Genomic DNA, 57,671 nt, shown 5'->3' with positions numbered 1-57,671 from the left:
GGCGCTCCTGCTGCGCCGGCACCGCCGTGAGGGTGGAAAGGATCTTGTCATCCACTCGCTTCCCGGTGACCAGCGAGCCGATCTCGATGCGCTGGCCGACGCCCTAGACGCCAAGCGGCTGCGGATGGCGAGCGCGGACGAACTCAAAGAGGCGACGGGGTGCAACTTCGGCGAACTGCCTTCCGTAGGCTCGATCTTCGGGCTCCCGCTGAGTATGGACGTACGCCTCTTGGAGCAGAGCAGGATCTTCTTCAACGCGGGTGTGCTGGACCGGTCCGTGATCCTCGCCCCCCATGACCTTCAGGCCCTGGAATCCCCACTCGTCGTGACTCCTACCGGGTACGGAGAGGGGTTTTGACGGTCGACGTCCGGCGGTGAGCTGCCGCCGGACGCCCCGGTCGGATTTCCTTCGGGACATTCGGCTGTGAATTGTATTGGCATCATACTGTCCTGTCGCCGGGACAGAATTGAGTACCCCGGCCGCATTTCATGAGTTCCCTCTTGACGGTCCAGTCACGGAGGGATGAGTGTAGAAAATGCACACATCCGTTTCGGTTCGGGATTCGGGCCTTGATGAGGGAGCGATACCTTGCGTTCGTTTGGTGTGTCGTCGGCGCAACAGGGACTTTGGATCAACCAGAAAATGGCGCCCCAGTTCTCCAACAATGCGGCGATGATCTGGGAAATTGTCGGTGACATCAATGTGGAGATTCTCTGCATAGCGATCCGACAGGTGTTCCGAGAGGCCGACGCCACCCTCATCAATTTCGTGGAGCATGAGGATGGTCTCCGGCAGGTGATCGGATCGCCCGATCGGTTGTCTCTGTTCTCGTTCGATGTCGGCGCCGAACCCGATCCGGAGACGGCCGCGCGCTCCCTGCTTGCCGACGTGATCGCCAAGCCCTTCGACCTCGAACACGATCTTCTCTACCGGGTCGGCATCGTCCGCCTTTCCCCGACGCGTCATCTCCTTTTCCAGGTGTTCCACCACGTGGCGACCGACGGGTTCGGCGTAGTCACTTTGCTGTCCACCCGAACGGCGGAAATCTACACAGCCCTGGTGGGCGGCCGACCCGTACCCGAGCCACGGTTCAACGGCGCCGAGACGATCGTGGATGCGGATCTGCGCTACCAGAACTCGGCCAAGTACCGCGAGGACGCACGCTTCTGGAAGGACTACCTGGCCGGGGACACTCCGCCGGCTCGCCTGCCCGCCCCCGGGACCGGCATGACGCGACTGCTGGGACCCGGTCTCGACGAGCGGAACGAGCCAGCCGACCGCTGGGTCGAGCTGACCGACGCGATCGGCGTGGTCAGCCGCGTGGTCTCGGTCCCCGCGAACGAGGTGTCGCGGTGGGAGGAGACGGCGGCCAGCCTGGGCGTGCGAATGCCGGCGTTGCTTGCCGCTGCCGTGACCGCCTACCTCGGACGACGATGTGGCCTGCCTGAACTGCTGCTCTCGCTCAGTACCAAGAATCGGGACGAGGCCGTGCAGCGCGTTCCCGGCCTGACGGTGAACATGGTGCCCATGCGGGGCAGGGTTCCCGTGTCCTCGACCTTCGCCGAGATCGTCGCGGACATTACGGCGGAGCGCCGCATCGTGTTCGCCCACGCACTGCACCATCGCTCCGACATCCAGCGCTCCGTCGGTGCTGTCGGGGGCGTGCGAAGTCCGTTCGGCGTGCTTGTCAACGTGATCCCGTACATCTCGGCGCTCGACTTCGCCGGCAGCCGGGCGCACCTCAACAGTGGTCCGTGGGGCACCGTCGAGGAGCTCACCATCTCGACATACCAGGACGGGCATCAGGACGGGGCCCTGAACATCCGTATGGACGCACCCGGATCGCAGTACAGTGCGGCCGAACTGCGACTACTGGTCGAGGAATTGGTCGACTTCATCAGAGCCGTTGTCGCCCGCCCCGACCTGCCCATTGGGCAGTTCGACGTGATACGCCCCGAGCACCGCGACCTCCAGACGGCCGAGGTCAACGACACTCACCGACCGACCTCTCCTTCCTCCCTCCCAAACCTGGTGCACCGTCAGGTCCTCGCCACTCCCGACGCGATCGCCATCGTCGACGGCGGGACGTCGCTGACCTACCGCGAACTGGAGGCCCGCGCCGACCGCCTCGGCGCCGAACTGCAACGCCGCGGCGTCGGTGGGGAATCGCTCGTGGCGGTCGTCATGCCCAGGTCGTCAGAGCTGGTCGTGGCGCTGCTCGCTGTGCTCAAGGCTGGCGGCGCCTACCTGCCGATCGACCCTGGCTACCCGGCCAGCCGGGTGGAGAGCATCCTCCGGGAGGCACGCCCCGTACTGGCGCTCACGTCCAGCGAGCACGCCGATGTAGTGGGCTCCGAAACCTGCCCATCGATGCTGTTGGACCGAATGCGATCCCTGCCGGATCGTGGTGTCTCCGGCGACGTGCAGGGGGACCGGCTGGCCTACGTCATGTATACGTCCGGCTCGACGGGTGTGCCGAAGGGGATAGCAGTTACGCACCGCAACATCGTCGATCTTGTGCTGGACGAGCGGTGGCAGTCCGGTCACGAGCGGGTACTGCTCCGCTCACCCCACGTTTTCGACGCGTCGACATACGAGATCTGGGTTCCGCTAGTTCATGGTGGCCGTGTCGTCGTGGCTCCGAGCGGAGACCTTGACGGAGCGGCACTCGCCGACCTCGTCAGTGGTGAAGGACTGTCAGCCCTCTTCGTGACGACTGCTCTCTTCAACCTCCTGGCCGAGCAGGATCCACGGTGCTTCACCGGACTGACGCAGGTGTGGACGGGCGGTGAGCGGGTCAACCCGACGGCAGTCCGGACCGCCGTGCGTGCCTGCCCGGCGACCACGTTCGTCCATGTCTACGGGCCGACCGAGACGACGGTCTACGCGACCTGCCATCCCGTCGGGACGGGCGAGGAGACGGGGCACGACATACCGATCGGCCGGCCCATGGACAACATGCGCGTCTACGTGCTCGATGAGGCGCTGCGACCGGTCCCTCCGGGGAGTTCGGGCGAGCTGTACCTGGCGGGCTCAGGCCTCGCACGCGGCTACCTCGGCCGGGGCGCGCTCACCGCGGAACGCTTCGTGGCCTGCCCGTACGGGCAGGCCGGCGAGCGGATGTACCGGACCGGGGATGTTGTCATCTGGACGGAGGACACCGAGCTGGTCTTCGTCAGCCGAACCGATGACCAGGTCAAGATCCGTGGCTTCCGGATCGAGCCGGGTGAGATCGCCGGAACTCTTCTGAACCATCCCGGCGTTTCTCACGCCGTGGTCGTCGCCCGTGAGAATCCGGGAGTCGGCGGCGGCAAGCAACTGGTGGCCTACGCGGACGGGGCAGAATCGCTGACCTCCGACGACCTGCGGACGTTCCTCGCGGACCGGCTGCCGGAGTTCATGATCCCCGCGGTCTTCGTCGTACTGGACCGGCTGCCGGTGACCACCAACGGAAAACTGGACCGGGCCGCCCTGCCTCCCCCGGACCTCGCCCACAAGCCGTACCGGGCGCCGCGCACGCCGCGGGAGGCAACCCTGGTGCGCCTGTTCTCTGAGCTGACCGGCGTGCACGAGGTCGGCATCGACGACAACTTCTTCCTGCTCGGCGGGCATTCCCTGCTCGTCACCCGGCTCGTCAATCGCATCCGGGCCGAACTGGGGGCCGAGATCTCCATCGGGGTGGTGTTCTCCAGCCCCACCGTCGCCGACATTGCCGGATGGTTGGAGACCGAAGGTCCCGCGCGACCGCAACTTCGAGCGACGGCCCGCCCGGCACGCGTGCCCCTTTCCTACGCCCAGCAGAGGCTGTGGTTCCTGCACCGGTTCGAAGAGCCTTCGGCGGTTTACAACATTCCCGCAGTGTTCCGGCTGGCCGGCCCGCTGGACGAGGTCGCGCTCTCCGCCGCTCTCCGTGACGTCATGGCACGCCACGAGTCGCTGCGGACGCTCATCGCCGAAGACGACCTCGGAGTTCCCTACCAGCGTGTCCTTCCCACGGCGGAGACGCTGATCGACATACCCGTGGTGCCCGTGAGGGAGGACGAGCTCGAGGCCGCGGTACACCACTCGGCCTCGCGACTGTTCGATCTCACCCGTGATCTGCCGGTACGCGCCGACCTCCTGCGCCTCTCCGCCGAGGAGCACGTCCTGGTCCTGGTCCTGCACCACATCGCGGGCGACGGCGAATCCATACTGCCTTTGGGCCGGGACCTGGCCGAGGCGTACCGGGCCCGGTTGCACGGCCATGCCCCCGACTGGGCGGACCTACCGGTTCAGTACGCCGACTACACACTGTGGCAACAGCAACTACTCTCCCACGGACCTGACGGAGATGGAGTGCTGAACCGCCAGCTGGAGTACTGGCGGACCGAGCTCGCGGGAGTGCCCCAGCCGATACGGCTGCCGACGGACCGCCCGCGCCCAGCGGTGGCCAGCCACCGAGGCGGCTTCGTCGGCTTCGCCGTAGAGCCCGAACTCCACGCCCGGGTGGCGGAGATGGCCCATGCTCACGGCGTCACCCCGTCAATCGTCCACCAGGCCGCGGTCGCCGTACTTCTCTACCAGATGGGCTGTGGAGACGACCTCGCCATTGGTTCGCCCATTGCGGGACGCACCGACGAGGCACTGGCGGACCTGGTCGGTTTCTTCGTGAACACCTGGGTGTTGCGCGTGAGGCTGTCCGGACACCAGCCGTTCGAGAGTGTCCTGGAGCAGGTCGGTGCGAAGGCCCTGGCCGCCTACGACAACCAGGAGGCGCCGTTCGACCGTCTCGTCGAAGTACTCAACCCCGAGCGCTCGTTGAGCCACCACCCCTTGTTCCAGGTGATGTTCGCCTGGCAGGACGTGCTGCCCGGCTTCGACTTAGACGGGGTGCCCGCGCGATGGACCTTCGCGTCCACCGGAACCGCCAAGTTCGATCTGCTGTTCCACCTGAGCCCGGACCCCGAGGGGCGGGGACTGCGCGGCGGGATCGAGTATGCCGATGACCTGTTCGAGCGAGAGAGCGCCAAGGCTATCGCGGAACGCTACGTCCGAGTGCTGCGGCAGGTCGTCACCGACCCAGCGCGGCCGGTGGGTGCTGTCGAGGTCCGCACATCCGCCGAACGTGCCGGCCACGCGGCCGTCGACGTACCAGTGCCGAACGGCACGATCAGCGGAGAAATCCTCCGCTGGGCCACCGCTACCCCCGAAGCCGTGGCTGTGGTCCAGGGCCAGATGGAGCTCTCCTACCGTGAGCTGAATGCCCGCGCCGACCGGCTGGCTCGCGATCTCGTCGACAGGGGCGTGGGCCCGGAGACGGTCGTGGCGATCGCTGTGCCGCGTTCGCCGCAGTGGGCCGTGGCCACACTGGCGGTGCTCAAGGCCGCCGGCACCTGCCTGCAGGTCGACCTCGCCCAGCCCGCCGACCGCATGGGGCACATACTGTCCGACGCGGCGCCCCGCCTGGTGCTCACCGATGAGCCGAGCGCACAAGCGCTGCCCGACACCGATGTTCCGCGGCTCCTCATCCCGTCAGCCGTCGACGGGCAGGCAGGGGCCCCTGTCCCGGACCGCGCGCTGCCCGACGGACTGGCCTTCCTGCTGTACGTGTCCGGCCCGGACGGACACCCGCGCGGGGTCGGCCTGACCCATCGGACGCTGCTGTCGTCGTTCACGGCCCGGAGCGGGGACACCCGGCCCGACCGGGACGACGTGTGGGCATGGTGCCACGAGCCCGCGTCCGACACCGGAGTGTGGGAGGTGTTCGGCGCCCTCGTGCACGGGGCCCGCGCGGTGGCGGTCCCTGACACGGTGTCACGCTCCCCTGAAGCCCTGGGGAAACTCATTGCGAGCGAGGCCGTGACAGTGCTCACCGCCGAACCGCCGTTCTTCGACGAGCTGGTGCACGCCGCGCAGCGCCTCGGCGGGCTCGGCACATCCAGGCCGCGCACCGTGTTCCTGGCCGGTGAACGGCCGGAACCGGAGAGGCTCACCGAGTGGACCGCCCAGCTGCCCGGCACCACCCTGGCCAGCCTTTACGGCTACGAGGCGGCGATCGTACGCACCACGGCCGACGGCGCCTCGACCGGTGCGGCCCGGGTGCACGTCCTCGGACCGGGTCTCGCCCCGCTGCCCCCGGGCTCCGTGGGCGAGGTGTACGTCGCCGGTGCCTGTCTCGCACGCGGGTACCAGGGCACCTCCGGCCTGACCGCCGAGCGATTCGTGCCGGACCCGTTCGGTCCACCCGGGACGCGGATGTACCGCACCGGTGACCTGGCACGACGGAACGCGGCCGGGACTCTGGAGTTCGTCGGCAGGACCGGCAGGCGGGTCCGTGTGGACGGCATGTGGGTCGAGCCGGCTGAGGTGGAGGCCGCGCTGCTCGCCTACCCCGGCGTCACCGAAGCCGTTGTACGCGTTCGGGAGGACCAGCCCGGCGACTGGCGACTGGTGGGATACGTGGTCGCGGATATCGCGGCGGCCGGTGAGCCGGACATCGACCTGACCGCTGGCATCTCGGTGGCGGATCTGCGGTCGTTCGTGGCCCGCCGGCTCCCGGAGCCCATGATGCCCTCGACGATCGTCGTGCTGGATCGGTTGCCGGTGACCGCGTCCGGTGAGGTGGACGTCGCCGCCCTGCCCGTTCCGGGTACCTCTTCGCGCACCTATCGGGCACCCGCTTCGGCGGTCGAGGAGATCCTGGCCGCCATCTACTCCGAGGTCCTGGGGCTGGACCGGGTCGGTGTCGACGACGACTTCTTCGCCCTCGGCGGCGACAGCATCCGCTCCATCCAGGTCACGGTCCAGGCACGCGCGGCCGGGATCAGGGTCGACGCACGGCAGGTCTTCGAATGCCGGACGGTCGGCCGTCTCGCCGAGGCCGCGGCCACCGAGGACCAGGGGCCGGTCCTGGCCGAGCTTCCCGGCGGCGACACCGGATGGATGCCGCTCCCGCCGATCGCACGGTACGTCCTCGGGCTAGGCGGCGACTCCTCGGCGTTCGCGCAGAGCATGCTGCTGACACTGCCGCACGATGTGGACGAGGCCAGGCTGACCGCGACCGTCTCCGCCGTACTGGACCACCACTCCGTGCTGAGATCCCGCCTCATCCCGGGGCCCGACGCCGGTTTGGTGACCGGTTTGCCCACCGATGTCACCGACATCCTCCGGCGCTCCGACTGGGCCGGCATGCCCTCTGGAACCGCATGGACCCGTCTGCTGGACGAGGAAGCCCGCTCCCTTGCTGCCGAACTGGACCCCGTCTCGGGCGTGATGGTTCGGATGCTGTGGTTCCCCGCCCCCGGTTGTCTGTTGGTGGTGGTGCATCACTTGGTGGTGGACGGGGTGTCGTGGCGGGTGTTGTTGGGGGATCTGGCGTTGGCGTGGGGTGTGGTGCGGGGTGGTGGTGTGCCGGTGTTGCCGGTGGGGGGTACGTCGGTGCGTCGGTGGTCGCATGCGTTGGTTCAGGAGGCGTTGTCTGACGAGCGGTTGGGGGAGCTGGAGTGGTGGCGGGGGGTGTTGGCGGGTCCGGATGTGTTGGTGGGGCGGCGGGCGGTCGATCCGGTGGTGGATGTGATGTCCACGGTGGATTCGGTGCGGGTGGAGTTTTCGGTTGGTGTGACGGATGCGTTGGTGCGTGGGTTGCCGGGTGCGTATCGGTGCGGGGTGGCTGATGGGTTGGTGGCCGGGTTGGTGGTGGCGGTTCGGGGCTGGAGGGGAGGTGGGGACGGTTCGGTTGTGTTGCGGTTGGAGGGGCATGGGCGGGAGGAACAGGTGGTGCCGGGTGCGGATCTTTCGCGGTCGGTGGGGTGGTTCACGAGTATGTTCCCGGTTCGGTTGGAGGTAGGTGGGTTCGATGTGGGTGAGGTGGTGGCCGGGGGTGGGGCTGCCGGGGGGTTGGTGAAGTCGGTCAAGGAGCAGTTGGCGGCGGTGCCGGACAAGGGGCTTGGGTATGGGTTGTTGCGGTTCTTGAATCCGGATACGGCTGAGGTGCTTGCTGGTCTGCCGATGGGCCAGATCACCTTCAACTACCTGGGCGACCTCGTGTCCGAGGCCGGCTCCGACACGAGTGACGGCGCGTGGGCCCCGGCTCCCGAGGGGGGCGGGCTACAAGCGTGGCCTGCCCCGAACCTTCCTGTGATGTCGGCCCTGGATGTGTCGGTGGCCGTGACGGGGGAGGAGCCCCGGTTGTCCGCGGTCCTCAGCTTCCCCACGGGTGTCCTGTCCGCGTCGGAGGTGCGCGAACTGGCGGACTCATGGCGTGCCGCGCTGGAAGGGCTCGCTCGGCATGTCACGACCCCCGGAGCGGGCGGACTCACCCCCTCAGACCTGCCGCTGGTCAAGGTCGACCAACGCGACATCGAGCGGTGGGAGGAGCGCTACCCCGGTCTCGCCGACGTATGGCCACTGACCCCGCTCCAGTCAGGGTTGCTGTACCACGCCGCGCTCGCCGGATCCTCGTTCGACGCCTACCAGGTCCAGTTGGTCCTCCACCTCGGTGGGAACGTCGAAGCAGACCGCATGCGCGCGGCCGGTCAGGCACTACTGGACCGACACACGAGCCTCCGTACCGCATTCCTTACCGCGGACGACGGCGAACCGGTGCAACTCGTCGTCGACGGAGTCGTGCTGCCCTGGCAGGAGATCGACCTGAGCAGCCTGCACGACGACGAGATCTCCCTGGCACTCGACCGGTTCCTCACCGAGGACCTGGACCATCACTTCGCCCTGGACACCCCGCCCCTGCTGCGGCTGACCCTGATCCGTACGGGCCCTGACCGTGCCGAACTCGTCTTCACCTCGCACCATCTCCTGTTCGACGGCTGGTCGCTGCCGGTACTGATGACCGAGCTGATACGCCTCTACGCCACATCGGGTGACCCGGCCGTGCTGCCCAGGCCGCGTGACTTCCGGCAGTTCCTCGCATGGCTGTCCGGGAGGGACCAGGAGGCTTCGACTCGGGCGTGGGGCCACGCACTCGACGGTATCGAGGAGCCCTGCCTGCTCGCCCCCGCGCTGACGGCTCCGGCGACCACCCCCGGCCCGGACGGACGGATCGGGCGGCACGACGTGCCACTGTCCGTCGAGGACGCGATCGTGGCGTCACGGCGTGCCGCCGAACTCGGCGTCACGGTCAACACCCTGCTCCAGGGGGCATGGGGGCTGCTGCTCGCCCAGCTCACGGGGCGCCAGGACGTCGTGTTCGGCACCACCGTGTCGGGCCGGCCTCCCGAGGTTCCCGGATCCGACACCATGGTCGGGCTCTTCGTCAACACCGTGCCCACCCGGGTACGGTTCACTCCTTCGGACACCGTCGCCGACCTGGTGACCGGCCTGCAGCAACAGCAGACCGTACTGCTCGAACACCACCATCACGGGCTCACCGATCTGCACCGGCTGGCCGGGCTGGACGTCCTGTTCGACACCCTGGTCGCCTATGAGTCCTACCCCGTCGACCGGGCGGGGATCAACGACGCCCACATGGCTGCGGGGGTCCGGGTCACCGGTATCCGCCCGTTCACCGTCACCCACTACCCGCTCACGGTGATCGCTGCGGCCGACCCGTACCTGCGCCTGCATTTCCAGTACCAGCAGAACCTGATCAGCCAGGATGCGGTGGAGGATCTCGCCGCGCGGTTTGCGCATGTGCTTCGCAGGCTCACCGCCGAGCCCGGCACCCGGTTGGCAGACCTGGACCTTTTGCTGCCAGGGGAGCGCGACGTTCTGGTGCGCGCGTTCAACGACACGTCCGTGCCGTTGCCCGAGCTGACCGTGCCCGACCTGGCGGCACGTCAGGCCCGTCTAACGCCCGAGGCGACCGCGGTCACCGACGAGCGAAATTCCCTGACCTACCAGGAACTCGAAACCAGGGCGAACAAGCTGGCCCATGCCCTGATCGACCGCGGTGCCGGCCCCGAGTCCGTGGTCGCGGTGGCACTCCCGCGATCGGCAGAGCTGGTCGTGGTGATCCTCGGAGTGTTGAAGTCCGGCGCGGCCTATCTCCCGCTCGACCCTGAATTCCCCCGGGCCCGGCTCGACCACATCCTGTCCGACGCCCGACCGTTGCTGATCCTCACGGACGGGACGGCCTCGGAGACCCTGCCGTGCCCGGAGATCCCGAGGCTCCTGGTCGAAACGCTCCCCGAGTCGGTGGACAGCAATCCCGGGCGCCGCACACGACCGGACAACGCGGCCTACCTGATGTACACGTCGGGGTCGAGCGGCACTCCGAAGGGCGTGGTGATCACCCACGGCAATGTCGTCAACGGCGTGGCCGGCTTGGTCGACAGCGTGGGCACAGCGCCGGGCGGCCGCACGCTGGCCGGCACGTCGATCTCCTTCGACGTGTCAGTGTTCGAGATGTTCACCACCCTGAGCACGGGCGGCACCGTGGAGGTGGTCCGCGACGTGCTGGTGCTGGGCGAGCGGGAGCGCTGGGACGGCAGTGTGCTCAGCACGGTGCCGTCCGCGTTCGCAGAGCTGGCTGAACGCCTGGAGGGCCGCGTCACTGCAGACGCGGTCGTGTTCGCGGGCGAGGGCCTCTCCGTCGGGCTCGCCGATAGGGCCCGGGACGTGCTGCCCGGCGCCCACGTCGTCAACGCCTACGGACAGAGCGAGACGTTCTACGCCACCACGTTCACCGTGCCGGACAGCCGCGACCTCCCCGCCGAGTCCGGTGTGCCGATCGGGGTGCCCCTCGGCAATGTACGGGTGTACGTCCTCGGGCCGGGACTCGCTCCTGTGCCACGGGGCGTGCGCGGCGAACTGTACGTCGCGGGCGCGTGCATGGGCCGGGGATATGCCGGTCGGCCGGACCTGACCGCGGAGCGGTTCGTACCGGACCCGTTCGGCCCGCCGGGATCCCGCATGTACCGCACGGGCGACCTGGGCCGGCACAACGCGGACGGGCAACTGGAGTACGCCGGACGTGTCGACGCGCAGGTGAAGGTGCGCGGCTTCCGCATGGAGCCGGCCGAGGTGGAGGCGGCCCTGGCCGAGCACCCGGCCGTCGGCCAGGTCGTGGTCATCGCCATCGGCGGCGGGGCTGGGTACCGCGTGGTGGCCTACGTGATTCCCAGCGGTGAGACGTCCTCTCAGGACATACGGGCGTTCGCCGAGACCCGCCTGCCCTCCTACATGGTGCCCTCCGCCGTGGTGCTCGTGGACCGCTTCCCCTTGACCCCGAGCGGAAAGCTGGATCGACGAGCGCTCCCCGAGCCGGAAGTCACCACCACCACGTACCGGGCTCCGCGCACCCGAGGTGAGGACGTGCTGGCAGGCCTCTTCGCCGAGGTGCTGGAGCTTCCCCGGGTCGGCGTGGACGACGACTTCTTCGCATCGGGAGGACACTCCCTGTCGGCCACCCGGCTGGTCGGCCGTATCCGTGCCGAACTGGGCGTGGAGGTCCCCATCCGCGCCGTGCTGGAGGCGCCGACGGTCGCCCGGCTGGCGGCCCGCCTACGGGACGACACGCGGGTGCGGCCCCCGCTGACCCGCGCGACGCGACCCGAGCGCATCCCGTTGTCGTACGCGCGCAGCGCCGCATGTGGTTCATCGACCGCTTCGAAGGGCCCTCCGCCACCTACAACCTACCCCTGGCGGTCAGGTTGCACGGCGCCCTGAACGTGTCCGCGCTCGGCTCCGCGGTCGTGGACGTCATCATGCGGCACGAGAGTCTGCGCACCCTCATCACCGAGGACGACACCGGAACCGCGTACCAGAACGTGCTCCCCGCCGAGCAAGTCATGCCAGACATCCCGGTCCTGACCGTGACCGCGGACGCCGTGCCCCCTCTCATCGCCGAGCTCGCCGCCCACGAGTTCGACCTCTACACCGAACTGCCGATCCGCGTACGGCTGTTGCGCCTCGCGCCCGACGAGCACGTTCTCGTGCTGGTGCTCCACCACATCGCCGCCGACGGGGCTTCCGCGGCACCACTGACCCGGGACCTCTCCACCGCCTACGCGGCGCGGAGTGGGGGCCGGGCACCGCAGTGGCCCCAGCTGCCAGTGCAGTACGCCGACTACACGCTGTGGCACACCCGTCTGCTCGGCGACGAGGACGACCCGGAGGGTCTGCTGGCCGAACAGACCGGATACTGGCGTACCGAACTGGCCGATGTCCCGGTGCCGATCCACCTGCCGACCGACCGGCCCAGGCCCCCGGTGGCTAGTCATCGGGGCGACCGGGTCGACTTCTCGATCGACCCCGAGCTGATGTCGGCCGTCGACGCACTGGCCCTGTCAAACGGAGCGACCGCGGCGATGGTGCTCCAGACCGCGCTCGCGGTGCTGCTGCACCAGCTCGGCGCGGGAGAGGACATCACCATCGGCTCACCGATCGCGGGTCGTACCGACGAGGTGGCGGCGGACCTCGTCGGCTTCTTCGTCAACACCTGGGTGCTCCGGGTCGGACTGTCCGGCAATCCTGCGTTCAGCGGGCTGCTGCAGCAAGTGCGCGGCAAGGCGCTGGCGGCGTACGACAACCAAGACGCGCCGTTCGAGCGACTGGTGGAACTCCTCAACCCCGACCGTTCCACCGCATACCATCCGCTGTTCCAGATCATGTTCGCCTGGCAGAACACAGCCCCCGTGGAACTCGACCTGCCCGGCCTGCACATGACCACCGAACAGATCCCACCCCTCACCGCCAAGTTTGACCTCCTGGTCAACCTCGCTCCGGACACGGACGGCGGCGCCTCCGGTGCCATCGAGTACGCCACCGACCTCAACGACCGGGAGAGCGTCGAGCGGTTCGGCGAGCGCTTCCTCCTCGTGCTGCGCCAGATCACGGCCGATCCGGAGACGCGGATCGCCACCGTGGACGTACTCCACGACTCCGAGCGGGACCGGCTTCTGCGTACGGTGAACGACACCTCGGCGCCACTGCCGGAGGCGACGGTCACCGATCTGTTCGAGCAGCAGGCCGCCGCGACGCCCACCACCACCGCGGTGGTGTGCGGGGACACGGAGCTGACCTACCAGCAGCTGCGGACCCGCGCTGTGGGGCTGGCCGGAGCCCTGACCCGAAGCGGAGTGGGCCCGGAGACCCTGGTGGCCATCGCTCTGCCCAGGACACCGGACCTGGTCGTGGCGGTCCTGGCCGTTCTCATGGCGGGCGGAGCCTATGTTCCGGTGGACCCCGCCCACCCCAGCCGACGGCTGGGCCACGTCCTGCACGACGCCAAACCGCACCTGGTGCTCACCGACGCCACGGCCGAGTCCACACTGCCGCTCGACGGTTTCCCGACACTGCGGCTCGACGAGGCGGGTGAGGCACCGTACCGGAGCCCGGTAGGGACGCGAGCGGACAACCTCGCGTACCTCATGTACACCTCGGGAACGACTGGCCTGCCCAAGGGAGTCGGCATCACCCACGAGGCGCTCGTCAACGGCGTGCTCGCGCTCGTCCGGACAGTGGGTGTGACGCACCGGACCCGGATGCTCGCCGGCACCTCGATCAACTTCGACGTGTCCCTGTTCGAACTGCTCACCACCCTCTGCGTTGGTGGCACCGTCGAGCTGGTGCGGGACGCGCTGGCGCTCGGCGAGCGCGACGGCTGGCACGGCGGCGTGCTGAGCGCTGTGCCCTCGGTGCTGGCCAGCCTCGTCGACGACATCGTCGATGGCATCGAAGCCGACGCGGTGGTACTCGCGGGCGAGGCCCTCCCGTCCGGGCTGGTCCGGCGGATCCGGGCCGCGCTGCCTGGTACGCGGCTGATCAACGCATACGGCCAGAGCGAGTCATTCTACGCGAGTGCTTACGTGGCCACTGAGGACGACGAGACGCGCGCCTCGGGCGTCGTGCCGGTCGGCACGCCTCTGACCAACATGCGGATGTACGTGCTGGGCTCCGGCCTCACACCGGTGCCGCCGGGCGTGGTGGGCGAACTCTACGTCGGTGGGATCGTCGGCCGTGGATACCGGGGACGCCCCGGCCTCACGGCCGAGCGGTTCGTGCCGGACCCGTTCGGTCCGCCCGGTACGCGAATGTATCGCACGGGCGATCTCGCACGGTTGACTGCTGATGGCAATGCCGAAGTGGTGGGCCGTGCTGACACGCAGGTGAAGGTGCGAGGTTTCCGTATCGAGCCAGCCGAGATCGAGGCGGTCCTCACCGGGCATCCGGGAGTGGCGCAGGCCGTGGTGGGCGTGCACGAGGAGCCCCGTGGCGGCAGGCGGCTGGTCGGCTACGTCGTCCCGACCGGCCACGGCGCCCTGGAGGACGACGTCGACCTCACCATGGGTCTGTCGGTCACCGAACTCCGCGGCTACCTCTCGGCCAGGCTGCCCGACTACATGGTGCCCACCGCCTTCGTTCTCCTCGACCGGCTGCCCCTGAACACCAACGGCAAGCTGGACCGCGCGGCACTGCCCGAGCCCGAACGGGCCTCGGTCACCTACCGGGCGCCCACGTTGGCGCCGGAGCAGGTCCTGGCCGGCGTGTACGCCGAGGTCCTGGGGCTGGACCGGGTCGGTGTCGACGACGACTTCTTCGCCATCGGCGGCGACAGCATCCGCTCCATCCAGGTCGTCGCCCGGGCCAGGACCAGGGGCGTCTCCGTCACGCCGCGCCAGGTGTTCGAGCACCGCACCGTCGCCGAGCTGGCCCGCGCGGCGCTGGCACAGAGCGAGGAGAGCGAGCGCCCGACACTGGCCGAACTGCCCGGTGGAGCAGTCGGCTGGATGCCGCTGCTGCCGATGGCCCGCTACCTGCTCGAACTCGGCGGTCACCACGAGCGGTACGCCATGTCAACCGTGCTGGATCTGCCGGAGGGGATCACCGAGGAGGGACTGGCCGCCGTCCTGACCGCCGTGGTCGACCGACACGACGCGCTGCGGTCAGTCCTCACCACCGGGCCCGCGCCGGGCATGGTCGTGGGTGCCCCCGGGACGGTCGACCCCCAGGCATGGACAAGGGTCGTCGACTGGGACGGGAGCGACGGCTGGGAGGGGCGTGTGGCGGCCGAACTCGACGCCGCAGCCGCTCGCCTCGCCCCCACCGAGGGAGTGATGGCGCAGTTCGTCTGGCTGCGACCGCAGGCGGGCCCCGGTTGTCTGTTGGTGGTGGTGCATCACTTGGTGGTGGACGGGGTGTCGTGGCGGGTGTTGTTGGGGGATCTGGCGTTGGCGTGGGGTGTGGTGCGGGGTGGTGGTGTGCCGGTGTTGCCGGTGGGGGGTACGTCGGTGCGTCGGTGGTCGCATGCGTTGGTTCAGGAGGCGTTGTCTGACGAGCGGTTGGGGGAGCTGGAGTGGTGGCGGGGGGTGTTGGCGGGTCCGGATGTGTTGGTGGGGCGGCGGGCGGTCGATCCGGTGGTGGATGTGATGTCCACGGTGGATTCGGTGCGGGTGGAGTTTTCGGTTGGTGTGACGGATGCGTTGGTGCGTGGGTTGCCGGGTGCGTATCGGTGCGGGGTGGCTGATGGGTTGGTGGCCGGGTTGGTGGTGGCGGTTCGGGGCTGGAGGGGAGGTGGGGACGGTTCGGTTGTGTTGCGGTTGGAGGGGCATGGGCGGGAGGAACAGGTGGTGCCGGGTGCGGATCTTTCGCGGTCGGTGGGGTGGTTCACGAGTATGTTCCCGGTTCGGTTGGAGGTAGGTGGGTTCGATGTGGGTGAGGTGGTGGCCGGGGGTGGGGCTGCCGGGGGGTTGGTGAAGTCGGTCAAGGAGCAGTTGGCGGCGGTGCCGGACAAGGGGCTTGGGTATGGGTTGTTGCGGTTCTTGAATCCGGATACGGCTGAGGTGCTTGCTGGTCTGCCGATGGGCCAGATCACCTTCAACTACCTGGGACAGCTCACCGCGGCGGACATGCCTGCCCGCGACCGTGGCTGGACGGCCGACACCCATTTCGGCGCACCCGCCCCGGACGCCGACCTTCCTGTGATGTCGGCCCTGGATGTGTCGGTGGCCGTGACGGGGGAGGAGCCCCGGTTGTCCGCGGTCCTCAGCTTCCCCACGGGTGTCCTGTCCGCGTCGGAGGTGCGCGAACTGGCGGACTCATGGCGTGCCGCGCTGGAAGGGCTCGCTCGGCATGTCACGACCCCCGGAGCGGGCGGACTCACCCCCTCAGACCTGCCGCTGGTCAAGGTCGACCAACGCGACATCGAGCGGTGGGAGGAGCGCTACCCCGGTCTCGCCGACGTATGGCCGGCCACCTCCATGCAGTCCGGGCTGCTTCTCCACAGCATGCTGGCCGGCGCCTCCTTCGACGCCTACCACGTTCAATTGGTGCTCCATTTGGAAGGAGCCGTGGACCCGGTACGGATGCGGGCGGCAGGTCAGGCCCTGCTGGACCGGCACACGAGCCTCCGTACCGCATTCCTCACCGACTCCTCGGGACAGCAGGTCCAGGTCGTACTGGAACGGGTGACGCTGCCCTGGCGTGAACTCGACCTCCGGATGCCGGAGTCGGCGGAGGAGTTCGAGCAGCTGCTCGCCGAGGACCATGCCGCCCACTTCGCCCCGGACGTACCACCGCTGTTGCGAATGACCCTCGTCCGCACGGGTTCTCACCACGCCGAACTCGTCCTCACCGCGCACCATGCTCTGTTCGACGGCTGGTCACTGCCGCTTCTGATGAAGGACCTGCTGCGGCTGTACGGATCCGGCGGTGATGCCTCGTCGCTGCCGCGGACGCGCGGCTACAAGGACTTCGTGACCTGGCTGTCGGGTCAGGACCAGGCAGCCTCGCTCCGTGCCTGGTCCCACGCGCTCGACGGGTTGGAGGAGCCCACAATCCTCGTCCCCGAGGCAGAGGGCGCAGCCGCCGAAGGCGGCCTCGACCAGATCGAGGTGGACCTGCCGCCCGACGTCGCCCCCGCCCTGACCAGGCGGGCGGCCGAGCTGGGTGTCACCATGAGCACCCTGGTCCAGGGCGCGTGGGCGACGGTGCTCGGGCTGCTGACCGGCCGACGCGACGTCGTCTTCGGTGCCACGGTCTCTGGCCGACCGGCCGCGGTGACCGACGCTGAGTCGATGGTGGGCCTGTTCGTCAACACCCTGCCCATACGGGCTCGTTACTCGTCTCGCGACACGCTTGCCGACCTGCTCGACAAGCTGCACCGGCAGCATGTCGAGCTGCTGGACCACCACTACTGCGGGCTGCCCGACATCCAGCAGCAGACAGGCCTGGGCACCTTGTTCGACACCCTCGTACTGTTTGAGTCCTATCCCGTCGACCGAGCCGGACTCGCCGAGGCGAACACGGCCGCTGGCATCACCATCACGGGCATCCGGCCCAGGACCGGAACGCACTACCCGCTGATTCTCGCCGCGGACGCGTCTCCTCACCTCCGGGTCGCCCTGCAGTTCCAGCCCGACCACCTCGACCGGGAGCGGGTCCACCACATCGCCGACCGGCTCGCCCACGTTCTGACGCGGCTCGCTGCAGACCCGTGCACACCGATCGCTTCGGCACTCACGCTCGACCCTGCCGAGCGTGAGTTGCTGCACCAGTACAACGCCACGGCCCAGCCAGTGCTGGACGCGAACGTCACGGAGCTGTTCGAAAGGCAGGCCGAGGCGGGCCCGGACGCGGTCGCCGTGATCGCCGGCGCCACGACACTCACCTACCGGGAGCTCGATGCACGGGCCAACCGGCTTGCGCACTGGCTTGTCGAGCAGGGCGTCGGGCCCGAGCGGCGGGTGGCGCTGGCCCTGCCGCGGTCAGCCGACCTGCTCGTCGCCATGCTGGCCGTCCTCAAGGCCGGCGGCACCTACGTCCCGGTCGACCCGGACCACCCCGAGACGCGGATCGAGTTGGTGTTCCGCGACTGCGAACCGGTCCTGGTGCTGGACGGCGAAGCGGCGGCCGGGGACTTCAGCACGTACCCGGACACCGCACCTGATGCCAGTCGCTGCCCGGCGGCAGGACTCGCGTACATCCTCTACACCTCAGGTTCCACCGGGACCCCCAAGGGTGTCGGGGTCTCCCACGGCGCACTTAACAACTTCCTCGCCGCCATGCGGGAACACGTCCCGCTGCATCCGGGCGACCGGCTGCTGGCGGTCACCACCGTTGCCTTCGACATCGCAGCCCTGGAGCTGCTTCTTCCTCTCGTGACCGGCAGCGCGGTGGTCCTCGCGGACAGGGAGGACATCGCTCAGCCCACGGCGCTGGCCGCTCTGATCCGGCGGCATCGGATCACGGTGATCCAGGGCACGCCGTCGCTCTGGCGCATGCTCGTCTCCCAGGTCCCGGACGCGCTGCGCGGACTCACGGCGCTGGTGGGCGGGGAGGCATTCCCCGCCGACCTGGCCCAGACCCTGCCACAGTACGCGGATCGGGTCCTGAACCTGTACGGGCCCACCGAAACGACGATCTGGTCTACTGCGTCACCCGTCATGGCGGCCGCAGGCTCCCCAGCGATCGGCCGGCCGATCGCGAACACCCGGGTCTACGTGCTCGACGAGGACCTGCAGCCGGTTCCGCACGGCGTCGTGGGCGAACTGTACATCGCGGGCAGCGGCCTCGCCCGCGCGTACGTGAACCGCGCCGGACTCACGGCCGCCCGGTTCGTCGCCGACCCCTTCACCCCCGGCGAGCGGATGTACCGCACCGGCGACCTGGTGCGATGGCTGCCCGACGGCTCTCTGCACTACCTCGGCCGGGCCGACTTCCAGGTGAAGATCCGCGGTTACCGCATCGAACTCGGTGAGGTCGAGGCGGCGTTGCGTTCCCACCCGGACGTCGTCGGGGCCGTGGTGACGGTCCGCGAGGACTCACCGGGAGATCGCCGACTGGTCGGCTACGTAGTGACACGTCCGGAGGATTCGGCCAAGGAGGACGAGGCAGGGGCACTGCTCTCCGAGTTGCGGCAGCACGTCGCGGCACGGCTTCCGGAGTACATGGTGCCCTCGGCCGTGGTCGCCCTGGCCGAGATCCCCCTGACCTCCAACGGCAAGGTGGACCGGCGTGCCCTCCCCGCGCCCGACTACGCCAGTGCCTCGACCGGACGTCCGCCGCGCACACCGCGTGAAGAGGCCCTGTGCCGCCTGTTCGCGGAGGCCCTCGGGCTCGACCGGATCAGTATCGACGACGACTTCTTCGCGTTCGGCGGCCATTCGCTGCTGGCCACCCGGCTGATCGGCCGAGTCCGCGCCGAGCTGGGCGTTGACATACCGGTCCGGATGTTCTTCGGATCCCCGACCGTCGCCGGGCTGAGCACCCGCTGGTCGGACCTGGCGACCTCGGCCCGGCCCCGACTGCGCAAGATGACCGAGGAGTGAGACATGGTTCCCCTGTCCTTCGCCCAGAGCCGGCTGTGGTTCCTCTACAAGTTCACTGGCCCTTCGGCGACCTACAACATTCCAGCCGTGCTCAGGCTGCACGGAACACTGGATGCCGATGCCCTGGGCGCAGCGCTGCGCGATGTCGTACTACGCCATGACAGCTTGCGGACGCTCATCGTCGACGACGAGGACGCTCCTTTCCAGCAGGTGCTGGCGCCCGATGCCGTGACGATGGACGTGCCGGTGCTGCCGGTACGGGCGGACGAGGTGGCGGCCGCGGTCGCGGATGCGATCGCGTATCCCTTCGACCTCTACACCGAGATTCCGGTGCGGGCGCGCGTCCTCAGGTGTGCGGCGGACGAACACGTCCTCGTCCTGCTGGTCCACCACATCGCCGCGGACGGCGGTTCCTCGGCACCGTTCACCCGCGACCTCGCCGTCGCCTACGAAGCCCGCTTGCGGGGACGGGCGCCGGAGTGGTCGCCCTTGCCCGTTCAGTACGTGGACTACACGCTGTGGCAACGAGAGCTGCTCGGCGACCACTCCTCCGAGAACAGCCTGCTCGCCCGGCAGGTGACGTACTGGCGTGAGGAATTGGCCGACCTGCCCCAGCCGGTTCCGCTGCCGCTCGACCGCCCGCGGCCCGCGTTGGCCAGTTACCGGGGTGACGAGGTGCGGTTCAACATCGATCCCGAACTGTTCTCCGGGATCGAGACCCTGGCAGCCCAACGCGGCAGCACCATCTCCATGGTGCTGCAGGCCGCCCTGACCGTCCTGCTGCACCAGATGGGCGCCGGCGACGACATCGCCCTCGGGTCGCCGATCGCGGGCCGAACCGACGAAGCACTGACCGACCTCGTCGGCTTCTTCGTCAACACCTGGGTGCTGCGCACGCGCCTGACGGGTGACTCGTCCTTCGACCAGGTGCTTCAGCAAGTGAGGGACAAGGCCCTGGCCGCCTACGACAATCAAGACGCCCCGTTCGAGCGCTTGGTCGAACTGCTGAATCCGGATCGATCACTGTCCTACCACCCCTTCTTCCAGGTTATGTTCGTCTGGCAGAACAACGCCCAGATCGAACTGGACATGACGGGGCTCCGCGTCATCCCCGAACCCGTCACGACCCGGACCGCGAAATTCGACCTGTTCTTCGACCTCGCCCCGGACCTGGTGGGCCGCGGCGCCACCGGAGTGATCGAGTACGCCACCGACCTCTTCGACCGCGGCACGGTGGAACGGCTCGCTGCGCGACTACGGAAGGTTCTGCGCCACGTCGTCGCACAACCCGGAGCCGGGATCGGCGGGATCGACCTCCTGGAGGACGATGAACAAGCCCGCCTGCTCCATGCGTTCAACGACACCGACGCCCCGCTCCCCGATCTGCCGATCCACGCGCTGTTCACCCGTCAGGCGGCGGCCACCCCGGACGCCGTGGCCGTGGAGTCTGGCGACACCACCCTCAACTATCGGGAGCTCGACCTTCTCTCCGACGACGTCGCACGCAATCTCGTCCGCCGGGGGGTGGGGCCCGAAACGATCGTGGCGGTCGCCCTGCCCCGGTCGCAGGAGCTTGTCGTCGCACTGCTAGGCGTCCTCAAGGCCGGCGCCGCCTACCTTCCGATCGACCCCTCCTACCCCGCGGAGCGCCTGGCCCTCATGCTGGGTGACGCGGCCCCGGCCCTTGTACTCGGTGACGGGACACTCATCCCACCAGATGAACTGGCGGAGGTAGGCCTCGGCCAGCTGACTGAGCCCCTGGACGACCCGCTCCCCGAGGTCCGCTCCACCGAACGGCTCGCCTACGTCATGTACACCTCGGGATCGAGCGGCACACCCAAGGGCATCGCCGTGACCCACCACAGCGTCGCCGGACTGGCCCTCGACAGGCGGTGGCGCGGCGGCGCCCACGAACGTGTACTGCTCCACTCGCCCCACACCTTCGACGCCGCCACGTTCGAGCTGTGGGTCCCTCTTCTCAGCGGCGGCAGGGTGGTCGTGAGCCCTCCAGGGAACCTGGACGCCGCGGCGCTCGCCGGACTGGTCTCGGAGCGCCATCTCACCTCGATGTGGCTCACGGCCGGGCTCTTCTCCGCCGTCGTCGACCAGGACCCGCGATGCCTGGCCGGGCTGCGCGAGCTGTGGGTCGGCGGCGACGTGGTGTCCCCGGACGCCGTGGCACGGGTCGGTGCGGCCTGTCCAGGCCTGACGGTGACCGACGGATACGGCCCCACCGAGACGACCGTGTTCGCCACGGCCTACGAAGTGCCGCCCGCGCGAACACTGGCAGAGGTGCCGATCGGCCGTCCGATGGACAACATGCGGGTCTACGTCCTTGACGACGGACTGCGCCCCGTACCGCCCGGCGTCGTGGGCGAGCTATACGTCGCTGGCGCCGGTCTGGCACGCGGATACCTGGGCCGGGCAGGCCTGACCGCCGAACGTTTCGTGGCCTGCCCGTTCGGCGCACCCGGCGTGCGGATGTACCGGACCGGTGACCGGGCTGCCTGGACTACCTCGGGCGACCTCGTGTTCCGTGGCCGGAGCGACGCCCAGGTGAAGGTCCGCGGCTTCCGGATCGAGCCCGCCGAGGTCGAAGCAGTCCTGAGCGAGCACCCGGCGGTGGCCCGCGCGGTCGTGGTGGCTCGCGAGGACCAGGCCAGCGACCAGCGGCTGGTGGCCTACGTGGTGCCGGACCTGCCCGAGCCCCACTCGGCCGGTGAGCACGTAGACGAATGGCACGACGTCTACGAGCGAATGTATGCCGCCCCTGAGGCAGGCCTCGGAGAGGACTTCACCGGTTGGAACTCCAGCTATACCGGCAAGCCCATCCCCCGGGCTGAGATGCGGGAGTGGCGGGATGCCGCCGTCGAGCGCATCCGGTGCTGGTCCCCGCGCCGCGTGCTCGAATTGGGCGTCGGCTCCGGCCTCTTACTGGCCCACGTTGCCCCGCACGTCGAGGAGTACTGGGGCACGGACTTCTCGGCCGTCACTGTCGACCGGCTGCGCGGCCAGGTGGCCGCGGCGGGGTGGGCGGACCGCGTACACCTGCGCTGCCAGGCCGCCGACGACTTCTCCGGTCTTCCGGCCGGGCGGTTCGACACCGTTGTGCTGAACTCGGTGGTCCAGTACTTCCCGGACGCCGACTACCTGGACCGGGTGCTCAAGCGGGCCTACGAGCTCTTGGTGCCGGGCGGCCGCCTAGTCGTCGGCGACATCAGGTACGCCGGCTCCGTCGGGCTGTTGCACCACGCCGTGCAGCGGCGGCGCCGCCCGGCTGCCGCAGCCGAAGTGGTCCATACCGCGGCGGAGCACGCCGTCTTCCTGGAGAAGGAACTGGTGCTTGCCCCGGACTGGTTCGCTCAGTGGGGCGAGCGGGCGGGAGCCGCGGTGGACATCCGGCTGAAGGCGGGCGCTGCCCACAACGAACTGACCCGGCACCGCTACGAGGTGGTCCTGCACAAGGATCCGGCAGACGTCCTCCCGCTTGCCGATGTGCCGACGCTCGCCTGGGGTGCAGAGATCACCGACCTGGCGGACCTTACCCGGCCCGGGCGCGTCCCGGCAGGAACGGCCGTGCGGATCACGGGCATCCCGAACGCGCGCCTGGCCGGTGAGACAGCGCCGGACGCCCCCGCATCCAGCAGCCCTCAAGCCGTCGATCCGCAGGAGCTGCGGAACTGGGCCTCCGGCCGCGGGTGGGCTGCGCTGGTGACCTGGTCCCGCGAGGCCGATCGCTTCGACGCCGTCGTCCTCTCGCAGCCGGTGGCGCCGTCCACGGTGTTCACCGGCGGCTACCTTCCAGGCGGCGGTTCCGGCCGCATGCTCGCCAACAACCCCGGTCAGGTGCGCGAAGCCATCGCGCTCCTCTCCGATCTGCGCAAGTACGCCCGCGAGCGGCTGCCCGAGTACATGGTGCCCGCCGCGGTGGTGACGGTCGGGAGCATCCCGCTCACCGCGAACGGCAAGGTCGACCGGCGTGCCCTGCCCGCACCGGACTACACACGGACGTCCGACGGCCAGGCGCCGCGCACCCTGTACGAGGAGATCCTGGCAGGCCTGTTCGCCGAAGTGCTGGGCGTCGAACACGTCGGCGTGAACGACGACTTCTTCCTGCTGGGCGGTCACTCGCTGCTGGCCACCCGGCTCGTCGGCCGGATCCGCGCCGAGCTGGGCGTGGAGACACCGGTCCGCAGCGTGTTCGAGGCGGGCACCGTCGCCGCTCTCGCCGCGTGCCTTGCGGCGGCGAAGAACGCACGGCCGCCGCTGGTTCCGCAGACCCGGTCTGCGCGCGAGCCGCTTTCCTTCGCGCAGCAGCGGCTCTGGTTCCTGCACCGGTTCGAAGGCTCGTCCACCACCTACAACACGGCCACGACGCTGCGCCTGCGTGGTCTCCTCGACGTGCCCGCCCTGCAGGCGGCCGTGCTGGACGTGGTCCATCGGCACGAGAGCCTGCGCACACTGATCCTCGAGGAGGACGGCGCTCCCTTCCAGCAGATCGTGCCCCCGGACGCGCTGTCGCTGGACGTGGCGGTGCAACCGGTCGACCGCGACGACCTCGACGACGCCCTGAACACCGAGGCAGCACACCGCTTCGACCTCTCCGCAGAGATCCCGATCAGGGCCAAGGTATTCCGCTGCGCCGCAGACGACCACGTCCTCGAGCTCGTCATTCACCACATCGCGAGCGACGGCAGTTCGGCGGCACCCTTGGTCCGGGACCTGACCACGGCCTACACCGCCCGCCGGGACGGTAGGCCCCCCGCCTGGAAGCCGCTCCCTGTCCAGTACGCCGATTACGCGACCTGGCAGCGGGCGATGCTGGGCGACGCCTCCGACCCGGACAGCGTCATGGCAGCCGAGGCCGCGTACTGGCGGCACGAACTCACGGGAACACCGGAACCACTGCCGCTGCCGTTGGACCGCCCGCGGTCGGCCACGGGCGAGCGGCGTGAGGACCGGATCGAGTTCGCTCTCGGGCCAGACCAGATGGCGGCCGTCGAGGAGCTGGCCCGCAGCCGCAACGTGACGGTCTCCATGGTGCTCCAGGCAGCCCTGGCGACCCTGCTGCACCGGATGGGCAGCGGTGACGACATCACGATCGGCTCGCCGATCGCGGGGCGGACAGACGAGGCCATGACCGACCTCATCGGGTTCTTCGTCAACACCTGGGTGCTGCGTCTCGGCGTGGCCGGAGACCCTTCGTTCGCCGAGGTGCTCGACCAGGTCCGCGCCAAGGCCTTGGCCGCGTACGACAATCAGGAAGTGCCCTTCGACCGGCTGGTCGAGCTGATCAACCCCGGCCGCTCTGCGGCCCACCACCCACTGTTCCAGGTCATCTTCGCCTGGCAGAACAGCCCGACGGCCGAACTCCGCCTGCCCGGTTTGGTGATCGAAGTCGAGCCGTTCGCCCCCGCGACGACTGCCAAATTCGATCTGGCCGTGTCCATGAGGGCCGATGCGCGCGGTTCCGGGGCGGTCGGCCTGGCCGAGTACGACACCGACCTGTTCGACCGGGACACCGTTGACAGGCTCGTCCGCCGGTTGCTGAGTGTGCTCGACCAGGTCCTGGCCGACCCGGCCGTGGCGCTCAGCGAGGTGGACGTCTTCCAGCCCGGCGAGTATGACCGGTTCGTCCACGAACTCAACGACACGGCTGTGGACCTGCTGGGCGATACGCTCACAGCGCTGTTCGCACGACAGGTCGCGGCCACGCCTGACGCGGTCGCGGTGACGGGGGACGTAGGATCGCTGACGTACCGGGAGCTCGATGCGGCGTCGGACAAGGTGGCCGCAGCTCTGGTGCGGCGCGGTGTCACCGCCGAATCCCTGGTCGGAGTCGCCCTGCCCCGCTCTCCCGAGATGGTCGTCACTCTGCTCGCCGTCCTCAAGGCCGGCGGAGCCTATCTTCCGGTCGACCCCGAGTATCCCCCTGACCGGCTGGCGTTCGTTCTGGCGGACGCACGGCCCCAACTCATCGTCGGTGACGAGGCGTTCGCTGGCGACACCGTGGACTGTCCCTGCGTGGTCTTCGGCGAACTCGACGCACACACGGATGTGCCCGCCGTGGAACGCGTCGACTCCGGGGACCGGCTGGCCTACGTGATCTATACGTCGGGATCGACGGGGCGCCCCAAGGGCGTCGCGATCACCCACCGCGGGGTGGTGCAGTTCGCGGTCGACCGTTGGTGCCGACGGGAGGGCAACCACCGGGTGCTGCTACGCACGCGGCACACCTTCGATCCCATGACCTACGAGTTGTGGCCGACACTGCTTCGCGGCGACTGCGTCGTCCTGGCGCCGCCCGACGACCTCGACGCGAAGGTCTTCGGTTCCTTCGCCGGCCGGCACGGCGTTACCACAGCGCTGCTGATCACCCCGGTCTTCAACCACCTGGTCGAGCAGGACCCGAGCTGTCTGGCAGGCCTGCGCGAGGTGTGGATCGGTGGTGAACGGTTGTCGCCGGCCGCGGTCGAGAAGGCTGTCGCGGCATGTCCCGACACCACGTTCGTCAATGCCTTCGGGCCGACCGAGATCACCTGCAACTCAACGGTGCACGAGATCGGGCCCGGACCGTTGCTCGGGGACGTGCCCATCGGACTGCCGATGGACAACATGCGGATCTACGTCCTCGACGCCGGACTGCGCCCCGTGCCGCCGGGTGTGGTCGGTGAGTTGTACATGGCCGGCGATGGCCTGGCGCGGGGCTATCTGAACCGGTCGAGCCTGTCCGCCGAACGCTTTGTGGCCTGCCCGTTCGGGAAACCGGGCGAGCGGATGTACCGGACCGGTGACCTTGGCCTGTGGAGCTCGCGGGGCATCCTGGAGTTCCGGGGCCGAGCGGACCATCAGGTGAAGATCCGCGGCTACCGGATCGAACCGGGTGAAGTGGAGGGTGTGCTGGCGGAGCACCCGGCTGTCGCGCAGGCCGTGGTCATCGCACGCGAGCTCCGCGACCTGGGCATGCATCTGCTGGCGTACGTGGTCGCGCCGGGTGCCACCCCCGACGACCTACGGCAGTACCTGGCAAGCCGGCTGCCGTCCTACATGGTGCCATCGGCCGTCGTCCTCCTGGACCGGTTGCCGCTGACGTCCCATCAGAAACTGGACCGCGCAGCACTGCCGGTCCCGGACTTCGCCGCCGACACCTACCGCCCCCCGAGCACCGCCGACGAGCAGGCCCTGGCCGAGCTGTACGGGGAGGTGTTGGGTGTCGAACGGGTCGGCGTGGACGATGACTTCTTCCTACTCGGGGGCCACTCGATGCTGGTCGTCCGGCTGGCCGAGCGAATCGCCGACGTCCTCGGCATCACCGTGCCGGTCCGGGCCGTGTTCCAGCACCCGGTCGTGGGCGACCTCGCGGAGCAGTTGCATACGTTCGCCGACGAGGCTCCGGAGGATCCCTTCGCAACGGTGTTGCCGATACGGACGGAGGGAACCGGGCTGCCTCTGTGGATGATCCACCCTGGCAGCGGCCTGTGCTGGGCGTACATGAGCTTCGCCGAGCACCTGCCGGGCCAGGTGATGTACGGGATCCAGGCACGCGAGTACGACTCCGCGCAGCCGCCCGCGACATCGGTCGAGGACATGGTGACGTACTACCTGTGCTACATCACCGAACTCCAGCCCGAAGGGCCGTACATGCTCTTCGGCTGGTCCGGCGGTGGCACCCTCGCTCACGCGATCGCGGTCGAGCTGCGGCGGCGAGGCAAGGAGGTAGGTCTACTCGTCATGCTGGACAGCGCCACCGCGGGCGGATTCGGGCCGGAGAACGACTTTGCGGAGGCCGATGTCATCGCCGATGCGAACACCCAGGCGTTCGTTCGCGACTACCTTGGCGCGTCGGCGGGCGAGGCCGACTACGAAGCGGTCGTCGGGAAGGTGGCCCAGATCACCGTCGGGCACACGAAACTCCTCGATGAGTTCGTCACCCCGGTGTTCGACGGGGACGTGCTGTTCTTCACCGCGACGGTCGACGACCGCGGATTCGCCGGGCAATGGTTGCCGTACGTGGGCGGACAGTTCACGGAACACAAGATCGATTGCAGGCACCGCTTGATGTCGGAGCCGGAGCATGCGGCCGAGATCTGCTCGGTGATTCGTCGGGCGATCAACGGATGACCGTAGCGATTCCTTGCAGCGCGTTCTTCTTGCCGTGCCTGACGCGACTAGCCAGGACCGGCAGGGTGGCGAAGTCGGAACGGAGATGGACATGCGGATCCAGGTTGACAGGGACCAATGCGTGGGTGCGGGTTTGTGTGCTCTGCTCGCCCCGGGCGTCTTCACCCAGGATGAGGACGGGCTCAGCGCGGTGCTCCCCGGACAAGAAAACGGAGCCGGTGACCCACAGGTGCCGGATGCGGCCCGTGGGTGTCCGGTGCAGGCCATCGCGCTGATCGAGTCCCCTTACTGAGCAGGGCAGCGTGCGGTCGGGGCCGGACCGGTTGTGGGTATGGGCGGCGTCGGGTGCGCCGGCGCCGTCGGCGCACCCGGTCGCGGGATCGACTGCCGCCGTGTAGTTCTGCCTTGCGACACTGAGCGTCCGTGCCGTGTCGCTAACCACGCATGTGCCTTGTCAGCGTCCGTTCCGCCCCGCCGGATCATCAGCTCTCGGATTTAGCACATATGACAGAAATTTTCGTCATCTATGCTACACCTGATAGTGTAGAGGACATGTCGCAAGAACCGCATCTGGCATTCGCTGATGACGTCGGTCGCTTCTATGCCCGCCAGTACGGCCTGCCGCCGATGGCTGGACGACTGCTGGGGTACCTGTTCGTTTGTGAACCGCCTCAGCAGACGATCGATGAGCTGAGTGAAGCGCTGCGGGCGAGCCGGAGCGCCATCACCGGTGTGGTCAAGCTGCTCGAAAGCTACAAAATGGCGCGGCGGGTGCGCGCTGCTGGGGAACGAGCGGACCGGGTGAGTCTGGATCCAGCCAGCCAGCACCCGCAGCACTTCGACTCCGCCATCCACAAGGAACATGCTGCGCTGTTTCGGGAAGGCTTGGCGCTGCTGGCGGATGCCCCTTCGGAGCGTCGTGCTCCACTCGAAGAGATGGCTGCACTGGCAGAGTTCCTTGCGGAGCGGCTGCCCAGGCTGCTGGAGGAGTGGCTTGTGTACCGCGATGAGCTTCGCGCCTCCGGGAAGCTTCCCACGCCGTCCGAATAACGTGACGGGGGCCGTGCCGGATGCCTGTCTGGCCGGCTTGCAACCGAAACCATGGAGAGGTGGTCCACCGTGACCGACTCTGACCTGTCTGCCCTCCGGGAACGAGCCGAGAAGGGAGATATGGAAGCGGCGGACGAGCTCGTTGAGTGGGCTGCTGAGCACGGTGATCTGGGGGAGTTGCGTCGGCTCTCCGACACTGGGAACGCCACGGCAACTGACCAGCTGATCGAACTGGCTGCTGAGCACGGTGATCTGGGGGAGTTGCGTCGGCTCTCCGACACTGGGAACGCCACGGCAACTGACCAGCTGATCGAACTGGCTGCTGAGCACGGTGATCTGGGGGAGTTGCGTCGGCTCTCCGACACTGGGAACGCCACGGCAACTGACCAGCTGATCGAACTGGCTGCTGAGCACGGTGATCTGGGGGAGTTGCGTCGGCTCTCCGACACTGGGAACACCACGGCAACTGACCAGCTGATCGAACTGGCTGCTGAGCATGAAGACCTGGGAGAACTGCGACGCCTTGCGGATCAGGGCAACAGGACTGCTGCGGAACAGCTTATGGAGCTCACTGAGGAGTGACCGCTGCGCGGCCCCTCCCGGGTTCGACGTTGAAGACCTGCTTCTCCAGGTCGCCGGCCCATCTCGTGGAGCCAGTCCATCGCCCGGTGGCAGCGCTGTTCGACGGTCTCGGCGAGGTGGTCGATGTACGCGGGGTTGGTGATCCACTCGGCGGCGGCGAGCGAGGACGCTGGTGCCAGCGCCCGGTTGGCGACCAGAGCGAACAGCACCCGCTCGGTGGTGGTCATGTCCCGCCAGCGGCCGCTTGGGCTGCTCGAACTCGGCACACGATTCGATTCTCAGGCGATGCCACAGACGGTCGAGCACCTAGTTTCTAGGTGCGCTTCGGCGGGTCGGAGCGACCGAAGAGACCATCGAAAGAGACAGAAGAGCCGAAGAGGTCGTCAACGGAGAACGTGGCGCCGGGGGCGCCGGAATGGCCCGTGGCCTTGTGCCCTTCTGCTTCTTGGACCAGCTTGCTGATCACAGCATCCCAACAGGGACGGCAGCGGCACGTGCCGACCGGCTGGTGCTCGATAGCTGCCTGGTCCGCGGCTTCGCGCACGTGCTCAGCCAGCGCCTCGAAGCCGGCCTTCCACCGGGCGGCGGACGCCCTCGACGCTGCGCCTTCGCGGCTGAGGGCAGCAGCCTCGCTCTCGGCGCGCTGCTTGGCACGGATCATCGGCCAGTTGGGACCCCCGCCGTACCCGTACGACATCGCCGCTCCCCTCGCTTGACCTGTGCGTTGTCCACTCCAACCGTTCTCCGACCGCGCCGGACACGCTCAGCACCCCTGTTGGAGCAAGGCGACGTCCGTCTCCTCCGGTCCAGCCCAGGTTTGCCCGCCGTGGCCTGCGATGCGGTGTGTCGGTCAGGGGCGCTCTTCGGCGGGGTTCTTCTGAGGCTGTCCGTCGGAGCGGTGTCCGTGCAGGCGGTAGCCCATTTCGTCGGGGTGGCGTGTGACGCGGGCCAGACGCCAGGCGGCGTCGTAGGACATGGGCCCGTCTTCCTGCGCCCGCAGCCGCAGGGCCAGCAGGCTGGTGGCAGGGTCGAGCAGCCAGCGCAGTGCAGTGATCTTCACCGGTCCTCGCCCGCGAGGGAGATGAGACGTTGGGCTGTTTCGTCGGCGCCGAAGGCCTTGACCGCGTCGATGAGGAGGGTCAGGAGTTCCTTGCGTCCTTCTGCCGACATGCTGGTGAGGAACTCGTGGAGCAGTTGGGCGACGGCCACCCATTGCTGGCCGGGCTGCCATTGCTGTATCTCCCGCACCAGGTCGCCGAGGTCAGCGCCGGGTTCGGGTCCGCTGAGGCGGCTCCAGTGGGCAGTAGAGCTTTCCAGCAGGGTGTACAAACGCGCGGAAGCGGGGTTGGCCAGGATCTCGTCGCGGAGGAAGAGCGCGCGGGCCCGGGCCTGGCGGCGGGCCAGTTCGTCGAGTTCGTATTCGTGCCGAAGTTGGAGGGCCCTGCGTTGGAAGTCCTGGTGGAGTTGTTCAGCGGTGAGCGCGGCGTTGCGGGTGGCGTTGTCCACGCTGATCCCTATCCGGGCGCCCGTGATGACGATGCCGTCTTGGGTCAGAGGCAGGCGGGCGTGGACGGTTGCGGTGATGTCCTGTTCGGCCGCGTCGGGGCGCAGGACGTCGCAAGCGGCCGCGGCCTCGTCGACCACGGCCCTGAGCAGTTGCGCTGCCGCCTGCTGGTTCACCGGGAAGTTGGCGGCGTGGTGCCGGCGCCAGGTCACATGGATCTGCGCGCTGAAGCACAGAGATGGGTCCGCGCTTTTGGGACGGTCGTGGAAGACAGTGGTCCACGATGCCGAATCGTGCGAGTGGTCTGAGCGGGCGGCTTGCTTCCTTCTCATGCGGCGTCGACTCCCGCAGTTGCCTTCGCGTCGCCTGCGGTGCCTGTGTCCGTTTCGGGTTCGGGCGTTGAGGAATGCTGTTGTGTTGCGGACTGGAGACGTCGTACGGCGACGAGGTCGCTGTCGAGCAGCGCCGACAGGTCGCGTTTGAGGTCTTCCTTTTCTTTGGAGTAGGGGCGGTCCGGGCCTTGGACCCACATGGCGGCACAGGTGCGCAGGGCCTCGCGCAGGGTCGTGCCTTCGGGGCCGCGGACATTGACGGCTTCACGCAGGGTTTCGAAGATGATCGTCCGGCGGGGTGGATGCTGCTGGGCTGTGTCGAGCCACAGGTGGACCGCCGTGTCGAGGTCCCGCGTTCCTGCGGCCCCCGTCGCCTGGCGCAGCAGGGTGCGCCAGCCTGTGACCAGTCCGGGCACGGGCGGACGAAAGCTGTCCTCGTCGTCGGTTTCCTCGCTGCCGTGTGTCTGCAGGAGCAGCGGCGGCCCGTCGGTCCCGGGAGGTGCGGAGGTGGCCAGGGCCGCGAACGTGCGGTATCCGACGGTGTCGCGCGTCTTTTCCGACTGGCACCAGGCAACGACGTAGGCGAAGAGTGTGCTGCGTACGGTGGGGTCACTCCACAGGAAGCAGACCGCGTTGCGTAGTTCGTCGACCACTTCGGGAAGCCCCGCCTCGGCCACGTGGCGAAGGCGGCGCAGCGCTTTGCCGGTGTGCCGGCGGCCGAACTCTCGGGTGCAGACTTCCACGACCGCTCGTTGGAGGGAGGGATCTTTGCGGCCGGCCCAGCTCAAGAGCATGGAGTGGATGTAGGGGGCGGTGACGGCGTGGATTGCTGCGCTGTCCAGGAGTTCGACGGCCAGAGGCCACAGTTCCTTCTCCGGCCCGTGCTGGTACCAGGCGTTGACGATTTCCACCAGGGGCTCTGGGCGGCGGTGGCGTACGGCCCACTGGAGCGCGAACTGCCCTATGCGTCCAGCCAGAGCGCGGCGGCCTTCTTTGCCGATGGTCTCCAGAGCTTCCTTGCTGGTGTTTGAGTCGACGGGCGCTTGAGCGAGCCAGCGCAGGAATGCAGTGCGGGCCAAAGGGCGGTCGTTCCAGAAGTACTCGACAGCGGCGTCGTCCCAGTGAGGGCGGTCGAACGTCAGTGAGCCGTCATCCTGGCGGCGTGCCCGCACCGCACGGGTCATGGCGATGACACCCGGCTGCTGCTGTCCGTCGACGTTGAACTCGGTCCTGTCGAGCGCTGCGGTCAGTTCGGCTGCCTTCGCATACACGTGCCCGACCGGGTCCCCTCGCAGTACGGCAGCGGCCAGCAGGAAGTTCCGCTCGAAGCTCGTACGGGATCGCTCCTGCGGCTCGTGCCATGCGTAGAGCGCGTCTTCCCAGTTGCTGTGGGCCGCCACCACATCGGCAACCTGCTCCTCGAACGTCTGGGCAGGCGCAGCAGCTTCGCGCTCCAGGCGTAGTGCCTCGTCCACCGCCGGGATGGCCCTCGCTCCGCGGTGTCGCTCCAGCATGAGGTAGACGAGGTTGAGTACATCGGTCGGGCTTTGCCTGACCAGCAGACGCCGGATATCGGTGTGCCCCAGCCACGCGTCGGCAGGGAATCCAGGCTCCTGGGCCAGCAGCCACCGCCTGGCGATGTCGCGGGGCGGTGCCGTCCCCAGTTCCGGGGCCACACCCTCGGGCGCCCCCTGGCAGATCCGTCTCCACTGCTGCGGCCTGGTGAGGATCACGAGCCTGCTGCCGCGCTTTGCCAAGCGTTCGCTGATCTTTCCCAGGCCTGCCCCGAAGCCGCCGTCCACCGCGAAGTCGTCTTCATCCGGGGGCAGTTCCAGCAGATATCCGCAGCCGTGGTCGTGAGGCAGGCGTCTGGCGGGGAAGTGCTGTGAGTTGCCGAAGGAGATGGGGCGTACCTCCGTGAGCACGCCTTCGTCCAGGAGCCTGCCGAGCAGCGCGTATGCGGTGATGGTGCGCCCGCTTGCCGGCGGGCGGTTCAGAACCAGCACCGAGCCTGCCGGGCGCAGAGCGGCGAGGGACCGGTCGAAAGGACTTGCCTGCGACGCGTCGTCACCGGGCGGCTCGGCGTAGACCTCCTGCATGACCGCCAGGTACTCGCGTGCAATGGGCGCGTGTGCGTCCAGGGTCTGCTCGAACACGTACTTCGTGGCGGTCATTTCGCCGTAGTTGACCAGTGCGCGCTGGAGCACGGCTGCCTGCCCGACAGCCTCGACCGCGGAAGGTGAGGGAGCTGCGGGGACGGGCGCAGAACTCGTCGCCACAGCGGCTGCGGCCCCCGTGTGCGCGGACTGAGCCGAGGCAACCGGATGCGGCTCGGGATCAGCCCCGGTACCTTCCGCCGCGGAATCCGCAGGAGCGGCCGCGGAGGCAGACTCCGGCACGCCAGTGGACGCCCTCGCCTCATCCGCTCCGGGCGCCGGGGATGCTTCCCCTGACGTGGTGCCCGCCTCCTGGGGAAGGGCCCTGCCGATGATCCGCCCGAGCAGAGGCTGCTTGGTGCGCGGATCAGTATCGACCGGCTGAAGAGAGTGCTGCCGGCCCGTGTCGTCGCGGTGATCGTCGAAGCCCATGAGTTCTGCCGCCTGCCTCAGCCGATCGTTCCCTCGACCTCAATCCCGACCTGTTCGCCCGACTCGCCGATGACTCCGGCGTCCTGCTCCACCCGCACGCCCGCACCGCCGGCGATGCGGCCTGCCCGTACGCCGACTTGCCTGTTCTGGACGAAGGTTGCGCGCTGGGCGACGTTCACATCCGGGTTGGGCCGCTGTTCCTCCAGCCCGAAGGGGAGCCCGCGCCCGTAGATCTCCTCCAGGTCCCGGCGCAGCGTCCCGAGCAGTTCACGCAGGTCCGCATCGTCGCCCTGCAGGAAGCCGGGACGTGACAGGTAGACCTGAAGAGCCCCATGAGCCTGCGAGAGGCGATCGACACGGTCGTCTGTGAGCTCCTGGGGCCTGACACGCAGCGGCTCGGGATGCCCGAGGACTTCCTCCGGCTCCTCCAGGGGAGTCCGCCCCGCACGCCGGTCGAGCACAGCGCCCGTCCGGTCGAACAAGAACCTGACTGCCTCGACCAGCACCGGTCCGGCCAGTGCCGGAAACGTCAGCAGATCCATCGTGCCGCCCCTCCCCGTTCCCCGTGGGCCTCCTCGGCTGCCGCGTATCCCTGAGGGAAGTGCAGCTGGCATGCCCGGAGGAAAACGCGACTCAACGTACGCGAGCGATCACAGTGAGAGAAGTCGTGAATCGGTCATGTGGTGAAGAGTCCAAATTCATCCGTACTGGTGAGCGGTTGTGAGCTTGATGGCGATGGCCAGGCCGCTTGCCGTGTCTCGCCCGGCCGGCGCGGAACGCCCGTCTGCAGGCCGGATCTGCGCGGCGCGAGGGTTGCGCTGCCGCTGTCACAGTCCGGTGGCCATCGGCTGCTGAGGCAGCCGCCACGCGGCAGACGGACTTTGCCGGCCAACCCCCATACGGGGAACGGAACAGCCGAAGAACTTCTTGCGTGGCCGAGGGTTTGGTCGAAAGTAGCCCCTCCCGGCCCCTGCCACGGGCCGGTGGAACCGGCTATGCGTGACTGCCTTGTCAACGCTCTCGCAGAACTGAACACCCACCAGTCCCGCAGAATTGGCCCCCTGGGGTCGTGCGGTTCAATCAGCTCGGTCTGCCCGGCATCATGGGCGCATGGAAGACGAACTCCCGACCGTGTCGGTGCGCCTGTGGCGTGCGGACGCCATCGTGTTGTTCGACTGGCTGATGACCACGGATCTCGACTCGGTGCCGGTCACCCATCCTGCCCAGAAGCAGGCCTTGGCCGATCTGCTTTCACGGCTGGAGTGGGCCGCGGACGCCGATGTGACCGGGGCGACCGCCGAGGACATCGCAGCGGCTCAGAGCGAAGTCGCCCGTGACATGGGCTGGTAGTTCCGCCGTGGTGAACACGGTTAAGGCATCTGCACAGGGGCGGGCGTTAGCTTCGGTTGGCGGCATGCCTGCGGGACGTCCGGTCATGCGCCGTCACTGTTCCCGAAGAAGGCCGTCGGCCCTACTCGACGGTTCGTGCGGGGACCGTGGCGCGGGCAGATGCCGAGGTAGGGCCGCAGGCGTCGGCTGGGGGTCGGTGCCAGAGGAAGGGACCAGGCCTTGCGGATGTTCTCGATGAGGGAGCGGGCGCTGTGGGGCGATATGCCAAGCTCCTGGCGTGCTTCGGCTAGCCGGTCGGGGTCGCCGTCTGGGCCGTGGGCCGCGGCCAGGCGGGTGCGGCGGTCGAACCCTTCCGCGCTGAAGATGCCAAGAAGGGTGAGAGAGAAGTAGGCGTAGGCGGAGGCCTCGTCGATGAGCTGGCGCACGTCATGGGGCAGTTCGTGATCAGGCCCGGCGTTAGGCTGCTGCCCGCTGCCGGTGTAGAAGGCGAACTGGTGCAGGGCGTGCTCTATCTCGGCTTGGGCGCATGGGCACGGGTCGCGCAGATAGCTGCTCAGAATGCGGAACGAGGCCAGGACATCCCGCGTGTCGTGGGTCCACTGCTGCTTGCTCAGCAGCGTGCGAAAGCCGGCGAAGGTTTCCGCCAGCTCTTCCAGGACGAGGCGGCGGGAGATATCGGTCAGCTCGTACGACTGCGTCTCGGCCTGGATCTCGCTGATCTGCAGCCCGTAGCGGAGAAGATCACGCAGCACGCCGCCGGACAGCGCGTGGGCGAGCATGACGTAGGGGCCCATGAGCGTGTCGGAGCGTTTGGCGAAGATAGCGCGCGACTCGGCCAGCGTGCTGGGCTGGACATGAACGATGTCGTCGAGAGAACTGTCGGTGACGTCCCGGTGCGGCAGGCCGCGGCGGACGAAAGCGGCTCCGACATCGTCCGCCACCGAGATCAGGTAGTGGACAAACGGCACACCCAAAATGGCCTTGATCTCGCGCAGGAAGGCCAGCGCCTGGATGTCCGAGCCAAGGCGGTCCACCTCGTCGATGGCGATCACGACGGTCTTGTTCTGTACTGCCTTCTCGGCGGCGATGTCCTTGAGCAGGGCCCGGAACTCTTCCACCAGCTCCGGGTAGTTGGGGGGAAGCGTGGAGACGGACGTGGTATGGGTGCTGCCCAGGCTCAGCACCTGCGCGGCACCCGTGGTCAGCCCGTTCGTCGACTGCTGGATCGTCTGCAGCCGGTAGAGGTGGTTGCGGCAGCGGGTCACCAGTTCCGGCTCCTGCGGCCGCGGACTCCACCCGCCCATGCGGGCGATCAGGATCCCGGCCAGTACACCCCCCAAGCGCAATGGGTTGTCGGGATCCGCGAGCAAGGCGTGGGACTGCGGAGTGCGCACCAGATACAGCAACAGCAGCGTCCCCACAGCGGCGGCCACCGGCTGGAACACCGTCCTCAGGGAGATACGCCCTATTCCCAGGGGGATCACGGCGCGCGAGGCCACAGCGGCCCGGCAGAACATCCACACCACCGTCAGCGCGAGCGTGTAGAGCGCGAGGCGCGCCAGTGCCTCCTCCTGGGTGTGCTCGAGATGGCGTACCTGCTGGCGGATCTGGTCATCGAAGACCACGCTGGCAACCGATCCCACGACCAGGAGCAGGCCGAGGGGCCTGCTGCCCCACACCCACAGGCGTCCCAGCAGGCGGGGCAGCCAGGCCGTGTGCCGTGACTGCCACCAGGCGATCCCGGCGATGATGACACTCACGCTCGCGACAACGGCATGCCCCTGCCACATCTCCACACCGTAGTCGCGGGCCCTGCCGGTGTAGGTGCGTACGAGGTCGGCCGTGGATGCGGCGTACTGGGCGTACAGGGTACGGGCGGAGGCCGACAGGCCCAGCACCAGCAGGGCGGCGGCGGGCACGGCGAACGAACTCCACCGCCCCAGCCGTTTGACCTGCAACCACATCCGCCGCAGTAGCCGACGTGTGGGGGACAGCCGCGTGAACTCGGGTGCAGCGTAGCCGCGTTGGTCCATGTAGGCCTTGCACAGCCGTACCGACAGCGACAGCAGGAAGTCGTGCGGGGTGTAGGTGGCCGGTGCCTGAGCCAGGACACCGAACCCGGCACGCTCCACACACTGCTCCAGCAGCGTTGTCTTGCCCGCACCCCGGGGGCCGCAGACGGCTATGGTGCCGTCGATCATCTGTGTGAGTTTGCGCTGCAGCTGCCGCGCTGCCCCGTTCTCGACCACGAAGCCGGGCACCCGCAAAGCGCGCAGGCCGATCTCATAGTCGTCCGGGATGAACAGGGAGTCAGGATCGTCGCCCAGCAGATGCCGCACCAGCTGGGCAACCACCGGGCCCGTGCCCCGTTCCCGCAGTTCCTGTCCCCACTGCGCGGCCCGGACTCCCACCGTGACCCGCTGTGCCAGCAGAAGGGCCCCCCGTCCTGCTGCCACCAGGGACCATCTCAGGTTGAACCACACCGCTGAGCCGCGCCAGAACAGAGCGAACAGCGCGGCGGCAGCTGCCAGTCCTGCCGCAGCCAGGACCAGCAGCCCGCCGAACACCAAGACGGTGAGGACGGCCAGTGCGATCAGTGCGCAGGCCGCCTGCCAGTTCCACTGCGTTGTGCTGGCCGCGTCCTCGTGGCGGTCATGGATTTCCACCAGCTCGTCGCACGCCTTGTCCAAGGACGTGGAAGGGCACCGGGTGAGAACGAAGTGACGGTAGGCCGGGGTGCGCATCTGCGTGATGACAGCGTCCCCGTCCGCCCCATCCCGTTTGTCCAGCAGCCGCTCGGTCTCCGGTTCGGCGAGCGAGGCTCGAACGGACCGGTCGTAGATCTTGTCCTTGTCCGGCTCCCAGAAGTCCTCCGCCTTCGCCCTCCAGGTATCCAGCCAGGTCGGTAACGGCGACATCCGCTCCCCTTTGCCCCCGAGTGTCGCGACCTGCGGATGCTAACGCCCTCAAACAGCACAGCGGGAGCCGTTCCGCCGCAGGCAGCGGGTAGCAAGTCTTAGAGGTCGTTTTCTCCCGTTGTTTCATCCCGGAATCTGCCGTTTGGTGTGCCGTGTCGGATCGCGCCAGGAGATGGTGTTCTCGCTGGTGAGGCGGCGGGCCATGAGATCGGTCATGGCGAGGTGGATCATGGCTTCGGAACGGACGGTCAGGGTCTCGTAGTCGCGGGCGAGACGGCGGTGGAGCATGAGCCAGCCGTAGGTCCGCTCGACGCTCCAGCGCTTCGGGATCGGGGTGAAGCCCCTGGTCCCAGGTGCGCGCGCGGTGATTTCCATGTCGATGCCGAGGGCGGCGGCGTGCTCCACGAGGTGCTGGCGGTAGCCGCCGTCCACCCACACTTTGCGGATGCCGGGGTGGTCGGCGGCGACCTGGTCCAGGAGCCAGGTCCCGGCGACGGAGTCCTGCACGCTCGCCGCGGTGACCAGCACGGCCAGCAGGAGACCGAGGGTGTCGGTGACGATGTTCCGCTTCCTGCCCACGATCTTTTTCCCGGCGTCGATGCCCTGGCTGGAGACATGAACGCTGGTGGAGGTCTTGACGCTCTGGGCGTCGATCACGCAGGCCGACGGCTCGCTGTTCCGTCCTTCCTTCTCCCGTAACAGTTGCCTGAGCAGGCCGTTGAGATGGGCGAACACACCTTCCTGCTGCCACTTGGCGAAGTAGCCATAGACCGTGTTCCAGTGCGGGAAGTCGTGCGGGAGATAGCGCCACTGGATCCCGGTGCGGTCCACATACAAGATCGCGTCCATGATGTCGCGCAGGTCGTGCTCGGGTGGCCGGCCGAAGTCCAGAGCCCGGCCGCGGCGCTCGAAGCGCCAGGCCGAGAGCACCGGCTCGATCAACTCCCAGCGGGCATCGGACAGATCACTCGGATACGGACGTCGCGACGGCATGCTTCCGGCGTATCGCCGCGGATCGGGGGGTTGCCAGGCGCGAAGCAACGGCGCCCGAAGCACACGGCCACGAAGACGGGGGCATCCTGGGATGAGACAGGAACGAGTCGCATCCCGCCCCGCCCGTCACCCCGCAGGGCCCACAGGACCCGACCACACCCACAGCCCCTTCCGCACCGCCACCCCGCACCCCGAGAATCGCCCCATACCTGTTCGAGGCAGATGAAAACGACCTCTTAAAGCGTGTTGCAGAAGGCCGTGATCGGGCAGGTCAGGCCCGGGTTTCTGCTGTTCTGATCACGCGGCCAAGGCGAGGTTCTGCATGTGGGCGACGGCCTGGACAGCGTGGTGAAGGCCGTCGCCGCGCTGGCGGCAGTCACGCAGGATCTTGTAGTTCTTCATCCGGGCGAAAGCATGCTCGACGCGGGCACGAACCCGGCGATGTTCCGCGTTGTCTTCCTCCTCACCCGCGAGGAGTGGCCGGCCGGGCCGTTTTCGGTGCGGGACGACCAGGCCGGTGTTTATGTAGGCGCCATCGCCCAGCACCGTGACGCCGTTGCAGTGCTGGTCAAGACCGGAGTTCCGCCAGACCTGAGCGTCGGCCCTGTTGCCCGGTGCCGGCCGAGCCGTGGCCACGACCAGCCTGGTGTCGGCATCGATGATGACCTGCACATTTGCCGAGAACCGGTAGTTGCGGCTCGAGGCACCGACCTGCCGGTCCCGTACCGGAATCAAGGTACCGTCCACGATCCACAACCGGTCCGCGGCGTCGGCGGGCCGGGAAACCGGCTCGAGGGCGAGAAGGGGACGTAGCCGCTGGATGACCCGGCACACCGTCGCCGGCGAGACGGCGAACAGCGGCGCGAGCTGCCGCATGGTCAGGTTGGTCCGGTAGTAGACCGCCACCAGCAGCACCCGGTCTGCCAACGGCAGGCACCACGGCCGACCGCCACCAGGACCGTTGCCGCCCCGCTCCCGCACCACCCGTAACAGGCCTTCGAACTGCCGCATCCGCAAGCCCGTGAACGTCTCCACCCACAACGGATCAGCCCTCAACACCCCACGCATACATGGGAAATGCCCTGATCACGGCCTTCTGCAACACGCTTTACGAGCTCGTGCATGGTGGCGCTGGCACGTCGAGGGGCGTGAACTGGCCCTGCGTTTACACTCGTTCATCGATTGCGAAGGTGGCCGCCTGTTGGTGAGACAGCAGTGCAGCGACCGCTTGGATGACGTCACTCATCTGCTCACGACGACCGTGGTGGCGGGCGAGGGCTCGCCAGTTCTTCAGATGGGCGATGCCGTGCTCGACGCGGATCCGGCGTGAGGAGTGGGCTTTGCGCCGCTGTTCATGGATCTCCTCGTACCAGTCCGGGGCGTTCTTCTTGAACTTGCGGTGTGGCGGGGTCACCACACGTCCGCCGGTCTGGGCACCCAGGCCCTGGTAGCCGGCGTCCGCGAGGATCTCCACCGCGGGGCCGTCGGCCAGGAGCCTGACCAGCCCTAACTTGCGGGCATGCGTGATGTCCGCGCAGCTCGCGGGCTCAGCAGGGCTGCAGTACAGAAGGCGGCCGGCAGCGTCGGTGAAGACCATGGACTTGACGGCGTTCTGCTTGTTCTTCCCTGAGATGTACTTGTCCCGGTCCTTGCGCCCGGCAGCCGGGCGGCGGACGCGAATCTCGGTGCCGTCGATGATCCCGGTCTGCTCGTTCTCGCCGAGGTGGGCGACCACCTCGGTGAGCGTGCGAAGCCGCAGGCCGGGAGCGATGGTGCAGCCCCGCTGGGCCAGCAGTGGCCGTATTTCACCGATCGCACGTGTGATGGTGGAGCGATCTACGTCGAACCAGCAGGCCAGTACGTCGTGGGTGGCGCCATGACGGAGGTGAACCAACGTGGCCAGGAGCCGGTCGACGAAAACGAGCTTGTGCTTGGCACCGGCGCCGACGGCCCGTTGGCGGGGACGCGAGGCGAGGGTCGCCTGGTGCCTCTCATGCCACAACGGGCCGACCTCCGCTACGAGTTCGGCGATCACCTCTGCACTCAGTCCGGTGATCTGCTGACTCCGAAGGACCGCTGCACGCGTCCGGTTCTTCACCACGCTGACCATGATCGACGATCAAGATCTCGACGTGCCAGCGCCAACCATGCACGAGCTCGTTAGAGGCCTGCCCACACACCCTGCCGAGCGCGGGCAGCCCACCCGATAATCGGCCGGGAACGCCAAGAGAGCCACTGGCGCGGCGTTCAGCCGTCCCGCCCACCACAGAGTCGGCCCCAAGCCCCCGCCACGGACCGGCACGTGAAGCTTCGCCCGCCTGAACCGTCAGGAGGCCGACGAGGTTGGATGGCTTCATGGTGAGACGGAAGAAGCGGCAACCTCCCTTCAGCATGCCGAAGGGCACTGTCCTGCTTGCGACACCGGAAGGCTGGCGCCACAGTGTCCTTACCGTGGACGGCGGGACGCACTGCGGGCGCCTCGCCGACGTTCCGGTCAACGCCAGCCCAGCCGAGGCACGGGCCGCCTCGGAGGCCATGGTGGTAGGACTCGCACACGACTTCCACGGAGTACGCGTCGACGTGACCTGGGATCCGCCTCGGGAAGCCGAGTCCTGGACCGCCCAGGTCACCGTTGCCGCGACCCCGTCGAACGCCAGTGTTTATACGACTTCCCATTGGCGGTCGTAGGTGTGGCGGGGGATCGGGGGACGCGGTTCGCAGGAAGTTTCGTCGCGAAGAACGTTGAGGCGTCGGAGAGCCAGGGCCAGCACGGCCTGGACGTGGCTCTTGCCCTCAGTTCGTTTGCGCTGGTCGTAGCGCCGGGACACGGGACAGCAACGGACGCTGGCCATGGCAGCGAAATAGCAGGCCCGCAGGAGGCCTGTGTGCTAGGGCCCGTGTTCAAGGGTTCTATTTGCCGTCCCGCGCCCTCTCGTAGGCGGCCAGTGCCTCTGCATTGCCGATGAAGGCTGGGCCGCAGCGTGGTGGTAGACGATCAATGACCATCGCTACTGCAGCTTGCGCGCTGTCTGTCTCGGCGATCCGCGGGCTGGTGCGGCTCGGCCCCTCGACGTAGTACCGGCCGTCTCCCAGGGTGCCGATGTAGGGGATGTCCCAGGTGTGGCGGATCTCCGTGCACCTGCTGAAGTGCAGCTCCCACATACCGGTCCAGGGGTAGAGCTGACGAAGCAACGGCTCGGCATGCGCCACCAGCACCAACTCGGCAAACGGAGCGGCAAGCGGCGATTCTTCAGGTCGGAGAGGTTCGCCCGCAGCGGTCAGGATCTTGTGCCAGGCTGCTTCGACAGTATTGGTCATGCCGTGATTGTGCAGGCGCTGCTGCCCCCGTCCTCAAAAGATCACCTCTTCCCCGGTTGCCGCGAGGTACGACGAGTCACTTGCTTCCCCTCCGACGGTGGGCCGCAGTCACCCGGCGAGGATCAGGTTGTGCAGGGGAGTGATGCCGAACATCGGGTGGTGGACACCGTCGCCCTTGAGGCCAGCAGTCGCGCCCAGGACTTTCCAGGTGTCCTGGCAGGGGTTCTACGTCATAGCAGGGGTTCAAGACGGATGACCTTGCCGAGTCGGTTGGCCGGCCCGTGTGCGGATGGCGCGGCCGTCCGCGTGTACAAGCCGAGGAAGACCCCCGCACGGCGAGGCGAACACGTATTGCCAGCCACGATGCAAAGTTCGGGGCGACTGACCTGGTGTTCCTCTCCAAGCGGGTAATGATCTCTGGTGCGCTGGACGACCTGCGTGTTCCTTAGTATTCGCCCGCTCGTTCGGGGGAACGTCGCGCAGTCGCCAGCATCCGCATCCCTGATTGCCGGGGTGGTCGTGGTTCCGGGGAAGGAGTAACGGTAGAAGCCGTCGACGGTTGCCTTGCCGGTGGTCTTCAACTCGCCGGTGATGCTGGTGGTGACGGTCCTGAGGGTGGTGTAGTGGTGCTGTTCTTGGGCCGCGTCCTCGTCGGGAGCGACCTGCGAAGGCCCACATCGTGCAGTGACGTCATGTCACGGGTGCTGGCTCAGGTTTCGTGATGTCGTCGCGCTGAGTGATCATTCCCTGCGGAGAAATTCAGAGCGCTGGGGTCGGGGTGCTCATATGATCGCGGGCGGGATGTGGCTGGTAGCGCAGCGGTTGTCGTGCCTTCACCACATGTGGGAGGCGGCTGGTTCGAATCCGGCCAGCCCCATCCTGCTCTCGCTTATGCGAAGGGCGGGGCCGGACCGGCTGCCCCGTCGTACGGGCGATGGTCTCGACGTCGCGGTCGCAGCGCAGGAGCGTGAGCCCCGCGTCCTCGGCGGCCACGGCCACGAGGAGCCGACCGGTCCCCCGCCGCCGTGCTCCCCCTCCGGGCTGAGCTGCTCCTGGATGACACGGGAGCGACGGTGGATGCCGTCTGGCACGGGGCACCAGGCGTAGGGGCCGCCGAGTGGACGGAGTGATGCGTGTGGATATGCAACAGCTGCGAGAAAAGGCACGAGAATTTGTCGCCGCCGTAGAGGCCGAAGGCGAAGATGAGCTGCACGTCAAAGAGGGAGTTCATTATGAAATTGATGAGGGGGTCGTTTTTCTGTGCAACCTGAAGTCCTTCTTTGAAGGGCGAGGGGAGTCGGCAGTAGGAATCAATCCTGTACTTGTCTCAATCGAGACTGGGAACTGTAGATTTCTTACGTTGGACGAGTCGCTAAGCCTCCCCGATGAGGGCCGACTGGTGTTGGAGTGACGTGGTCGCCTCTGGTGAGCAGTTGCCTGCCCGCGCGGCCCGAGGGAGGCTGCTCAACGGCCTGACGTTGTGGCCCTTGTGGCCTGCACCACCAGCTGTTGCCGTCGCCCGGGCCGTGAGTGCCGGTGGCGCACGCGCCGGCGACCGAGATGTGCGCTAGCGATCCGAGGCTGTGCAGCGCAAACCTGACCGGTGGAGCACCTCGGTGAGCTCTGCGAACCGTAGCCAGGCGCTGATGGTGACCGTGGCCGCATTCTCGTCCAGTTCGACCACGTGTTAGGCGCGCGACGGACGCCAGGTCGCCCTGGGTGTCCGCTATGGCGTTGAAGGAGTGGCCTGCGCCGAGTGCCCTCAGCGAGGGGCTCTGGGTGACGATCCGCCGCAACTCCGTGACGGATGAGCGTTCGTGGAATCGCTCGGCTTGGGACGTGATGTTTCTGGCCCAGTTGGTGGCGGACACGGTCACTCGCTACTCGCATCTTCGGTGTACCGGTGTATGGGAAACGGGGAGAACGACGGGCGCCACCCCAGCGGGCGTGACCTCGCGGCGTACGCCGTTGTCGGTCCTGCGTCCTCAGTCACGCACGTCACCGCAGCTCGCGGGGTCTTGTTCGGCCATGAGGAGGGCGGGCCACGGCAGGGCTCATGCGGTGCGGCGCGGGTTCTCGCGCGGTTCATCGTGGTCGTAGGTCCGAGGTCCCGGGCCGACCCGGATGTCGTTACGAATGTGTTCCAGACTCTTGACGGCCGCACTCTGACTGCGTAGACATGTCTGCGCAGTCAGAGGGAGATACGCTCTGTCGAAGGCAGTTCGGCCACCGGGAGACATCATGACGCGAACGCAAGGACGGGCTGGAAGTTCCGGCGCGCCCAGGAGCGTGGATGTGGCGCGGTTGGCCGGCGTGTCGCAGAAGACGGTCTCCAGGGTCTTCAACAACGAGGCGTACGTCTCGGCCGAGGCGCGCAGGCGCGTCCTGGAAGCGGCTGAGGAACTCGGCTACCGGTTGAACCCCGCAGCCCGGGCGCTGGCCTCCGGGCGGACCCGGTCGATCGGCGTGGTGTCGCTCGGAACCGCTCTGTACGGGCCCGCGTCCCTGCTCATCGGCATCGAGCGGGCCGCCCGGGACACGGGCTACGCCCTCCGCGTGGTCCACACCCTGGAAGGGGACCCCGGCGGTATCGCCGGAGCCGTCGACTCCCTCCTGGAGCAGGGAGTGGACGGAATCGTCATCTCCGAGCCGATCGACGAGGAAGCGGACGGGGGAGCGGTCTCGGCTGCCATCGACGTGCCGGTCCTCGTCCTCGGAGCGCCCGCGTTCTTCGGGGGCGCCCGCACCCTGTCCGCAGGGGTGGGCGCCGGCCTGCTGGCCCGGGCGGCCACCGACCATCTCCTGGAGCTCGGGCACATGACCGTCCATCACCTCGCCGGTCCCGAGCGGTGGTACGCCGCCAGGGACCGCCTCGAGGGGTGGCGGGCGGCGCTGGCTGCCCGAGGCCGTGACGAGCCGCCCGTCATCGAGGGTGACTGGTCGGCCGCGTCCGGATACGCGGCGGGCCGCGTGCTGGCCGCGGACCCGGACGTGACCGCGGTGTTCGCCGCGAACGACGACATGGCCATCGGGTTGATCCGCGCGCTCACGGAAGCTGGGCGCCGGGTGCCGGACGATGTCAGCGTCGTCGGCTTCGACGACATCCCGGTCGCCGCCTACGTGACTCCTCCCCTGACCACGGTGCGTCAGCCGTTCGACGCGGTGGCCAAGGAAGCGTTCAGGCTTCTCGTGCATGCCATCGAGAAGCCCGACGTGGACCTGCCTCTTGCGCACGACCCACCGGTCGAACTCGTCCTGCGTGCTTCGACTGCGCCTGCGCCGTCCCGGGCGGCCCCGGGCGGTGGGCGGCGCAATGCCACCCGTTCCCGCAGCGGTCCGCAGGCCGGACCGCCGACGAGCGGAGGCTTATCCGACCGCCTTTGACCAGCATCAACCGGCCCGAGTGAACCGCCTCAAGGCCACTCGTGTGATTCCGCGGCAAGCTGCCTGACCGGCCGCTGCCTCCTCCAGCTCCCTTCCCGGCCGCGCCTTTCTGCTTCGCGCGCCCAGGAGACGCGGGCGCCGCACAACGTCCTTCGTGCCGAGCCAGTCCGCACCCTTGCCTGCTCCGGCTGCTGTTCCCGGCGTACGGCCTTCGATCCGGGCCGTACGCCGGGTGCGGCCCACGAGGACACCTTGTTCCTGCGCCGACCTCGATCTCCCGGTCGTCGTTTCTCTCCTGTATTCCCCCTTCCTGCATGTCGTCACAGGCATGCCCTCACCGCGCCTATCGGCGGGAGCCCACCATGCCCAGATCATTTGCCTCCTCTCCCATGAGCCGCCGGCTGTTCCTCACCGCCACGGGGGCCGCGTCCCTCGGCGCCGCCCTGTCTGCCTGCGGCGGCAGCGGAAGCGGCGGCGGTACCTCCGCCAAGACGGTCACCCAGGCCGACATCGACAAGGCCATGAAGACCCCGACCCAGCTGACGTTCTGGACCTGGGTCCCGAACATCGACAAGGAGGTCGCCCTCTTCGAAGCGAAGTACCCGGCCATCAAGGTCAAGGCCGTCAACGCGGGCCAGGGCGTGGCTCACTACACGAAGGTGCGCACAGCCATCAAGGCAGGCAGCGGTGCTCCGGACATCGCGCAGATGGAGTACCAGGCCATCCCCACGTTCACGATCACGGACAGTCTGCTGGATCTGAGCCCGTACGGCGCCTCGCGGTTGAAGGACACGTTCGTCGACTGGACCTGGAACCAGGTCAGTGGCCCCAAGGGCGAGATCTGGGCCATCCCTCAGGACACAGGCCCGATGGGCATGCTGTACCGGGCGGACATCTTCCAGAAGCACGGCATCAAGCCGCCGACGACCTGGGACGAATTCGCCGCAGCCGCACGCAAGCTGCACAAGGCCGACTCGGGCGTCTACATGACCAACCTCGCCGCGAACGAGGCCGCTGCCTGGCACGGTCTGCTCTGGCAGGCGGGCGCCAAGCCCTACACGCTGTCCGGTAAGAGCGACATCGCCATCGACGTGAACGACGCGATCTCCAAGAAGCTCGGCGCGTACTGGGGCGGCCTCGCGAAGGAAGGCGTCATCAGCACCGACCCGGACTTCACGGATGCGTGGTACGCAGGCCTCAACAAGGGGAAGTACGCCACCTGGATCACCGCCGCCTGGGGTCCCGCCTTCCTCTCGGGCTCCGCCAAGGCCACCGCGGGGAAGTGGCGGGCGGCCCCGCTGCCGCAGTGGGACGCCGCCAAGCCCAGTGCCGGCAACTGGGGTGGTTCGACGAGCGCGGTCATCAGGTCGACCAAGAACCCGATCGCGGCGGCACAGTTCGCGCAGTTCCTCAACAGCGACGCGGCCAGCGCCAAGATGTTCGCGACTGAGCAGTCGTTCTTCCCCGCGACCAGGACGCTGCTCGCGGACCCCTCCTTCGTCGGCGCCACGCCGTCGTTCTACGGCGGTCAGAAGGTCAACCAGCTGTTCGCCGACATCAGCGGCACGGTCAGTACCGCCTTCCAGTGGCCGCCGTTCCTCGACCAGGCGGCGACGGACTGGACCGAGACCTTCGGCAAGTCCCTCGCCGACAAGACCGACAGCGGGGCCGCCCTCGACGCCTGGCAGAAGCGGCTCACCACCTACGCCAAGAACCAGGGCTTCACCGTCAAGGCATAGGCCGACGGATCCCGTGCCACGGCGCTCCTCCGCCGTGCCTGGGATCCGCACCAAGACACCCCTACCCCCCAAGAAAGGCCCGTTGATGACTGCCATGCCCGCGGCCTTCGCCGAGGACGCGCGCCGAGCAGGGCCCAAGCGCCGCCGGCTCGGTGGCCTGCGCCACGGTGCGGCAGGGCCGCTGTTCGTCGCACCATTCATGGTGCTGTTCCTGCTCTTGTTCCTGACCCCGCTCGGCTACGCCGCCTATCTCAGCCTGTTCCAGAACAGGCTCATCGGCGGGACGACGTTCGTCGGGCTGGACAACTACCTGAGTGCCCTCAAGGACCCGCTGCTGAGGGAAGGGGGCCTGCGGGTCGCGGCGTTCTTCGCGATCCAGGTCCCGGTGATGCTGCTGCTGGCCCTGCTCTTCGCCCTTGCGCTCGACAGCGGCCTGCTGCGGCTCGCTCGGGTGATCCGGCTGGGGATCTTCGTCCCGTACGCCGTCCCGAGCGTCGTCGCCACACTCATGTGGGGCTACCTCTACGGCCCCGACTTCGGCCCCTTCGCGCAGCTGGGCAGGAAGCTCGACCTGCCGATGCCGCACTTCCTCAGTAGCGGATGGATGCTGGGCAGCCTTGCGAACGTCGTGACCTGGGAGTTCGTCGGCTACAACATGATCATCCTGTATGCCGCGCTGCGCACGATCCCGCAGGAACTGTACGAGGCGGCCGCGATGGACGGTGCCGGTGCCTGGCGCATCGCCTGGTCCGTCAAGCTGCCCGCGCTGCGGCCGGCGCTGCTGCTCACTCTGCTGTTCTCGGTGATCGGCAGCTTCCAGCTGTTCAACGAGCCGAAGCTGCTGCAGACCATCGCCCCCGACGTCATCGACAGTTCGTACACCGCCAACCTCTACGCCTACTCCCTCGCGTTCACCGGCCAGCAGGTCAACTACGCGGCCGCGGTCTCCTTCCTCCTCGGCCTGGTCATCGTGCTCTTCTCCTACGCCGTGCTGATCACCACGAACCGCAGGAGGACATCGTGAAGACCACCGCCAAGTCCTCGGCGCTGCTTGAACAGGGAACACCGTCGTCACCCGCGCCGATGGGCACGACCACCCGGAGCGCCGCCATGACAAGCGGTGCGGCCATGGGCCTGCGCCGGCGCCGTTCCCCGACTCGACGCCGCAGCACCCCGCTGACGATCGTCATGCTGGCCGTCCTGGCGTACTTCCTCCTGCCGCTGTTCTGGCTGTTCGTCGCCTCGACCAAGAACACCCAGGATCTGTTCAACAGCTTCGGCCTGTGGTTCTCGCACGCTCCGCGCCTCCTGGCGAACATCAGGCAGACGCTGACGTACGACGATGGGGTCTTCCTGCACTGGCTGCTCAACACGGTCCTCTACTCCGTGGGAAGCGCCCTGGGCGCGGCGCTCCTCTCCACCGCCGCCGGCTACGGGTTCGCCAAGTTCCGCTTCCGCGGCAACGGCGCCGCTTTCAACCTCGTCCTCGGCGCCATCATGATCCCGACCACGGCGCTGGCCATCCCGACCTACCTGCTCTTCGCAAAGGTAGGGCTCGTCAACACCCCCTGGGCCATCGTCCTGCCCTCCCTCGTCAGCCCGTTCGGCCTCTACCTGATGCGTATCTACGCGGCCGACGCCGTCCCGGACAGCATCCTGGAGGCCGCCCGGATCGACGGAGCCGGAGAGTTTCGGATCTTCCTCCGCATCGCCCTGCGGATGCTGGCACCGGGCCTGGTGACCGTCGTCCTGTTCACGCTCGTCGCGACCTGGAACAACTACTTCCTGCCGCTGATCATGCTCAACGACCCGAAGCTGTACCCGATCACGGTCGGCCTCGCCCGCTGGGCCGACCAGGCCCAGAACGGCGGCTCGGGTGCCAGCAGCGACATGCTCCCCCTCGTGGTGACCGGCTCGCTGATCTCGGTCATCCCCCTCGTCGTGGCCTTCCTGATGCTCCAGCGGTACTGGCAGAGCGGCCTGTCCACCGGCGCCGTCAAGCAGTGACGCGCCCATGCGCGTTCATGTCCCCCCCTCAACTGGAGGTTCCTCCATGGCGGTCCTGCCCGCCCGTGTCCTGTTCGGTGCCGCCTACTACCACGAGTACACGCCCGCCTACGGCGGCATACGGCCCGACGAACAGCTCAAGGCCGACCTCGACCTCATGGCCGACGCGCACTTCACCGTCATACGGGTCGGTGAGTCGGTCTGGTCGACCTGGGAGCCTACGAGCGGACGGTTCGACCTCGACTGGCTCCAGCCGGTGCTCGACGGCGCCCACGAACGCGGCATCTCCGTCATCCTCGGCACCCCCACGTACGCCGTGCCGCCGTGGCTGTCCCGCCAGTACCCCGAGATCACCGGCGAGAACGCCACCGGACGGCGTCTCGGCTGGGGTGCCCGTCAGGAGGTGGACATCACGCACCCGGCGTTCCGGTTCCACGCCGAGCGGGTGATCCGGAAGATCACCGGCCGGTACGCCGACCACCCGGCGGTCATCGGCTGGCAGGTGGACAACGAACCGGGCCTGCACCTGCTGCACAACCACGGTGTCTTCCAGCGGTTCGTCGACCACCTGCGTGAGAAGTACGGGGACGTCGAGACCCTCAACCGTGAATGGGGCCTGGTCTACTGGTCGCACCGCCTGTCAACGTGGGCCGACCTGTGGACCCCGGACGGCAACGAGCAGCCCCAGTACGACGTCGCCTGGCGGCAGTTCCAGGCCGACCAGGTCACCGAGTTCATCGGCTGGCAGGCCGACATCGTCCGCGAGTACGCCCACCCCGAGCAGTTCGTGACCACCTGCATCTCGTACACCCGAAGCGGGGTGGAGGACGACGAGCTGGCGGCCCGACTCGACATCGCCTCGGGCAACCCGTACTACGACATGCAGGACGGCCTGCTCCTGCCCGACCCCACGCCGGACGACCACGAGCAGATCTGGAAAACCACCGGCGTGTGGTCGATGTACCAGACCGCGGACTGGATGTTCTCCTCGGGCCAGAAGCCGTTCCTGGTCACCGAGACAAACGCCCAGAGCATCGGTTTCGCATGGGACAACCAGCCCGGCTACGACGGCCAGTGGCGCCAGGCCGCCTGGGCGCACGTGGCACGCGGCGCCCGCATGATCGAGTACTGGCAGTGGCAGACCTTGCGTTTCGGCGCCGAGACCTACTGGGGCGGCGTCCTTCCGCACTCCGGCCGGCCGGGCCGCGCCTACGCCGAGATTGCCCGTCTCGGCGCGGAGTTCGACAAGGCCGGCCCGCTCGTCGCGGGGCTCGAACCGGACGCCGACATCACCATGGTGTACTCGACGCCCAGCAAGTGGCTGATGCAGAAGTACCCGCCCCTGTCCAAGCCGGACGGCAGCCCTGACCCGGCCGCCTACCACCGCATCTTCGACCCCTTCTACCGCGGTGCCTTCGACGCCGGCCGCCAGGTGCGCATCGTCCACTCCCGGCAGTTGCACGACCCGAGCGGCGAACAGGACGGCATGGCGCCGGAAGACGCCGCGCGCCGCCATCCGGTGCTGGTCGTCCCCGCCCTGTACCTCGCCCACGACGCCACCCTCGACTGGTTCGAGGCCTACGCCCGCGCGGGCGGCCACCTCGTACTCGGCCCCCGAACCGCCTACGCCGACCACGAGGCCAGGGCGCGGCACGAGCCTGCTCCCGGCCGTCTGTCGGAGGCGGCGGGAGTGGCGTACGAGGAGTTCAGCAACCTGCTGCGCGAGGTGCCGGTGCAGGCAGTAGCGGGCAGCCCGCTGCCACTGGGCGAGGACGCGACGGCAACCCGTTGGCTCGAGGCGCTCACCGTCGACGACGCCGAGGTGCTTGCCGCATACGATGACCGGCATTTCGGCCGCTGGCCGGCCGTCACCAGCCGCCGCCATGGCGCGGGCCGGGTCACCTGCGTCGGCACGGTCCCCGGACGGAGCCTCGCCCGGGCTCTGGCCGGCTGGCTGGTGCCCGCCCCACGCAGCGGATGGCAGGACCTCCCGGTCTCCGTCACCGCCACCACCGGGACGGCGACGGACGGCCGCCGTGTCCATGTGATCCACAACTGGAGCTGGGAGCCCGCACGGGTCACCGCTCCCCAGGAGTTGACAGACGTCCTCGACGACGCACTTGTCTCCGTCGGCACGGCGGTTGACCTCGGTGCCTGGGACGTCCGGGTCTTCGCCACCACCGGCGACGACAGGCCCGCCTCCCCCTGAGGCGGGCTCCTTGACGGTCGGCCGGGCACGCCACTTCCTGGCACGGCGCGGCCGGCCCGTCCACGGAAAGCAGGAAGTACCGATGACAAGAGCCGCAGCCCCCTCCAGTGCAGAAGATCTTCACTCCGTGCGGTTCCGCCGAAGGGCCTGAAGCCCCGCTCCTGACAGCTCCAGCACGAGCACCTGACCCCATGGTCCGACCTTCCCAGGTCGAAAGTCTTCGCCGCCGTCGGGTGGCGAAGGGCCGTCCGGACGACGGCGGCCCCACCTCTGGCCGAACCCACCAGCCCGGCGACGCGAGCACTCGCGCACCCGCGGACCGCGATCGCGCGGAACCGCCAGGCCTCGGCCCAACCGTGAGCAGGATGAGAATGCACATGAGAAGCAGACTGAGAGAGCTCGGCGTGGCGATGGCCGCCGTCTGTGCCGTCATCGTGTCGCTCGTGGCGGCGCCGCCCGCCGGCGCGTACTCGCCCACCCCCGGGACCATCTATCAGCTCCCCTCGAACCAGGCGTGCCTGAAGGGCCGGGGAAACTGTGCCATCTACCCGAAGGCCGCGCAGCTGAGGAACGGACAGCTGGTCGCCTCGTTCGAGCAGGCGACGGTCCCCTCGTCCGGTTCAGCGGTCGGTGAGACGCTGCCGGTGTACCGCAGCAGCGACGACGGCACGAGCTGGCAGCTGGTCTCGCAGGTCCGGGCTCCGGCCTACCTGTCGAGCGACCCGCAGTACGCCAGGTACACCAGCGCCTGGACGAACCCCTACCTGTACGTCCTGCCCCAGAACGTCGGCTCGCTGCCCGCGGGCACACTCGTCATGGCCGCCGTGGTGTCCGGCGACGACTACTACTACCTGGAGCACAAGGCGGCCGACCCCACCTGGACGCCCAGCGGTGACGGCGACCGCAGGGACCTGGCGATCGCGCTGTACTCCAGCACCGACCAGGGCACCACGTGGAGCTTCCTCAACATCATCACCGGGGGCGGCTGGCAGGGAGGCAGCGCGGGCAATGTGGGTTCCAACGTCTCGAACGCCAACACCAACCACCAGGTGGACCCGGTCTGGGAGCCGTACCTGATGGTCTACAACGGCCAGTTGGTGGCGTACTACTCCGACGAGAACGACTACACGGGCTACGACAGCAGCACCGGTGCGCTGACCATGGACCCCGCCAACGACACGGCCACGGACTCGCTCGGCCAGATCCTCGCCCACCGGACCTGGAACGGCTCGTCGAGCTCGGGCTGGAGCAGCGCGGTGGTGGACGTGACCGGGACGACCGTCACCATGGGAGGCACCAAGACGGAGATCGGCGGCGGCCGCCCGGGCATGACCAACGTCGTCCCCACCTCCGACGGCAAGTGGATGCTCACGTACGAGTACTGGGGCGGCGGCGACAATGTCCGCTACAAGGTGGCCAACGACCCGCTGCACTTCTTCTCCGTGGGCGGCACCAGCGGCACCGGTATCTCCACCCTCCCCGTCTCCAGCGGCTCCGGCGCCGTACCGCAGGGCGGCAGCCCCGTGGTCATCCGCCTGCCCGACGGCCGACTGCTCTACAACGCCGCCGGAAGCGGCAGCGTCTGGATGAACGCGACCGGCTCCAGCACCGGAACCTGGACCCAGTACCAGACCACCGTCCCCGGCGCCTACAGCCGCAACCTCACCTACGACGCCAACACCGGCCGTGTGGTGATCCTCGCGAACCAAGGCACGTCCACGATCATCAACGCCGACATCGACTTCGGCCTTTCGCAGGGCACCCTCTACCAGATCGTCAACCGGCTGACCGGCCAGGTCATCGGCACCCGCAACAACACGACCGACGCAAACATCGGCAACGGCAACACCCCCGACGTCCGCCTGGAGAACGCCGGTTCGGCGTCCAACGCCGAGACCCAGTACTGGCACATCACCACCAAGCCGAGCGGCATGACCCTGCTCAACGCCTCCGGCGGCCGGGCCGCGGCCATCTGGGGCAACAACGCGGTCGCTGGCGCGCAGATCGGCCAGTGGGTCGACAACACCACCACGGGCTTGTGGAACATGGTCCAACTGTCGAACGGCAACTACCAGTTCCAGTCCAGAGGCAACACGAGCCTCTACCTCACCGGCGCCTCGACGGGCGCGAACCTGACCTTGCAGACCGCGACGAGCAACGGCTCCCAGGAGTGGCAGCTCGTGCCGGTCAACGGCGGCGCCATCGCCGGCCGCACCCTGACCAACGTCAACACCAATACCTGCCTGGACGACTACCAGGGGAACACGGCCAACGGCGCGAGAGTGGACCTGTGGTCGTGCACCGGCAGCACGCTCCAGCAGTTCAACGTCACTAGCGTCGGCAACGGCCAGTACACCCTCAGGAACGTCAACTCGGCCACCTGCCTGGACAACTACCAGTTCGGCACCGCCAACGGAACGGCGGCCGACCTGTGGGCCTGCACCGGCGGCGCCAACCAGAACTGGTCCTTCATCCCGGTCAACGGAGGCAACTACCTGATCGTCAACCAGGCATCGGGGCTGTGCCTCGACGACCCCACCTTCACCAAGACCAACGGCGTCCTCGTCGACCTGTGGACCTGCAACGGCGGCACCAACCAACAGTGGCACTTCTAGCCTGATCCCGTGACGTGCTGCCCGGCTCTGCCGAGCCGGGCGGCACCCTCCCGCTACTACTCCAGCAGGATTTCGCTGTCTGACCTGGTCTTTCGCCGGGTGGCGGGGGTGTAGCGGGACTTCGAAGGTACCCTGCTCGCCACCGGATTCGGCCCGGAGCCAGTGCAGGCTCTGCAGTCGGCTGCACTTCACGCACTGGAGACTAGCAGCCAAGCGGTATCCCGCCACCGAACCCTGAGCAGACAGCTCGCCCCAGAACCGCAACGCTGCTTCGCCCGGCCGTGACACGACTACTGACCGAGCAACACCACTTCACACCGACGATGGCACAGCCATCGTCCAGACGGCCACGCTGCACAACCCCACCGTGATCCACTGGGTCTGTAAAACGAGCGGTGTAACCATGACTGTTGGGGTTACTGACCAGGGCGCCCGCATCGTGCAGCCTTCGGGTGCTGAGTGGCGCCTCTAGACGGTCATGGCGTCGCGGACGAGGGTGGTGTCGACGAACTGTTCGAAGCGGACGATGAGTCCGCCCCGTACGACGAAGTGGTGCGCGACCCGTACGTCGATCGCCTTGCCGGTGGCCTTGTGGGTGGCGGTGTAGCGGGCCAGGACGACGACGTTCTCGCCGTCGACGACGTAGGTGTCGTCGTGCGCGGTCCAGTCATCCCAGTCCTTGCCGAGCTTCTCCATGACGTTCGAGGTCACGCCGTCTGGAGTGCGGTAGGTCCCGGCGAGTGGGAAGCCGGCCGTCTCCGTCCACTCCCCGTCGGGGGCGAGGGTCGCGCGCAGCGCGGCCAGGTCACCGGCGGCCGAGGCCAGGTACTGCCGGCGTACGACGTCGCAGGGAGCCGTCGAGGTGGTGAACCCGGTGGACTCGGCCATGGTCAACCCCACTTCCGTGTGCTCCATGCCGATACTGAACTTGGTAAGACTTTGGCGTACGGCGGCCCGATGGGGTCGTCTGCCTTGTAGAGGAGGGCCGCGCCCTGCTCGGTGACTGCCGCGTGGATCGCGCGCGTGTCCCTGGGGCAGGCCGACCGGAGTATCCGTCCATGGATTTCCTGACGGGTAACGGCCCGGGTCACCCGGCTTCTCGAGAAACCGAATGCGGTGGCCGCCTCGTCATGTGAAGGAATTGGCGAGGAGAGCGGTGGAGAAGTGAAAGGACCGCGTATTCCTCCCAGGTGATTCCGAACTCCCGCTGGAGGGCGCGGTTCACCGAGGTCTCGAGCAGACGGGCGAAGAGTGCGAGGGCTTCGTACGCACGGACGTCCGTCCCCGTGGGGGCTTCCGGCATCGGGCTCACTGGGCCAGTGGATCGGGAACGGCCCGCCACGGGTGGCACAGCGCGAGGAAGCAGCCCGCCGAGGCGACGGCAAGTCCCAGCACCGACAGTGCCATGGGGAGAGCGGTCGACTGTCGTCCGAGCCCGGCGAGGGCCGGGGCGAGGGCTCCCATGAGGAACTGGGTGGTGCCCAGCAGCGCGGAGGCGCTGCCCGCCGCGAGCGGGGCGCGTTGGAGGGACAGGGCCGTGGTGGTAGGCAGGATCATGCCGACCGGGCAGGCGGTGAGGAAGAGGGCCGCCGCGATCCAGGGCAGGCCCGCGTGGGTGGCGGTGACCAGGAGCACCAGGGCGGCACCCGCGGCCCCGAGCACGGTCAGGCCGGTGGCCAGCACTCGGTGGGAGGGGTAACGGCCGAGCAGGAACTTGCCGTTGAGCTGTCCCGTGGCGACCATGCCGAGCGAGTTGAGGCCGAAGAGCAGGCTGTATGTCTGCGGGGAGGCGCCGTAGACCTCCTGGAGGGTGAAGGAGGATCCGGCGATGTAGGCGAACAGCGCGGCGAAGCCGAGGCTGCCGGTGAGCAGGTAGCCGGTGAAGGGGCGGTCGCGCACGAGATCGCGCATGGTGCGCAGGGTCGCCGGAAGTCCGCCGTGCCGCCGGTCCGGGCGCGGCAGGGTCTCGGTCAGCAGGGCCGCGGTGGCCGCCAGGATGACCAGGCCGAGGAGGGTGAGGGTGACGAACACGCCTCGCCAGGAGGTCAGTCGCAGCAGTTGGGCGCCGAGCACGGGCGCCAGGATGGGCGCGGTGCCGGACACCAGCATCAGCGAGGACAGCAGACGGGCGGCCCCGAGTCCGTCGTACAGGTCGCGGACGACGGCCCGCGCGATGACGATGCCCGCCGCCCCCGCCAGCCCTTGGACCAGCCGCATGCCGATGAGCACTTCCGGGTTCGGGGCGAGCGCGCACAGGGCGCCGACCGCCACGTACACCGACAGGCCGGTCAGCAGCGGCCGGCGTCGCCCGAGGGTGTCGCTGAGCGGGCCGATGACCAGCTGGCCCAGGGCGATGCCGGCCATGAAGGCGGTGAGGGTGAGCTGGGTGACGGCCTGGGAGACGTGCAGGTCCGCGCTGACCCGGGGCAGCGCCGGAAGGTAGAGGTCGATGGTGAGCGGTCCGAGCGCGGTGAGGGAGCCCAGGACCAGGACGAGGGGCAGGCGGCGGGGGCGGCGGTCCTGCGCCTCGCCTCGCCGGGGATGGGGACTGGGGGTGCTGGTCTGAGGAGTCGCGGCCATATCTGTTCCTGGACTGCGAGGGTCGGCGGCGTGGGCGGCGGGGTTGTCCCGCCGCCCACGCCGCCGTCGGGTGGTGTACCGCTACGGCCGTGTCAGCGGTCGAGGTGGGCGACGAGGAGGTTGGGGTCCTCGTTGGTGAGGTAGGCGGCGCTGGGGACGTACACCTTGCCGCGGTGGACCGCGACGGAGGTCGGGGTCTGGAGGCCGTCGGCGGCCGTGAGTGCCGCGGTGTGGGTGCCGTCGGGGCGGACCAGGTCGACCTCGTTGTCGTCGCGGGCGGCGAGGAGGGTGTCGCCGTGCCCGGTGAAGGCGAAGTCGTCGATGGAGGGCATCCCGGTGGCGCGGACCTCGATGGTGCCCGCGGTGCCGCGCGGTGTGATGGGGATGCGCAGGACGGTGCCCTTGTCGAGGTTGGTGGCCCAGACGGCGCCGTTGTGCAGTTTCAGGCCGTTGGCGCCGGCGAAGGTGCTGGGTTCGAGGGCCTCACCGCGGGCCCAGACGGTCGCCTTGCCGCCGTGTGCGGGGAGGCGGTAGATGACGCCGTGGACGGAGTCGGTGACATAAAGCCGCTGCCTGTGTCCGTCGAGGGCGAGGCCGTTGGGCAGTCCGTCGGCGGGCAGGGCGGCGATGCGGTGCGGGCGGCCACCGGGGCGCACCGCCCAGATTCCGGTGAGGTCGGCGGTGCCGGTGGCGTAGGTGACGTAGAGGGTGCCGTCGTCGGCGCGGGCGATGCCGCCGACGAACGCCTTGCCCAGGTTGGGGGTGTTCGCCTTGGCGGGTGCGGGAAGCGTGGCCAGCACGTGCTGGTGTCCGTCGGGGGAGACGCGGACGATCTGCCGGGCGAAGGAGAAGGTCAGGTACGCCGACCCGGTGCGGTCGACGGTGATGTTCTCTGGCTGCTGCTCGGCTGCCAGGCTGAAGTGGGCCGCGATGCGGGGATGGGAGAGCGGCTCGGTGGCGGCCGTGGCAGTCGCCGCGGAGGTCAGCAGGGCCGCGGCCGCTGCGAGCGTGGTGACGGTGGTGCGGGCGTGCATGGGGGCGGTTCTCCTGTGCTGAGGACGGGCCACTGCCGGCCCGTGGGGGAGTAGCGGGCCGGCAGTGGCGTTCGGGGGAGGGTGTCGTACCGGCTGGTGCCTCAGGGGGCGACGATCTTGATTGTGCTGGCCCAGCCGTGGCCG

Annotated in this window: 30 protein-coding genes, 1 tRNA gene and 3 pseudogenes (2 of these 34 cut by a window edge); 16 read left to right on the top strand and 18 right to left on the bottom strand. The window is 68.4% G+C overall.

Annotation, left to right across the window (positions count from 1 at the left end):
* The 7 genes from M2163_RS05450 to M2163_RS05420 form a co-directional block, all read left to right on the top strand.
* Positions 1-358, top strand: partial view of a YbaK/EbsC family protein gene (locus M2163_RS05450; RefSeq protein ID WP_280893266.1) — the 3' portion only. Its footprint begins 137 nt before the window's first position; the window shows 358 of its 495 coding nt (coding positions 138-495); its start codon lies off the left edge, out of view; its stop codon occupies positions 356-358.
* Between the two features lie 285 nt (positions 359-643).
* Positions 644-11,602, top strand: coding sequence for a non-ribosomal peptide synthetase (locus M2163_RS05445; protein WP_280893265.1), 10,959 nt, complete (start codon positions 644-646; stop codon positions 11,600-11,602).
* On the top strand, positions 11,524-19,203 hold the full coding sequence (locus M2163_RS05440; RefSeq protein ID WP_280893264.1) for a non-ribosomal peptide synthetase: 7,680 nt from the start codon (positions 11,524-11,526) through the stop codon (positions 19,201-19,203). The genes M2163_RS05445 and M2163_RS05440 overlap by 79 nt, the downstream gene beginning before the upstream one ends.
* Before the next feature lie 3 nt (positions 19,204-19,206).
* Positions 19,207-27,324 carry a non-ribosomal peptide synthetase gene (locus M2163_RS05435; RefSeq protein WP_280893263.1) on the top strand — a complete coding sequence of 2,706 codons (8,118 nt, stop codon included), beginning with the start codon at positions 19,207-19,209 and terminating at the stop codon, positions 27,322-27,324.
* Between the two features lie 85 nt (positions 27,325-27,409).
* Entirely contained in the window at positions 27,410-27,616 is a 207-nt protein-coding gene (locus tag M2163_RS05430; RefSeq protein ID WP_348542154.1) for a ferredoxin, read from the top strand.
* A gap of 260 nt (positions 27,617-27,876) precedes the next feature.
* A complete protein-coding gene (locus M2163_RS05425) occupies positions 27,877-28,374 on the top strand; it encodes a MarR family transcriptional regulator (RefSeq protein WP_280893261.1) in 498 nt (165 codons plus the stop codon).
* A gap of 69 nt (positions 28,375-28,443) precedes the next feature.
* Positions 28,444-28,956 carry a hypothetical protein gene (locus M2163_RS05420; RefSeq protein WP_280893260.1) on the top strand — a complete coding sequence of 171 codons (513 nt, stop codon included), beginning with the start codon at positions 28,444-28,446 and terminating at the stop codon, positions 28,954-28,956.
* Here M2163_RS05420 and M2163_RS05415 read toward each other — a convergent pair.
* From M2163_RS05415 to M2163_RS05390, 6 genes are all read right to left on the bottom strand, one after another.
* Complete coding sequence (locus M2163_RS05415; protein WP_280893259.1) at positions 28,905-29,183, bottom strand: hypothetical protein; 279 nt, start codon at positions 29,181-29,183, stop codon at positions 28,905-28,907. The two genes, M2163_RS05420 and M2163_RS05415, sit on opposite strands and share 52 nt — an antisense overlap.
* A gap of 86 nt (positions 29,184-29,269) precedes the next feature.
* On the bottom strand, positions 29,270-29,653 hold the full coding sequence (locus tag M2163_RS05410) for a hypothetical protein (RefSeq protein WP_280893258.1): 384 nt from the start codon (positions 29,651-29,653) through the stop codon (positions 29,270-29,272).
* Positions 29,654-29,806: 153 nt separating this feature from the next.
* Positions 29,807-30,016, bottom strand: a complete 210-nt coding sequence (locus tag M2163_RS05405; RefSeq protein WP_280893257.1) for a hypothetical protein — start codon at positions 30,014-30,016, stop codon at positions 29,807-29,809.
* Positions 30,013-30,792, bottom strand: a complete 780-nt coding sequence (locus tag M2163_RS05400; RefSeq protein ID WP_280893256.1) for a hypothetical protein — start codon at positions 30,790-30,792, stop codon at positions 30,013-30,015. The genes M2163_RS05405 and M2163_RS05400 overlap by 4 nt, the downstream gene beginning before the upstream one ends.
* The gene (locus M2163_RS05395; RefSeq protein WP_280893255.1) at positions 30,789-32,999 is read right to left on the bottom strand and encodes a hypothetical protein; all 2,211 of its coding nucleotides are present in this window, start codon (positions 32,997-32,999) and stop codon (positions 30,789-30,791) included. The genes M2163_RS05400 and M2163_RS05395 overlap by 4 nt, the downstream gene beginning before the upstream one ends.
* A gap of 398 nt (positions 33,000-33,397) precedes the next feature.
* Positions 33,398-33,922, bottom strand: a complete 525-nt coding sequence (locus M2163_RS05390; RefSeq protein WP_280893254.1) for a hypothetical protein — start codon at positions 33,920-33,922, stop codon at positions 33,398-33,400.
* Between the two features lie 568 nt (positions 33,923-34,490).
* Here M2163_RS05390 and M2163_RS05385 point away from each other — a divergent pair.
* Positions 34,491-34,730, top strand: a complete 240-nt coding sequence (locus tag M2163_RS05385) for a hypothetical protein (protein WP_280893253.1) — start codon at positions 34,491-34,493, stop codon at positions 34,728-34,730.
* Positions 34,731-34,813: 83 nt separating this feature from the next.
* On the opposite strand, the gene M2163_RS05380 is transcribed toward M2163_RS05385, so the two are convergent.
* From M2163_RS05380 to M2163_RS05345, 8 genes and pseudogenes are all read right to left on the bottom strand, one after another.
* Positions 34,814-37,474 (bottom strand): hypothetical protein, encoded by a 2,661-nt coding sequence (locus tag M2163_RS05380; protein WP_280893252.1) that lies wholly within the window; start codon positions 37,472-37,474, stop codon positions 34,814-34,816.
* A gap of 297 nt (positions 37,475-37,771) precedes the next feature.
* Entirely contained in the window at positions 37,772-38,641 is an 870-nt protein-coding gene (locus M2163_RS05375; protein ID WP_280892845.1) for an IS5 family transposase, read from the bottom strand.
* Positions 38,642-38,938: 297 nt separating this feature from the next.
* Positions 38,939-39,709, bottom strand: a complete 771-nt coding sequence (locus tag M2163_RS05370) for a transposase family protein (protein WP_280893251.1) — start codon at positions 39,707-39,709, stop codon at positions 38,939-38,941.
* Positions 39,710-39,806: 97 nt separating this feature from the next.
* Entirely contained in the window at positions 39,807-40,742 is a 936-nt protein-coding gene (locus tag M2163_RS05365; RefSeq protein WP_280893250.1) for a transposase, read from the bottom strand.
* Between the two features lie 559 nt (positions 40,743-41,301).
* Positions 41,302-41,520: pseudogene (locus M2163_RS05360) on the bottom strand (hypothetical protein); the annotation flags it as partial.
* 31 nt (positions 41,521-41,551) lie between these two features.
* A complete protein-coding gene (locus tag M2163_RS05355) occupies positions 41,552-41,959 on the bottom strand; it encodes a DUF6193 family natural product biosynthesis protein (RefSeq protein WP_280893249.1) in 408 nt (135 codons plus the stop codon).
* Between the two features lie 108 nt (positions 41,960-42,067).
* Positions 42,068-42,169: pseudogene (locus tag M2163_RS05350) on the bottom strand (IS5/IS1182 family transposase); the annotation flags it as partial.
* A gap of 293 nt (positions 42,170-42,462) precedes the next feature.
* A pseudogene (locus M2163_RS05345) lies at positions 42,463-42,582 on the bottom strand (calcium-binding protein); the annotation flags it as partial.
* Positions 42,583-42,762: 180 nt separating this feature from the next.
* On the opposite strand from M2163_RS05345, the gene M2163_RS05340 reads away from it, so the two are divergent.
* The 8 genes from M2163_RS05340 (at position 42,763) to M2163_RS05305 (ending at position 53,913) form a co-directional block, all read left to right on the top strand.
* Positions 42,763-42,836 (top strand) — tRNA-Val (locus tag M2163_RS05340).
* Positions 42,837-43,094: 258 nt separating this feature from the next.
* Positions 43,095-43,370 (top strand): hypothetical protein, encoded by a 276-nt coding sequence (locus M2163_RS05335; protein ID WP_280893248.1) that lies wholly within the window; start codon positions 43,095-43,097, stop codon positions 43,368-43,370.
* A gap of 878 nt (positions 43,371-44,248) precedes the next feature.
* Positions 44,249-45,343 carry a LacI family DNA-binding transcriptional regulator gene (locus M2163_RS05330; protein WP_280893247.1) on the top strand — a complete coding sequence of 365 codons (1,095 nt, stop codon included), beginning with the start codon at positions 44,249-44,251 and terminating at the stop codon, positions 45,341-45,343.
* Positions 45,344-45,705: 362 nt separating this feature from the next.
* Positions 45,706-47,082 (top strand): extracellular solute-binding protein, encoded by a 1,377-nt coding sequence (locus M2163_RS05325; protein ID WP_280893246.1) that lies wholly within the window; start codon positions 45,706-45,708, stop codon positions 47,080-47,082.
* A 199-nt stretch (positions 47,083-47,281) separates the two neighbouring features.
* A complete protein-coding gene (locus tag M2163_RS05320) occupies positions 47,282-48,106 on the top strand; it encodes a sugar ABC transporter permease (protein ID WP_280897210.1) in 825 nt (274 codons plus the stop codon).
* A 59-nt stretch (positions 48,107-48,165) separates the two neighbouring features.
* Positions 48,166-49,089 (top strand): carbohydrate ABC transporter permease, encoded by a 924-nt coding sequence (locus tag M2163_RS05315; RefSeq protein ID WP_280897209.1) that lies wholly within the window; start codon positions 48,166-48,168, stop codon positions 49,087-49,089.
* A 46-nt stretch (positions 49,090-49,135) separates the two neighbouring features.
* Complete coding sequence (locus M2163_RS05310) at positions 49,136-51,298, top strand: beta-galactosidase (protein WP_280893245.1); 2,163 nt, start codon at positions 49,136-49,138, stop codon at positions 51,296-51,298.
* Between the two features lie 410 nt (positions 51,299-51,708).
* Positions 51,709-53,913 carry an RICIN domain-containing protein gene (locus M2163_RS05305; protein ID WP_280897208.1) on the top strand — a complete coding sequence of 735 codons (2,205 nt, stop codon included), beginning with the start codon at positions 51,709-51,711 and terminating at the stop codon, positions 53,911-53,913.
* A gap of 468 nt (positions 53,914-54,381) precedes the next feature.
* Here the strand turns inward: M2163_RS05305 and M2163_RS05300 are convergent, their stop codons facing one another.
* The 4 genes from M2163_RS05300 to M2163_RS05285 form a co-directional block, all read right to left on the bottom strand.
* Entirely contained in the window at positions 54,382-54,828 is a 447-nt protein-coding gene (locus M2163_RS05300; RefSeq protein ID WP_280893244.1) for a nuclear transport factor 2 family protein, read from the bottom strand.
* Between the two features lie 393 nt (positions 54,829-55,221).
* On the bottom strand, positions 55,222-56,493 hold the full coding sequence (locus M2163_RS05295) for a multidrug effflux MFS transporter (RefSeq protein WP_280893243.1): 1,272 nt from the start codon (positions 56,491-56,493) through the stop codon (positions 55,222-55,224).
* 92 nt (positions 56,494-56,585) lie between these two features.
* Positions 56,586-57,527 (bottom strand): hypothetical protein, encoded by a 942-nt coding sequence (locus M2163_RS05290; protein ID WP_280893242.1) that lies wholly within the window; start codon positions 57,525-57,527, stop codon positions 56,586-56,588.
* Between the two features lie 101 nt (positions 57,528-57,628).
* A protein-coding gene (locus M2163_RS05285; RefSeq protein WP_280893241.1) for an NAD(P)-binding domain-containing protein crosses the window boundary here: on the bottom strand, positions 57,629-57,671 show its 3' portion. Its footprint extends 605 nt past the window's final position; the window shows 43 of its 648 coding nt (coding positions 606-648); its start codon lies off the right edge, out of view — the gene reads right to left on this strand; it ends in the stop codon at positions 57,629-57,631.

Origin of the sequence: Streptomyces sp. SAI-135 (assembly GCF_029893805.1) — a bacterium.
Lineage (GTDB): Bacteria > Actinomycetota > Actinomycetes > Streptomycetales > Streptomycetaceae > Streptomyces.
This window is presented reverse-complemented; position numbering and strand designations above follow the sequence as displayed.

Bases quoted from the DNA above. Each gene is read 5' to 3' on its own strand.
- M2163_RS05385 (WP_280893253.1), top strand. From the start codon at position 34,491: ATGGAAGACGAACTCCCGACCGTGTCGGTGCGCCTGTGGCGTGCGGAC.
- M2163_RS05440 (WP_280893264.1), top strand. From the start codon at position 11,524: ATGTGGTTCATCGACCGCTTCGAAGGGCCCTCCGCCACCTACAACCTA.
- M2163_RS05435 (WP_280893263.1), top strand. From the start codon at position 19,207: ATGGTTCCCCTGTCCTTCGCCCAGAGCCGGCTGTGGTTCCTCTACAAG.
- M2163_RS05375 (WP_280892845.1), bottom strand. From the start codon at position 38,641: ATGCCGTCGCGACGTCCGTATCCGAGTGATCTGTCCGATGCCCGCTGG.
- M2163_RS05430 (WP_348542154.1), top strand. From the start codon at position 27,410: ATGGACATGCGGATCCAGGTTGACAGGGACCAATGCGTGGGTGCGGGT.
- M2163_RS05390 (WP_280893254.1), bottom strand. From the start codon at position 33,922: ATGGATCTGCTGACGTTTCCGGCACTGGCCGGACCGGTGCTGGTCGAG.
- M2163_RS05370 (WP_280893251.1), bottom strand. From the start codon at position 39,709: ATGCGTGGGGTGTTGAGGGCTGATCCGTTGTGGGTGGAGACGTTCACG.
- M2163_RS05410 (WP_280893258.1), bottom strand. From the start codon at position 29,653: ATGTCGTACGGGTACGGCGGGGGTCCCAACTGGCCGATGATCCGTGCC.
- M2163_RS05400 (WP_280893256.1), bottom strand. From the start codon at position 30,792: ATGAGAAGGAAGCAAGCCGCCCGCTCAGACCACTCGCACGATTCGGCA.
- M2163_RS05325 (WP_280893246.1), top strand. From the start codon at position 45,706: ATGCCCAGATCATTTGCCTCCTCTCCCATGAGCCGCCGGCTGTTCCTC.
- M2163_RS05445 (WP_280893265.1), top strand. From the start codon at position 644: ATGGCGCCCCAGTTCTCCAACAATGCGGCGATGATCTGGGAAATTGTC.
- M2163_RS05290 (WP_280893242.1), bottom strand. From the start codon at position 57,527: ATGCACGCCCGCACCACCGTCACCACGCTCGCAGCGGCCGCGGCCCTG.
- M2163_RS05310 (WP_280893245.1), top strand. From the start codon at position 49,136: ATGGCGGTCCTGCCCGCCCGTGTCCTGTTCGGTGCCGCCTACTACCAC.
- M2163_RS05300 (WP_280893244.1), bottom strand. From the start codon at position 54,828: ATGGAGCACACGGAAGTGGGGTTGACCATGGCCGAGTCCACCGGGTTC.
- M2163_RS05380 (WP_280893252.1), bottom strand. From the start codon at position 37,474: ATGCGCACCCCGGCCTACCGTCACTTCGTTCTCACCCGGTGCCCTTCC.
- M2163_RS05305 (WP_280897208.1), top strand. From the start codon at position 51,709: ATGGCCGCCGTCTGTGCCGTCATCGTGTCGCTCGTGGCGGCGCCGCCC.
- M2163_RS05295 (WP_280893243.1), bottom strand. From the start codon at position 56,493: ATGGCCGCGACTCCTCAGACCAGCACCCCCAGTCCCCATCCCCGGCGA.
- M2163_RS05425 (WP_280893261.1), top strand. From the start codon at position 27,877: ATGTCGCAAGAACCGCATCTGGCATTCGCTGATGACGTCGGTCGCTTC.
- M2163_RS05320 (WP_280897210.1), top strand. From the start codon at position 47,282: ATGGTGCTGTTCCTGCTCTTGTTCCTGACCCCGCTCGGCTACGCCGCC.
- M2163_RS05315 (WP_280897209.1), top strand. From the start codon at position 48,166: ATGGGCACGACCACCCGGAGCGCCGCCATGACAAGCGGTGCGGCCATG.
- M2163_RS05415 (WP_280893259.1), bottom strand. From the start codon at position 29,183: ATGACCACCACCGAGCGGGTGCTGTTCGCTCTGGTCGCCAACCGGGCG.
- M2163_RS05355 (WP_280893249.1), bottom strand. From the start codon at position 41,959: ATGACCAATACTGTCGAAGCAGCCTGGCACAAGATCCTGACCGCTGCG.